Genomic DNA, 57,671 nt, shown 5'->3' with positions numbered 1-57,671 from the left:
ATATAAAAATAAAATTCCTGTTGTACATACCATCAGGGACATTGCCATTGTATCTCCGGTTCAGTATGGCCATAAAGCAAATCATTTCATACGGATGATCCACAGGATCTATATGCGTTCATTTACAAAATATGTTTCCGGTGTTACCGCTCCTTCTAGGTATACGCTGGAATCTTCCCTTGCGACCGGTTGTTTTAAATACGCCGGAGTAAAGAAATGTATTTTTAACAGTGTTGACATGGATCACAGTGAGATAGAAGCGGTCATCAGAGAAAAGCAAAACCGTACATCGCCTCATATTAAGTTTATGTATGCGGGACGTTTGGTGTATTTTAAAGGCATTGAACACATGATCCGGGCATTTGAAAGCATGAAATATAAAGATTGTGAGCTTTATATCTGCGGAAATGGGGAGATGGCGGAATATGTGAAAAAATGTTCTGCTCAAAATCCGGACATTGTATTTTTCGGCAAGCTTGACAATGAAAAGTTAGCGGAAGCGTATAAAGAAAGCGATGTCCTATTGGTTCCTTCTGTGTGGCCGGAGCCCTTTGGGCGGGTACTGATCGAGGGAAATAAATACGGTTTGCCGGTTATTGCCGGCCGCTGCGGCGGAATGCCGGAGATTATAGAGAATACACATGGCGGAGAAACATACGAAGCAGGAAATGCCGTAGAATTAGCTGAATTAATGGATCAATTGGCAGACCGAAAAAGATATAAGAAATATTTTGATTCAATACTCCGTACGATTGATATTTATAATATAGATAGACAAATTGATGAATTTGAAAAAGTTTACAGTGAGATTTTAAGGCGGTGAGATAATTTATGGATATTGTTTTTGTGATTCTCCACTATACTGCAATAGAAATGACGATTGGCTGTGTGTCATCGATCCGCAGGCATATTGATACGGTGAAATATAAAATAATTATTGTGGATAATTGTTCACCGGATGATTCCTGGAGAGAATTGAATCTGATCTTTCGGAACAATACCGATGTTGTATTGCTTCACAGTGATGAAAATGTTGGATTCGCCCGGGGGAATAATATAGGTTTTTCATACGCGAAACAGAAATTCCAACCTCATTTTCTGATTTTGATGAATAATGATGTTTGTTTAATGCAAAATTGGATCTATAAAAAATTAAAGCAGAAATATGAAGAGACTGATTATGCTGTTTTAGGGCCAATGATCATAACCGGGGAAGGAAGCATATGTTCATCGCCTCTGCGTAAGGAAATACTTTCGATGCAGGGGGCCAGGCGTTCGATCCGGAGAAATTACCGTTTACTAAAATTAAACTGCTTCGGTCTTGATAAATTTTACCGGTGCATCAAGTCAAAATTTTATAAACATGTACCGCAATTTAGCGTGGAAGAGCGTTTGATCCAACATGAAAATGTAGAAATCCATGGATGCTTCATGGTGTTTTCAGAGGATTATATCTCCAGATTTGATGGGCTGGATCCCAGTACATTTCTATATATGGAAGAAGATATTCTTTTCCTGCATTTAATGAAAAATAATTTGAAATCCGTATATTGTCCGGATATCGTTATTTATCATAAGGAAGATGCTTCAACGGATGCTGTATTAAAAAACGGCCATAAAAAAAATGCCTTTGTATATCGGAATTGTATGGATTCTCTGAAAAGTTACTTAAAGATTTTAAAAACGTATGATGAAAAGGATAATTGTAATGGTTATAATTAGCAATAAACTTTCACTGAAAAATTTTTTGATCGGTATTTTCGCATTTCTTATTATGTTTTTGCCGAGACGATTATATTTTTTTGGTGCATTTAGTTATCGGATCGTAATTTTATTTGCTTTTTGCTTATGTATATTACTTAGAAAAGGGAAATTATCAATATCTAATACGATCATCAGCATTCCTATGATGATATATTTTGTACTTGTTGAGATTATTTCTTTTCGATATTTACAGTTTTCTACAGGCATTGGTTTTCTCATTGATACGGTGTTGTTTTTAATTATTATGTATAATTTATTGCAGACAGAACGGGATCTTCATATGTTTATCGATGTATTTCTGCTGTTTTTAACAATATACACGATCTTGGGAATTCTTGAGTGTTTTACAGGATTTAACATATGGGACCTGGTGACTTCCACGGATTTGCAGAGATTCAGATATGGCTTGTACAGAAGCAACGGTTCAAGTACAAATTTTACAAATAATGCTGCATTTTTGATGTTATGTTTACCGATTGTCGGCTGGAAATTTCAGCAGGAGGAGGTTCAGAAAAGGAAATATGCAGTTATCTATGGGTTAGTACTCCTTAATATAGTGGCAACGCTTACAAGATCAATTATTTTATGCATAATCGCACTGCATTTCATCTGGTTAGTAAAATTGGGATTGTTCAAATTTATAAAAAAACATTTTATGCCAATTTTAATAGCGGCAGCGGCAGCGTTTTTAATCGCTAATATACCGGCAGTATCTGATTTTTTAAAGCAGTTTATTGATATGTTTGTTGCTATATTTGATGATGAAACAGCGAATGAGATTTCGGCTTCCTTTGGGTCCAATGCAAATGGAACCGGGCAAAGATTATTGTTATATTCCTGGGTTTTTGAAGCGGTGAAGGATAAAATTTTCTTCGGATTAGGTCCAAATCATTTGTTTGAATATGCGTGGAAGACCGAAACGGGGAAAAGCATGATCAAGAGTTCGATTGAAAATCAATATTTAATTCATTTATACCGGTATGGGATAGCAGGTTTAATGAGTTATTTATTAATGGTAATAAATATTCTCTCCAGATTGTGGAAAAACAAAGAAAAAAGCCCGGATGGGGAAGGAAAGCGATTAACTCTTGGTTTCATGATGTTAACAACGGTGTTTGTTTATTTTATCAGCGGCTTGTTTTTTGCCGCATCGGATGATTTCAGGATGTTGCTTCTTTTATTATCAATATTTTTTATCCACTGTAAACATTTTATAAAAACAGAACCGGTTCGTTAAAAAGGAGAGCATAAAATGGTGGAATATTTCGTGAGTTACAGAAACAAGTGGAGAGCCATGTCCCCGGTTGCCAAATCTTCCATGGCATTGGTATTTGCTAAATTTTTTGAAAGAGGGCTGAGCATGATCAGCGGTCCTATTTTTACCAGAATCATGCCCACAGCGGAATATGGTATCATTTCAACTTTTACTTCCTGGCAAAATGTGTTGTATATCATTGCAACATTAAATATGGCCAGCGGTGTTTTTAATAATGGGATGATTGATTTTAAAAAAGACAGAGAATCATTTACATATTCGATTTTGTGTCTGGCTAATTTATGTACGTTTGTATGCGGGGGCATCTATTTATTATTTTATAAGTGGTTAAATCCGCTGGTTGATATGCCTGACAGCCTTATGGTGGTTATGTTTTTATACTTTATTTTTATCCCGGCCTATAATTATTGGATGGGAAGACAGCGCTTTGAGTATAAATATAAGGCGATTACTGCTGTCATCTTAGGGTCATCTTTACTTTCAATCGTGTTATCGGTCATTTGCGTGCTGATGGCACCGGATCATAGTAAAGCCGTAACGAAAGTAGTGACAGCTGAATCTGTTTCCATATGTATCGGGATCTTCTTTTTTATTACAACAACAATGAGATCAAGAGGGAAACTTAAATTAGCTTATTGGAAATATGCATTTACATTTAATATGCCGCTGATCCCCCATTATCTGTCAATGTATGTTCTTTCAAGCTCTGACCGCATCATGATCAGTAAATTAGTTAATACAAGTGCAACGGCAGTTTACAATGTTGCTTATACAGTGGCAGGTATTATGCTGATTTTCTGGAATGCGGTAGATGCATCGTATGCTCCCTGGATCTATCAGCAAATGGAACGGAAAAATTATAAATCCATTCAGGCAAGGGGAAATCAGGTTCTGCTGTTTTTTGCAGCACTTACGATATTATGCACATTATTTGCACCTGAAATAATTGGCATATTAGCGCCTGAAAGTTATTACAGCGGAATCTATGTGGTCCCATCGGTTGCTGCCGGAGTATTTTTTACAGCATGTTATTCTTTATATATGAGGCTGGAGTTATATTTGAAAAAAACTAAAATTGTGATGATAGCCACATGTTCTGTTGCTGTTTTAAATCTGGTACTGAATTACATATTTATTCCTCAATTTGGTTTTGTCGCTGCCGGATATACAACATTAGTATGCTACGCGCTGCTTGCATTTTTTCATTATTGCAGTATTAAGCTTCTTGGATATGGTCATGTCTATAATAATAAAAGAATTTTATGCTTATCCTGTTTGGTGAGCTTGATCACTGTAATAGTTTCAGGAATTTACAGCTATATGATTATCCGCTATATTTTAATAGCAGTGCTTGGAGTGATAATGATAATAAAAAGAAAAGAGATTGTTAAGATGCTGCGAAAATAAGTAAATGACTGGGATGGTGAAGATAATATGAAAATTGGATTATTAGGTTTGATCTTTCGTGCAAGCAATAAGGGCTGCGAGGCCCTTTCCTATGCATTTTTAAGTATTGTCGATGAGATAGCTGCCAAGCGGAATGAAAAAATAGAAATTAAAATTTTATCAACGTTTCCAACAAAGAAATTCTTAAAAGCCAAAGGAAACTACAGAACATGTATGGATGAATTTCTGCCCAGGTATACATATGAAAATTTGAATATTGGATTTTGCTTTTTTAAAATGGTATGCGGGAAATATATCGTATCCCCTGGTGTAAAGGAATGTGATGTTGTTTTTGATTTCACTGCGGGAGATAGTTTTACAGATATATATGGACGCCAGCGTTTTTTTGTACGGACTGCTCTGAAACAGAAAGTGATTGATATGGGAATTCCGCTCGTGCTTGGAAGCCAGACAATTGGGCCGTTTCAGGATAAAGATGTCAGGGATATGGCTGTAAAGGTCATTCATGGCTGTAAAGAGGTGTATGCCCGTGATCAGTTATCTGTGGATTATACTGTGAAAATAAGCGGAAGAAAGCCGGTATTGACTACTGATGTGGCATTTGCTTTACCCTATACAAAAAATGAACATAAAAATCACATTGTAAACATTGGATTCAATCCATCCGGTTTGCTGTGGAATGGAGGCTATACCGGAGATAATCAATTTGGACTGACTGTTGATTATCAAAAATACTGCAGGGAGGTGATTCAAAATCTGATAAAAAAATATGAGGTTTATTTAATTCCCCACGTACTGACTGATCTGACCCAGAGTATGGATAATGATCTGTTTGCGATCCGTGAATTAAAGAAGGAATTTCCATCATTGGTTGTGATAGATGATTTTATAACACCTATGGAGGTAAAGTCTTATATTGCCCGTCTGGATGGGTTTATTGGAGCCCGCATGCATGCAACAATAGCGGCATTTTCTGCAAATGTAGCATGTGTACCGTTTTCTTACAGCCGGAAGTTTGAAGGACTGTTTGACAGTCTGGGGTATGCCAGGGTCATACATGGATGCTCGGATACTACGGATGAGGCAATAGAAAAAACATTGGATTGGATAGAAAAACATGCCGAGCTTCAAAAAGAGGTCATTCAGTGCAATGCGCTGGCGACTGAAAAAACCAATGAATTAAAGGATAACCTGCAGAATTTGCTGTATGGAGGATTATGATGAATATAAAAATGATTTTAGGAATGCCTAAAACTTTATATTTTAATTTTTATTATCTTCCATTTTGGAAGGCGGTCAGGCTGCCGATCAGAGTGGCGCCAAATGTGAAAATCAAAAGTATGGGAAAGCGTACCTCGGTTAAGCTCCGGGAAGGTACAAGAATTCATATTGGTACTGTGGGATCATTTGGATTGGGGAATAAACAAAGTACTTACTGGCAGATAGGCAATGACTCTGCTGTTATTTTTAAGGGAAATGCCATATTAGGAAAAGGTACGCAGATCATTGCCAATGGAGTGCTGGAGTTTGGTAAGGATTTTTTCTGCAATGCCAATTGCATTATTAATTCGGGGAGCGGTATTTCCTTTGGCGACAATTGTATTCTCGGCTGGAATGTAACTGTTATGGATGGAGATGGCCATAATATCTTTAAGCGGGGAGAAAATTCCCCAATAGAATCTCCCAATATATATGTGGGGAATCATGTTTGGATTGCATCAGAAGCCATGCTTTTAAAGGGGGCGTCTGTGCAGGACCATTCGGTTGTTGCCGCAAAAGGCTGTATTACACAGAAATTTAAAAAAGAGTCTCTTTTGGTTGGAGGGTTTAATCGAATACTTTCTGAAAACATATGCTGGGAGGTATGAACTTGTATGGTGAGTATCAATTGAAAGAATTGCAAGAAAGAGGACAGACATAATTGATAGTATATATTTTAGAGGATATGAAGCAACCGATTTCCTACATGGTATCCGGGATCATCGTTGCCATTGCGTCATATCCTTTTATTGAATTGATTCGGTATTGTTTTGGATTAAAACCAATGGGAAGGAAGCGCGGCGTCAGCCTGTTTCTTGCGTTGGCATACCTTGTGGTGCTTGCAAGAACGGTGTATTACAGTAGGCCTTCCTTATCGAGGGATAAAGTGAATATGGAAGTGATGGGAACCTGGGGTACAACGCTTCGTTCCCATGTCTTTGTGATTGAAAATCTTATATTGTTCATACCTTTTGGGATCTTGCTGCCTTTGTGCCTGCCGAAAGCCCGAAAAAGCTGGATCTGTATTTTATCAGGCTGTATGCTCAGTATTTTTATTGAAACGGTTCAATGGATGACGAAGAGAGGGTACTGCCAGTTGGACGATATCATCATGAATACTTTAGGTACGGCGGCAGNTATGGTCATGTCTATAATAATAAAAGAATTTTATGCTTATCCTGTTTGGTGAGCTTGATCACTGTAATAGTTTCAGGAATTTACAGCTATATGATTATCCGCTATATTTTAATAGCAGTGCTTGGAGTGATAATGATAATAAAAAGAAAAGAGATTGTTAAGATGCTGCGAAAATAAGTAAATGACTGGGATGGTGAAGATAATATGAAAATTGGATTATTAGGTTTGATCTTTCGTGCAAGCAATAAGGGCTGCGAGGCCCTTTCCTATGCATTTTTAAGTATTGTCGATGAGATAGCTGCCAAGCGGAATGAAAAAATAGAAATTAAAATTTTATCAACGTTTCCAACAAAGAAATTCTTAAAAGCCAAAGGAAACTACAGAACATGTATGGATGAATTTCTGCCCAGGTATACATATGAAAATTTGAATATTGGATTTTGCTTTTTTAAAATGGTATGCGGGAAATATATCGTATCCCCTGGTGTAAAGGAATGTGATGTTGTTTTTGATTTCACTGCGGGAGATAGTTTTACAGATATATATGGACGCCAGCGTTTTTTTGTACGGACTGCTCTGAAACAGAAAGTGATTGATATGGGAATTCCGCTCGTGCTTGGAAGCCAGACAATTGGGCCGTTTCAGGATAAAGATGTCAGGGATATGGCTGTAAAGGTCATTCATGGCTGTAAAGAGGTGTATGCCCGTGATCAGTTATCTGTGGATTATACTGTGAAAATAAGCGGAAGAAAGCCGGTATTGACTACTGATGTGGCATTTGCTTTACCCTATACAAAAAATGAACATAAAAATCACATTGTAAACATTGGATTCAATCCATCCGGTTTGCTGTGGAATGGAGGCTATACCGGAGATAATCAATTTGGACTGACTGTTGATTATCAAAAATACTGCAGGGAGGTGATTCAAAATCTGATAAAAAAATATGAGGTTTATTTAATTCCCCACGTACTGACTGATCTGACCCAGAGTATGGATAATGATCTGTTTGCGATCCGTGAATTAAAGAAGGAATTTCCATCATTGGTTGTGATAGATGATTTTATAACACCTATGGAGGTAAAGTCTTATATTGCCCGTCTGGATGGGTTTATTGGAGCCCGCATGCATGCAACAATAGCGGCATTTTCTGCAAATGTAGCATGTGTACCGTTTTCTTACAGCCGGAAGTTTGAAGGACTGTTTGACAGTCTGGGGTATGCCAGGGTCATACATGGATGCTCGGATACTACGGATGAGGCAATAGAAAAAACATTGGATTGGATAGAAAAACATGCCGAGCTTCAAAAAGAGGTCATTCAGTGCAATGCGCTGGCGACTGAAAAAACCAATGAATTAAAGGATAACCTGCAGAATTTGCTGTATGGAGGATTATGATGAATATAAAAATGATTTTAGGAATGCCTAAAACTTTATATTTTAATTTTTATTATCTTCCATTTTGGAAGGCGGTCAGGCTGCCGATCAGAGTGGCGCCAAATGTGAAAATCAAAAGTATGGGAAAGCGTACCTCGGTTAAGCTCCGGGAAGGTACAAGAATTCATATTGGTACTGTGGGATCATTTGGATTGGGGAATAAACAAAGTACTTACTGGCAGATAGGCAATGACTCTGCTGTTATTTTTAAGGGAAATGCCATATTAGGAAAAGGTACGCAGATCATTGCCAATGGAGTGCTGGAGTTTGGTAAGGATTTTTTCTGCAATGCCAATTGCATTATTAATTCGGGGAGCGGTATTTCCTTTGGCGACAATTGTATTCTCGGCTGGAATGTAACTGTTATGGATGGAGATGGCCATAATATCTTTAAGCGGGGAGAAAATTCCCCAATAGAATCTCCCAATATATATGTGGGGAATCATGTTTGGATTGCATCAGAAGCCATGCTTTTAAAGGGGGCGTCTGTGCAGGACCATTCGGTTGTTGCCGCAAAAGGCTGTATTACACAGAAATTTAAAAAAGAGTCTCTTTTGGTTGGAGGGTTTAATCGAATACTTTCTGAAAACATATGCTGGGAGGTATGAACTTGTATGGTGAGTATCAATTGAAAGAATTGCAAGAAAGAGGACAGACATAATTGATAGTATATATTTTAGAGGATATGAAGCAACCGATTTCCTACATGGTATCCGGGATCATCGTTGCCATTGCGTCATATCCTTTTATTGAATTGATTCGGTATTGTTTTGGATTAAAACCAATGGGAAGGAAGCGCGGCGTCAGCCTGTTTCTTGCGTTGGCATACCTTGTGGTGCTTGCAAGAACGGTGTATTACAGTAGGCCTTCCTTATCGAGGGATAAAGTGAATATGGAAGTGATGGGAACCTGGGGTACAACGCTTCGTTCCCATGTCTTTGTGATTGAAAATCTTATATTGTTCATACCTTTTGGGATCTTGCTGCCTTTGTGCCTGCCGAAAGCCCGAAAAAGCTGGATCTGTATTTTATCAGGCTGTATGCTCAGTATTTTTATTGAAACGGTTCAATGGATGACGAAGAGAGGGTACTGCCAGTTGGACGATATCATCATGAATACTTTAGGTACGGCGGCAGGCTGGGTGATTTATGCGGGGATCAGGAAAGTGTTTGATTCCGGCGGGCAGTAGAGATATTTAATAAAAACCATCTGCAATTATTTTTATGGAAAAATATGCAGATGGTTTTTATCTTGCTGTAACCGCCGGCAGTTCAGAAAGAACTTGATAATATCTATCATCCTATTTTTGGTCACTTGACAAAGGTGCTCCGGTTTGATAACCTAATTGAGTTAGGATAGACTAACATCAACGAATAAAAGAGGAGCTTGATTATGAAGTTAAAAAAACTGAGTTGTATTTTAGCTGCAGCGCTGGCTATGACATTGACCGCATGCGCGGGCAAATCCGGGAATCATGAAGCTGCTGTGGAAGATACGGCAGCAGCGCCGGCATCTTCCAATGAAGCCGAAAGGGAATATCCCATAACGATAAAGCATGCCTTCGGAGAAACCGTAATCGAAAGCAAACCGGAAAGAATTGCAACCATATCCTGGGGGAATCAGGATGTGCCGTTGGCACTGGGAGTTACTCCGGCAGGAATTTCCGAAGCCAATTACGGAGTAACAGATGGCAGCGGATTATTGCCATGGACAGCAGAAGGTTTTAAAAATCTTGGTGTAGAGAACCCGGTTCTTTTTCATGATACAGATGGCCTTGATTACGAAGCCATCAGTGATGTGCAGCCTGATGTGATTCTTGCATCATATTCCGGAATCACAGAGGAAGAGTATGACATGTTAAGTGAAATAGCACCTGTTGTCGCATACCCGGCTCTTCCATGGCAGACATCCTGGCGTGACCAGATTATCATGGATGCTGCAGGAATGGGCATGAAAGCAGAAGGTGAGAAGCTGATTTCCGGCCTGGAAAAGCTGATAGCGGATAAAACTGCTGCTTATCCTCAGATAGCAGGAAAAAAGGCTGCATTTTTCTATTTTAATCCCTCTGACCTCGGCAAGTTTTATATTTACTTATTTACAGATCCCAGGGCCGCCTATCTTACGGATCTGGGAATGAAAGTACCTGACAGCGTAAACAGACTGGAAGAAAGCTCTGCAAGTTTTTCTGTAGAAATCAGTGCTGAAAATGCAGATGTTCTTGACGATATCGATATTATCATTGCTTATGGCGACGGATCCTTACTGGAAGCACTGCAGGCTGATCCGCTTATCGGAACCATTCCCGCCGTAAAGAGAGGGTTTGTGGTATTGATACCGGAGGGGACTCCGCTGGCTGCTTCCGGGAACCCGAGCGCCCTTTCCATACCGGCAACCATTGATGAATACTTAAGTCTGATCGGAGAGGCAGCGGATAAAGCAGAATGAAGCTAAAGAAATTAATCATACTGTTATGCGCCGGGGGAATTGGGCTTATTCTGTCGGTTTTTGCATCACTTGCGCTTGGCTCAAGAAATGTGGGGCTTCAAGAGGTGATAGGAGCCTTATTGAACTCAGGCGGATCCTTTGATTCGCTGGTAGTCCGTGAACGTATTCCGAGAACGGTTTTCAGTATTCTCGCAGGAGCTTCCCTCGGGGTTTCCGGAGCTCTGATGCAGGCAGTCACCCGTAACCCCATTGCAGATCCCGGCATTTTGGGAGTGAATACCGGAGCTTCCCTGTTTGTGGTAAGCGGAATCGCATTTTTTCATATCAATACCGCAAGCCAGTACATATGGTTTGCTTTAGCGGGAGCGGCGGTAACGGCTGCTTTTGTTTACAGAATAGGTTCCATGGGATATGGAGGTGCCACTCCCATTAAACTTGCGCTGGCAGGTGCAGCGGTCAGTGCGGCTTTGTCCTCTTTCGTCAGCGCTGTGATTCTGCCCAGAGCGGACGTTATGGATGCGTTCCGGTTCTGGCAGGCGGGCAGTGTCAGCGGAGCTACCTGGGAAGGGATCCTTTCGGTTTCTCCGTTTCTGGCTGCCGGTTTCAGCATTGGGATTTTATCAGCATCTGCTTTAAATGCCCTTTCCTTAGGCGATGATGTGGCGACAGGGCTTGGTGTAAATACAGGGCTGGTAAGAATTACAGGGGCTTTGGCAGGAGTACTGCTATGCGGTGCTACAACAGCTCTGGCAGGTCCCATCGGATTTGTGGGCCTGATGATTCCTCATACCATGAGGCTCGTTTGCGGTCCAAACTTGAGATATGTGATCCCCATGTCTGCAATAGGAGGGGCCATTCTTCTGACCGTTTCAGATATCATAGGCAGACTCATTGGATATCCCGGGGAATTGGAAGCCGGAATTGTTACGGCATTTTTCGGAGCGCCGATTCTGATTTTGATTGCTATGAGAGTGAAGGTGCGTTCATTATGACAAATGATAATCTCAATATTGTAAAAGCAGGTTTTTATAAAAGAAAAGTCCGGTTCCTGGCAGTATCTGTTTTGCTGACCGTCTTTACTGCGGTTCTCTGCGGAGCTATGCTGTATTTGGGAAACACGACGTATTCTCCGGCAGTGATCTTTAGGGTCCTTTTAGGGGAGCAGATAAAAGGAGCCGCCTTTGCAATCGGAACAATAAGGCTGCCCCGGATGCTCTCCGGGCTGCTGGCGGGTATGGCGTTTGGTATGGCGGGAAATACGTTTCAGACCATGTTAAGAAATCCGCTGGCAAGTCCGGATATTATCGGAGTCACCTCCGGTTCCAGCGTTGCGGCGGTTTTCTGCCTCCTTATATTGAAAGTCAGTGGAACTGTGGTTTCCATTTCGGCGGTTATATCGGGAATCGGGGTGGCTGTCCTGATCTATATTTTATCCAGGGGAGGCAGCTTTTCCGGCGGAAGGCTGATCCTTATCGGGATCGGAATACAGGCTATGCTGAATGCGGTAATATCCTTTTTGCTTTTAAGGGCCAGTCAGTACGATGTTCCGGCAGCGTTCCGGTGGCTCAGCGGCAGCTTAAACGGTATGCAGATGAAAGATATTCCCGGGCTTTTTTCCGTTGTGCTCCTGTTTGGCTGGATCCTTATTTTCTTCGGCAGACAGTTAAAAATCCTTGAACTGGGAGATCATTCTGCTGTAACGCTGGGATTAAGGACAGACCGGACAAGGCTTGTATTGGTTTTAAGTGCTGTTTTCTTAATTGCATATGCAACTGCTGTAACAGGACCCATTGCTTTTGTTTCCTTTCTGGCAGGTCCCATAGCGGGCAGATTGGCAGGAGCGGGCTCATCCAATACAATACCTGCCGGTCTGACAGGGGCGGCTTTGGTGCTTTTGGCAGATCTCATAGGGCAGTATACCTTTGATATCCGCTTTCCTGTGGGGGTTATTACCGGAATTTTAGGCGCACCCTATTTGATTTACTTATTGATACGCATGAACAGAAGCGGAGGAGCATTATGAAACAAACACCTGAATTATCGGCCGGCAATCTGATTGCCGGGTACGATAAAAAAATGATTCTGAATGATGTGAATGTGGTGATACCGAATCATAAAATAAGTGTAATCATCGGTGCCAATGCCTGTGGAAAATCAACTCTGTTAAAAACCCTGGCCAGATTGATAAAACCGGCTTCCGGCCAGGTTTATCTTGATGGAAAGCAGATCAGCACCATTCCTCCGAAGCAGCTGGCCAGGGTGCTGGGGTTATTGCCTCAGTCACCGGTAGTGCCGGAAGGAATCACGGTTTCAGATCTGGTATCCAGAGGACGGTATCCTTACCAGAGTTTTTTAAAAGGCATGGGGAAAAAGGATTATGAAGCAGTGGAAGAGGCATTGGAAACCATGGGGATCACAGGCCTTGCAAACCGGAGTGTGGATGAATTGTCGGGCGGCCAGCGCCAGAGGGTATGGATCGCCATGGCACTGGCACAGCAGACAGACATTTTGCTTCTGGATGAACCGACCACCTTTTTGGATATTACCTATCAGATCGAAATTCTGGATTTGTTAACCGATTTGAACCGGAAAAGAGGGACAACGATTGTTATGGTACTTCATGACATAAATTTATCCGCACGCTATGCAGATTATATTTTTGCCGTATGGAAAGGAAACCTCATTGCTCAGGGAGAGCCTTCTGAAGTTATTTCAGAACAACTGATCAAGCAGGTTTTTGGACTGGACTGTGTGGTAACAGAGGATCCTGTTTCCGGGTCTCCTTTTATCGTACCTAAGGGAAGATATCATGTCGCAACTTCTCCAATATAGGCGGAAAGAAAAAAAGGGTACCGCCCAATAGCTGATTCGTAGCTGTTGGGCGGTACCTTTCTTTATACAGATAAGAATGAATCCGTCACAGTGTTTCGGTTTTTGTTTTTTTACCGTCCAGGGCTTCCTCCAGGGTATGCCAGGCAAGCACGGCACATTTGACCCGGGCAGGCAAATGGGAGATGCCCTGCAGTGCCACAGCCTCCTCCAGCGCTTCCAACTGTCCTTCATCCGTCACATCACCCTTAATCATGCCGAAGAAGGTGTGAAGAAGTTTTTTGGCTTCATCCACCGTTCTGCCCAGGATCAAGTCGATCATCAGGGAAGCGGAGGCCTGAGAGATGGCACATCCGTTCCCCATGAAACCGGCGTCCTCAATGATGCCGTCTTTCACCCGCAGTTCCAGGGTGATGTCATCGCCGCAGCTGGGGTTCACGCCTTCCAGTACGGCTGTGGCGTCCTCCACCTTGTGGCGGTTTTGGAGGGCGCGGCTGTTTTCCACAATGATCTGGTTATACAAAGCATCAAGCTCCAAGGCCCATCCACCTCCTTACATTTTCTACGCTGTTTAAAAAGGCATCCACATCCTCCGCTGTGTTGCAGACAGCGAAGCTGGCGCGTACGCATGCGTTAATTCCCAAAAAGTCCATGAGGGGCTGGGCACAGTGGTGGCCGGCCCGGACCGTGATGCCGTCGGCATCCAGCACGGTGGCTGTATCGTGGGGATGGACTCCCTCTACGTTAAAGGAGATAACGCCGTACCGCCCCTGGGGACGGGGGTCTCCGTATACCGTCACGTGGGAGAGCTTCGAGAGTCCCTCCAGCGCACGGGCCATAAGGCTTTGCTCATGGGACTGGATTTTTTCCCAGCCCAGAGACTGTATATAGCGTATGGCTGCCGCTAAGCCCACCTCCCCTCCAACGTTCCGGGTGCCGGCCTCAAAGCACCGGGGAACTTCGGCATAGGTAACGCTTTGCTCATGAACACTGGAAATCATGTCTCCGCCGCTTAAGAAGGGCGGCATTTTCTCCAGCAGCTCTTTTTTTCCGTACAGGACCCCTATCCCCATGGGAGCGTAGAGCTTATGGCCGGAAAAGGCGGCAAAATCCACGTCCAGCGCTTTTACATCCACCGGAAGGTGGGGCGCACTCTGGGCGCAGTCCAGTACCACCACGGCCCCCTGGCCGTGGGCCCGGCGGACGATGGATTCCACCGGCACTTTGATCCCCAGGACATTGGACACCTGGGCAATGGCTACCAACCGGGTCCGGGAGGTGATCTTTTTGTCCAGTTCCTCCTCTGTCAGCCGGCCGTCGGGTCCGGGATAAATGTAGACCAGTTTGGCCCCGGTTGCCCTGGCCACCCTCTGCCAGGGAACCAGATTGCTGTGGTGCTCCGCTACGGAGAGGGCGATCTCATCCCCTTTTGTCAGGAATTCCAGGCCGTAGCTGTAGGCCGTCAGGTTAAGACTCTCAGTGGTGTTCTGAGTGAAGATGATCTCATCCGGATCGGCATTTAAAAATTCTGCAACCGTTTTCCGGGCACCCTCATGGGCATCGGTAGCCCGGACGCTCAGCTCGTAGACGCCCCGGTGGGGATTGGCGTTGTCGTGGCTGTAATATTCCTCCACTGCCCGAAGCACCGGCAGGGGCTTCGGGGTGGTGGCTGCATTATCCAGATATATCAGCCGTTTCCCGTTTTCGGGTACGGCCAGGATGGGAAAATCATCCTGGATTGTTTTCATGGCTGTCCAGCCTCCTTCCGATGTTTTCAAGAATTTCTCTGCGCAGGGCTTCGTCCGGGAGTTTGTCAAACACCGGTGCGAAGCGTGCCTCTACCATCAGCCGCTTGGCCTGGGCGGGGCTTAATCCCCGGGAACAGAGATAATAAAGCTGCCTTTCCTCGAACCGTCCCAGGGTGGCGGCGTGCTGGCCCTCGACCTGCTCCTCGCCGCAGAGGATCAGCGGCGCAGTACGGCTGCGGGCGGCAGGGTTCAGTAACAGTACCGTTTCATTTTCATGGCCTATGGAACGGACAGCTCCCCTGCAAAAGTCGATGGTGCCCCGCAGGATCTTGCAGCTCCTTCCGGCCAGAACACCGGCGGTGTGCATCTCGCACAAGGTTTCCCGGCCGGTGTGCTTTGCGATATCGTTGAAATCCAGATACTGTTCTCCATCGCCGAAATAGGCCGTGTCCAGGTCATACTCCCCGCCCCGGCTTTCCAGCATAGCCAGGGAGCCGCAGGCGGCTACGCTGCCTCCCAGCACGGCCCGGACCAGCTCCACACGGGCGCCCTCACCGATCCGGGCGCCTACAGAGTCCCAGCTTCGGCTTCTGTTTCCCAGCAGCTGTACCTGAACCAGGCGGACCACGGCACCGGCCTTTGCATGGATCTGGGTAAGGTTTGCCAGAATGCCGTTTTCAGCATCGCCCCGGTTCACCTGCACCACCGTAAGCCGGCTGCCCGGTTTGGCCACAATGCCCCAGTGTGTCCGGATAACAGGGCGGGCCGTATCCAGCATCTGCGTTATTGTCACCGGTTCCTTCCCGTCACCCTCTGCCTGCAGATAGCAGACCCTGTCGGCGCCGTTCTTTACAAAGCGGTCCACCTCATCCCCCATCCCGCCCGGGATGGCGGATACTTCGGCAGGTAAGTCCTTAAGCAGCCGGACGCCCTGGGGCATTTCTGGGGCAAAAGGTTCCTGCCCGCCTTCGGGAAGAGCTGCCTCCGGAAGCGCGGCGTCTGGCTCTGCCCAGTTGACCCCCTGCCGGTTCCAGGTGGGAACCGGCAGACTGTTGATTTTTGTGTTCATATTGCGGTTCCTCCTTTCAGCCAATGCTGCCTTTCATTTCCAAATGGATCAGGTTGTTCATCTCTACGGCATATTCCAAAGGCAGTTCCTTGGCTATGGGCTCAGCAAAGCCGCCCACGATCAGGGCCCGGGCGTCCTCCTCGGATAAGCCCCGGCTCATCAGGTAGAAGATGGCTGTCTCGCTGATCCGTCCGATCTTAGCCTCATGGCCCACGTCCACTTCGTCGCACTGGATGTCCATCACAGGGATTGTGTCCGAACGGGAGCGGCTGTCCAGCATAAGCGACTCACAGGATACGGCAGATCTGCTGCCCGCCGCCTGGGGGGCCACTGTAATGGCGCTGCGGAAGGTGGAAATGCCTCCGTCCCTGGATATGGATTTGGTTGTGATGTGGGAGGTAGTGTTGGGGGCGGCGTGAATCACCTTAGCTCCGGTGTCCAGGTTCTGCCCCGCGCCGGCAAAGGTGATCCCGGTGAATTCCATGCGGGAATTTTCTCCTTTCAAAATGCTCATGGGATATAAATAAGAGGTATGGGATCCGAAGGATCCGGACACCCATTCCACGGTACCGCCTTCCTCGACTTCTGCCCGTTTGGTGTTGAGGTTATACATGTTCTTGGACCAGTTTTCAATGGTGGAATAGCGCATCCTGGCGTTCTTTCCCACGTACAGCTCCACACATCCGGCATGAAGGTTTGCCACGTTATATTTGGGGGCGGAGCAGCCCTCAATGAAGTGCAGATATGCATCTTCCCCTACAATGATGAGCGTGTGCTCGAATTGGCCGGCGCCCGGCGCATTGAGCCGGAAATAGGACTGCAGCGGGATCTCCACAGATGCTCCCGGTGGAACATAGACGAAAGAACCGCCGGACCAGACTGCACCATGCAGTGCGGCAAACTTATGATCCGAGGGATGCACCAGGCGCATGAAGTGCTTGCGTACCATATCGGCATAGGGCCCCGTGAGAGCGCTTTCCATGTCAGTATACACCACGCCCTGGGCGGCCACCTCAGCCCGGACGTTATGGTAGACTACCTCGGAATCGTATTGGGCGCCTACACCGGCCAGGGACTTACGTTCCGCTTTCGGGATCCCCAGCCGCTCAAAGGTGTTTTTGATATCATCCGGCACATCGGACCAACGGGTCCGCATGACCGTCTTGGGACGGACATAGGTAACGATATGAGCCATGTCCAGCTCGTCCAGCGGCGGGCCCCAGGAGGGCATGGGTGTTTTTTGATAGATTTCCAGAGATTTAAGGCGGAAGATCCGCATCCATTCCGGGTCATGTTTTTCTTCTGATATTTTCTCCACAATCCCGGCTGTCAGGCCGGAATCCACCTCAAAGGAGGGATCCGTCCTGTCGTAGATGTCGTAAATGCTGCGGTCCACCTCATCTACCTGTGTTTTTTCCTGATCAAAGTCTTTCATGGGACCGTACCTCCTTCTCCAGTACACCGAAGCCGTTCTTTGTGATCCTGGAGATCAGCTCCCTTTCTCCGGTGCGGGCGATGCGGCCGCCATTCAGCACATGGACAACATCGACATCCAGGCCATCCAGAATCCTGGCGTTGTGGGTGATGATCAAAAGGCCGTTGCGGCCGGTGCGGAACGCGCGGATGCCTTTGGTCACTGTGCGCACTGCATCCACGTCCAGGCCGGAATCCGTCTCATCAAGCAGTGCCAGCCTGGGATGAAGCATCAGCATCTGCAGGATCTCCGCCTTTTTCTTCTCCCCGCCGGAAAAGCCTGTATTGAGATACCGTTCGGCGTAAGACGGATCCATGTCCAGTGCAGCCATCTGTTCCTGCAGCTCCTTGCGAAACTTAAGGATCTTAGGCTGCCGGCCGTCCACCGCACCCCGGGCAGTGCGCAGGAAGTTTTCCAATGTGACGCCGGGGATTTCCTCCGGTGCCTGGAAGGATAAGAAAACCCCTGCCCTGGCGCGGGCATCGGCCTTTTCCTCCGTGATATCCCGGCCCTCCAACAGGATCCGGCCTCTCAGGATGGTGTACCGGGGATCGCCCATTATGGCGGAAACCAGAGTGGATTTTCCGGTTCCGTTGGGCCCCATCAGTACGTGCACCTCACCGGGCCGGATGGTAAGGTTTACGCCATCCAGAATTACTTTGTCCTCTACGGCAACGCTTAAATCTAGAATTTCAAGCAGCGGACTGCTCATACATATCAGCCTCCTTTGTGCCCTGAAACGGGCAGTCATTTAGTTAGCGAATGCTAACATTTTTTCATATAATCCATACTATACCTTTTTGGTATGAATTACAACCCTAAATTCAATTTTTTATTTTATTAATCCGGGTCAGGCGGTATGAAATGAATCAGAAATAAAAAAGGACCTTTCGCAAAGTCCTTTTTTACGATTACTCACTATTATATTTCGCTCATTGAGTTCATTTGTTTTATTTTTCCGGCATTAAGGTTCTGGCAGACAGCGTGCTTCCTTTGCGCAGTTCCTGCCGCGCGGTCTGTATCAGGGAATCCATCTTTTCCAGTTCCTCCAGCAGCAGCTTTTCCTCTTCACTTGTGACGATCACTTTGCTGATACCGCCGTTTTTTATGACGATCCGTTTATGGGCCATGAGAGCCAGAAGGGGATCATGGGTAGCCATTAAGACGATTTTATCGGAAGAGACCAGGAGCTCAAGGGCCTTTTTACGGTCAATTCCCGCGTTTTCGATTTCATCGATGAGCACAATCGGAGAGGAGCTTAAGATCGCGGTATCTGCGATCATCAATGCTCTGGACTGACCGCCGCTTAAGCTGGTCACAGGGGTGTTTAAGTCAAATTTTTCCCCTGCAAGCTTATTTGCAGCCAGGATGATCTGTTCTATGACAGATTGGGGATCCTCCACAAGACGGCTGACGGCATGCATCCTTAGAAAATCCTGTACGGTAAGATCCATTACAAAATTCATGTTCTGGGAGAGCTGTGCCACCAGCCTGTTATTGGAGGAAAAGCGCCATTTATTATCCGGGGTTTTCCCGTTGATCAGAATGCTGCGTCCGGTAGGAGTATCCTTCTGGGCTGCCCATTCAATATCTGCCAAAAGGCGGCTTTTGCCGGAGCCGGTAGGCCCTACAATTGAAATGATCTGTGAGGTTTCTGCAGTAAGCTCTGAGAAGCCTTCCGGATTGCCGGATTTATCATGCCCGGCCAGGATGGTCAGGGAAAGAACTTTACGATCCGTTTCCAGTCCCAGAAAGGAGCGCATCTGTTCTATATAGATGGGAAGATCCGACAGAAGCTTTTCCTTGTCGATGGCCCGGTCCTCCAGCTCTTCTTCGGTAAAAAGCTCTAAATACTCCTTAAAGGTCTTATCTCCGTGTCCGGTAATCTCCAGCTTATTCTGTTCAAAGTAAGCAGCAGCAAAGGGATATTCCTCAAGCAGCTTGTCTAAACTCCATTCCATCATGTCTTATCCGCCCCCAAATCTATTTTTTTAATGTTACCCATCTGAAATGCTTCTCCGATTCTTGTTTCTCCAAGACAGTAGGAGCAAAGAGCAGAAGGCATTGGGAAGCGGAGCTGCATGCCCTGAACGGATCCGATATTCTGGTTTTCGTCATACAGAAGGCTTCCCAGTTCGTAGGCTCCCTGCCCGGTCAGGCCGTTTACATGCATGGTAACTGCCCGGGGATTTACGGAGCTTATACAGGAAGCAAAGACCTCGCGCTCTGCCTGGGAGACGATATCCCCCTTTGTTATGACCACAAAGTCTGCGGATTTTAACATGGGTCCGATTTTTTTCGGTGTGTTAATACCTGAAAGGTTGTCGATCACGCAGACTCCCTTAATTCCTTTTAAATAAGGCGAGCAGCGGTTGCAAAGGCCTGCAGATTCCGTAATGAGCAGGTCAAGCTTTTCCTGGTTTCCCCAGTTTACCACCTCTTCAATATTGGAGGCAAAGAAATGGTCGGGACACAGGGCGCCGGAAAGCCCTTTTTTAACCGGTATGCCGGCTTTTTCATAGGCCAGGTCATCATCCGTATACAGGCAGTCAAATTTAACCACACCGACCTTTAAAGCTCTGTTATGAAAGGAAGCTATGGTTTTTAAGATCACGGAGGTTTTTCCGGAGGAAGGGGGGCCTGAAAAAATAATCAGATTCATAGGGACTCCTTTTCTGAGGCATGATAAAACAGGTGTTCCGTGGCTGCGATCAGCTCACCCATATCGTGGCTGTGGATATAATCCCACCCGACCCACATGAATTTCTGTTCCGGGCTTAAGTGATTGTCTACCAATGGATTGGTAGAGGGAAATTTTCCGTTGGAGGACAGTATTTCTCCTATTTCCTTAGAATAGAGGAAATCCACAAAGGGTTTGATTTTTTCCCTGTTTTTTGACCTTGCCAGAAGAAAAATAGGGCTTATAATTGCACCGTCCCTGGGCCAGACCGGACGCATAGGGCCTTTTTTATCAGCCATACTGGCAAAAAAGTAAGGGGTGACGGATACGGCGGGAGCCGGATTGCCTTCTTTTGAAATATGGGATTTTACCATCTGGGCCGGATGCATGCTGCGTAAAAGGGCTTTCCCCATTTTTTTAACTCCGTCTTCTCCATAATACCGGTGGATATGCAGTAAAAATGCATTGAACATGTCCAAATCTCTCATGGGCAGGCTGATACTGTTTTCGAATTCGGGCTTCATTAAATCTGCCCAGGTTTCAGGAAAAGGACGATCGCCTAACGCCGCAGTATTTACCATGAAAATGGCGGGAACAACACCGATAATGGCGTATTGCTTTTTGGGATCCTTTAATGAAATACTTTCATTATCAAAATCAGGATTTATTTGTTCCACATCTGAAATATCTTCAAATTCGCCTGCCTCCCGATAGCCTCCCATGAGTTTTTTGTCAAAAAACAGGTCAAAGCCCGCAGATAAATAGAGATCGGACAGGGCATCCGCATTGCCGTCAGCGGCAATGACGCGGTCCTTGACATCATCAAGCCCAAGATTGGCGGATTTCAAATTATAATCTACCTTATAATCAAGCGTATCTTTTTGAGATTCCATCCAGGCTTCAAATTTTTCCATCAGGGGAAGGCGGATGGGACAGGGCAGAACCCCTTCTATGCGAATGTCGCCTCCGTCTTCCTTTTTCATGGGAGAAAGACCGGCAGAAGGATTTGGAAGGCTTTGTTCAATGGCCTCCTCAAGCTTCTTTATGAAGAGCTCCTGATTTATCTTACGCATGGATAAAGCCGTTTCCAGAGTAATGGTTTTCCCCAGGGAGCGGCGCATGACCGGGTTGCTCAGCTTCTCAAAGCCGTTTGTAACAAACAGTTCAATTGTCTCAGGATATTTTTCTGTTATATCATAAATGGTATCGGTAGCTTTTAAGTAATGTGACATTTTTCTTCCTTTCTGAAAATGATAAAAAGTTTATATGATGTTTTTTTTAATGATAAATACATCATAACATATTGCTCCTGTTTTGTTTGTTGTAGAAACAACGTATAATGGGATGCTGTTGATATAATTTATTATATATCCATGCAGCGGCTCCTATACTGCATCAGATTTCCGGCCGCATGAATCAGCTTATGACGGCATAATCATCAAAAAGAGATTGATTCTAACAGACAAACGTTTGACATATATATTACGGATATATGTCCCAATGTAAAGAATAAAACCATTAAAAATATGATATGAGGGGAAGACATATGATTGTTTCATGGCTGACAACAAACCGGTGTAATCTAAAATGCAAACACTGTTATCAGGATGCCGGCAATAAAAAAGCAAATGAATTAACCACGGATGAAGCAAAAAAAATGATTGATGAAATTGCCAGGGCAGGTTTTAAAATCATGATTTTCAGCGGAGGGGAACCGCTGATGCGTCCGGATATCTACACTCTGGTGTCCTACGCAGCACGTGCAGGCCTCCGGCCGGTTTTTGGCACCAACGGTACGCTGATCACAAAAGAGACGGCAGAAAAATTAAAGGACAGCGGCGCTGTCACCATGGGGATCAGCCTTGACAGCTTAAATGAACAGAAGCATAACCTGTTCAGGGGAAACAAGGAGGCATTCCGCTTAACCCTAGAGGGAATTGAAAATTGCAGAAAAGCCGGCTTACCTTTTCAGATCCATACCACCATCATGGACTGGAATCAAAAAGAAGTCTGCGATATCATTGATTTTGGCGTAAAAATGGGGGCAATAGCAAATTATTTATTTTTTCTGATCCCGGTTGGCAGGGGGAAGTTTCTGGAAGAAACCTCTCTTGAAGTTATGGAATATGAAAATCTGCTGCAAACCATTATGTCGAAACAAAAAGAGGTTCCCATTGATATAAAACCAACCTGTGCCCCTCAATTTACAAGAGTGGCAAAACAAATGGATGTAAAAACCCGTTTTACCAAAGGCTGTCTTGCCGGACTGTCCTATTGTGTGGTGAACCCGGAAGGAATCGTTCGTCCCTGCGCTTATATGGTTGAGGAAGCAGGAGATATCCGCGAAAAACCGTTTGATGAAATCTGGAAGAACAGCTCACTGTTTGAGAATCTGCGCACAAAGCATTATAAAGGGGCATGTGGTGTCTGCGGTTACAGGAACGTGTGCGGAGGCTGCCGTGCACGGGCGGGGTATTATCATGACGGAGATTATATGGCGGAAGACAGTTATTGCGCCTATGGGAGACAGTTGTTCTTTTCTGCGGATAATACTAATCGTCAGGCCAAATTCGACATTTGTCAGCTTACGCCGGATGAAGACAATGAAAAAATAGAACAATTCTCAAACGATTTATAGTTGACATTTATTACGGGAAAGTATATATTTCGATTATAATATAATACGAAAATCGTAATAAAAGGAGCGGCTAAATGAAGGAAAAAATCACCGAAGAAGAAATACAGGGCATAGACAAGGTCTGGCATGAGCTGATCTTCTCAATGCAGAAGACAGGTGCAGAACTATGGAAGGATAAACTTGAGGGCGCATCAACTGTTGAAATCAGCATACTCAGTATGATTGAGCGGAAGCCGGATGCCATACTTAAGGAAATTGCAGAAGCATTGGGAATACCGGGCAGTACGCTTACCAGCGCGGTCGACCGGTTGGAAAAACGGAGCCTGCTAAAGCGGGTGATCAGTAAAAAAGACCGTCGGTCATTTGGTCTGGAACTGACGGAAGAAGGCAGAATCGCACAGCAGGAACACCGTAAAAGTGAAAAAGTTTTATGGGAAAGAGTATTGGGGTCCTATGAAACCTCCAAGGAGCGCAGGGAGCTTATCCGGCTTCTGCAGATTTTAGCAAAGAATGTAAATGGGTCTATGAGGGAGGGCAGCAGGGATGGAGAATAAAATTGCGGTGGTTACAGGTGCAACAAGCGGGATCGGGGCTGCTTATGCCGGTAAATTTGCAAAAATGGGGTATGACCTTATAATAACAGGGAGACGAAAAGAAAAGATTGAGGAAACTGCAGCCCGGATCTGTGGAAAATACAACGTTAAGGCAGAAGTGGTCCTGGCAGAGCTTTCAGAGCCGGGAGAAGTAAAGAAGGTCACTGAATTCATAAAAGGGAAGAAAATTGAGGTTCTCATCAATAACGCAGGGTTTGGGGCAACCGGGCTTTATCAGGGGGCTGATCCGGCTGTTATGGAGAAGCTTGCTAAAGTAAATGTGTCGGCTCCAATGGAACTGATCCGGGCGGTACTGCCGGGAATGTTGGAACGGGGCAGTGGAACGATCATTAATATTTCCTCTGAGAGCGTTTTTATGATCGTGCCTGGAAACGCCGTTTATTCCGGGGTCAAGTCTTTTCTGAAAACCTTTACGGAAGGACTGTATATGGATCTCATGGGGACGGGGGTGAAGGCAATGGCTGTCTGCCCTGGATTAACTCACACGGACTTTCATGAGAAGATGGGAATGGAGAAAGCACGGCAGACCGACAGAGGGCCGGTCAAATGGATGGCTCCGGAAGAAGTTGTGGATATCTCGTTAAAGGATCTGGAGAAAGGCAAGGTGGTCAGTGTTCCGGGATTCCATACAAAGATGCTTACCCGTTTGTTCAATCTGATGCCAAGAAAGAGCTATTATAAATTCATGTATCAATTCAGTCAAAAAAATTTTGGAAGGAAGACAGATCAACGTTAAATGTTTTAAATAACGTAATCATAAAAATATAAAAACAGGTTGACAATAAGTGAATGATCATTTATTATAAATGTATCGAGGTGACAGCATGAGAAAAAAAGACGACGAAAAAGTGAAAAGCATTAAAGAAGCAGTAATCAAGCTGATCCTGCAGGAGGGCTTCCATGGCACTTCTGTCTCTAAAATCGCTAAGATGGCAGGGGTTTCGCCGGCAACGGTATATATCTACTTTGAGAACAAAGAAGATATGCTGCACGATATCTACATGGAATACTCGGAAGAAATTTATGATTATTTATTAGACTGCATAAACCGGGAGATGGAGGGACGGCAGCAGATCGAGGTGCTCATCCGAAGCTATTATAACTATATATTAGAGAACAAGGAGGTTTTCAGCTTTGTGGAGCAATTTTCCAATTGCCCCTCATTGGCCAATAACTGTTCCGGGAAAAAAGGCATTTGTAATATTTATAACCTGATGTCAGAGATGAAGAGGGACAACATCATAAAGAATTACAAAGAGGATAATCTGCTGGCCATCATTTTTCAGCCGGTAAAAGCAATTGCTGTTGACAGCCGCAAAAACGAAGCACAGAAAGCGGATTTGCTGCAGGAGATGATTCAAATCATACAGGATGCAATATTGCTATAAGTTTTTTATAAGCGGGATCATTTTGTGAAGCCATTTTACAAAAGAGTCCCGCAAAAAAATAGTACTATATTAAATGAACATTCACTTTAAAACTACGCACAGAAAGGATAAAACTATGGCAAATAAACAGAACAATAACATAGGAATCGTTTTCCCCATATCCAACAAAGTTTTATTGCCGGATGTCGTAACAACGGTTCAATTGGAATCCCCTGACGATGTACAAATGATGTATCTGGAAAACGAAGAAGCCGTGAAAATAGCTTTGCCGCTGAAACAGAATTTCGGTAAAAACCCAAAAAAGGAAGAGGACTTTTACCGGACAGGCGTGATCTTTGAGGTCACCGGGCTGGATCGGACGGATAAAGGAGTTCTGCTTTCCGTTAAATTAACGGACCGGGTTGAAATAAAGGAACTCCGGATAGAAGATGGCAGGATACATGCCCAATATGAGCTCAGTCCGGATCATGCAGATTTAAATGAAAAGAGCCGGGAAGAGATGCTTGGCTATATCAAAAACATCACCTATGAGATAAGTTCCAGATTTTCAGGCGGAGAACAATACCAGAGGATCGTCAATGAGTTTACGGATTTAAATTCTATTATTGTGTATCTGTCCCAATTCCTCCAGATACCGCACGGTGAAAGATATGAGCTTCTGGAAATGCAGTCATTAAAAGAAAGAAGCCTGCGCTTCCTGGATTACTTATTAAAGCAAAAGGAAATGATCGAACTGCAGATGCAGATTTCCGAGAAATTCTCCGAAAAAGCCAACCGGTATTATAGAGAATCCGTGCTTCGGGAACAGTTAAAGGCCATTCAGGAGGAGCTGAATGAAGGCAGGGAGGAAGAAGGAAAAAAGGAGGCAGATTATTTAAGCAGGATCGAAGAGGCCGGTATGCCGCCTGAGATAAAAGAGGCTGCTCTTTTAGAGCTGGAGAAGCTGGAAGAGCAGGGGCCGAATAAACTGGATTACAACGTAATACGCAATTATCTGGATCTCCTGGTGCAGCTTCCGTGGAAAAAAGAAGGGGCAAAGGATATCGACCTGGATGAGGCAAGACGGATACTTAATGAACAGCATTACGGACTGAAAAAAGTAAAAGACAGGATTATTCAGCATCTGGCAGTCATGCAGTTAAACAAAAATAAGAAAGGCTCCATCCTGCTCCTTGTGGGACCGCCCGGAACCGGTAAGACAAGCCTTGGAAAAAGCATTGCAGAAGCCCTTGGCAGAAAATACATCCGTATAAGTCTGGGGGGTGTCCGGGATGAATCGGAAATCAGAGGGCACCGGAGGACTTATGTGGGAGCCATGCCCGGAAGAATTATCCAGAGCATTCGGAAAGCGGGAAAAACCAATCCTGTCATGGTGTTGGATGAAGTGGATAAGCTTATGTCCGGCGGCTTCAGCGGCGATCCTGCCAGCGCGCTTTTAGAGGTCCTTGATCCGGAGCAGAACAACAGCTTTACCGATCATTATCTGGACCTTCCCTATGATTTATCCGATGTTTTCTTTGTCGCCACAGCCAATTCATTAGAAAGCATCCCGGGGCCGCTGCTGGATCGGATGGAGGTCATCCAGATTTCCAGCTATACCATAGATGAAAAGTTTCATATAGGCAAAAATCATCTGCTTCCGGCGGTCTTAGAAGAACATGGCTTAAAACCGGAGCAAATGGTGATGGAAGATGAGGTATTGCAGAAAATCATCAGTGAATATACGTTGGAAGCCGGAGTGCGGGGGCTGAAAAAGCAGCTGGCAGGCCTGGCCAGGACAGCAACGGAAAAAATCGTATCAAAAAAAGCAGTGCTGCCTTTTACCATTCGGGAAGAGGATTTAGAAGAACTGCTCGGCAGACAGGTTTCCCGCCATGAAAAGGCTCAGCCGGACAATCCTCCGGGAGTGGTCACGGGCCTGGCCTGGACCCCGGTGGGCGGAGAAATACTTTTTATAGAGGCAACCGATATGCCGGGAAACGGGGCGGTCATATTGACCGGAAAGCTGGGAGATGTGATGAAGGAATCGGCCAGAATTTCCTTAAGCCTGTTAAAGTCCAGACTGCCTCTCACTGCCTTTAATTTTAAAGAAAAAGACCTCCATATCCATGTTCCGTCAGGGGCAGTTCCCAAGGATGGTCCGTCAGCCGGAATTGCATTATTTACCGCTCTGGCCTCTCTGGTTACGGGCAATAAGGTAGATTCCAGGCTGGCGATGACCGGAGAAATCACCTTACGGGGAGCCGTATTGCCCATTGGAGGTCTGAAGGAAAAGCTGCTGGGCGCCCAAAGGGCCGGCATAAACCGGGTTTTGATCCCGAAAGACAATGTAAGTGATTTAAAGGATGTACCCGAAGAAGTGAAAAATCAGCTTACGGTCATACCGGTGGAAACGGTAGAAGATGTATTAAAGGAGTCTTTGGAGATTTTCCTTCCCAGAATCGAACATGTATTTCTGCAAAAGGGTAACGGATTATTTCCGGAAGGATTAAATACACCACATAAAAATATGGAAAGAAAAGAGGTAATTTAAATGAAGCTGTCAGTAACAAAGGATACTTTAATTGGAGAAGTCTTAAATGCGGACCAGACCACCGCACCCTTCTTTTTTGAGATGGGAATGCATTGTCTTGGCTGCCCGGCATCTGCCGGTGAGAGCCTGGAAGAGGCCTGCATGGTGCACGGCGTTCCGGTACAGGAACTGATCGATAAATTAAATGACCATATGTCAAAGGAATAATTTCTAAATTCAAAGAGAGGGTGTCTTCAAATGAAGATGCCCTCTTTTTGGAAAACAGCTGTAATTTCTCGAACAGGCATTTCTTATTCCGGATCTTTACCCAGAAGCGCTTCTGCCATGCTTCCATAGCCATAGATCGACGATACGTATTTTAATCCATCGGTAATTTCGCTTTTGGAAAAATCATGTTCTTCAAGAAATCCGGTTTCTTTCCGATTTAAATGATAATAAAACATGAGCGCCATTTTGTAATATTCCATATCGCCGGAATCCAGCTCATCCAATAATTTATTTTCTGCTTCATTGATCTTCCCGCTGTGAATGAGATTTAATAGTTCATGATATTTTGATGCTGTTTCATGATCTTTAAAATTCAGTTCTTCTTTATCTCCCAAGTCGATATGAAAAATCAACTTTAGCAGGGTTTTTACCATTTCATGAATCATCCGCATGATATAATCTTCTTCCAACATAAAAATCTCTTCCTTTCTAATATATATTCGGGATACGGATATCAGATAAAAGATAATTTACCACAAATGCTTAAAAAAGTAAAATATAGATTCCGCAGCTGCATTGGCCGGGAGGATGGATGAAGGCTGATTGGATTGTTCTGTTTCTGGGAAAGATGGTAAGAGAACGCATAAGAATCCTCTGCTATTGAAGCAAAAGGGAAAATATGGTAAGCTGTTTCTCAAAATAATGAATGCTTAAAGCTCTGGGAGGCCGCTGATGATAGAAACGGAATTGGCAAAGAAATTCATGGAACAGGTTACACAATATACGGAATACAATATTAACATTATGAATGAACAGGGTGTTATCATTGCCAGCCGGGATCCGAAACGGGTAGGGACGTTTCATGAGGTCGCCTACTATATTGTAACCGGAAGCGAGGATATGGTGGTTACCTCCACCGGGGAAGATTATCCTGGCGTAAAACCTGGAATCAACCTGGTCATTAACATTGACGGCAGGCGGGAGGGAGTGGTGGGGATCACCGGAGATCCGGGAGAGATAAAGCCCGTTGCCCTGATTACCAAAATGGCCATCGAAGCCATGCTGAAGTATGAGAAACAGCAGGAAGAACTGAGGCGCAGGAGGAACAGGAAGGAGCATTTTACAAATCTTCTGATCCATGTGGAATATCCGGACCCGAGGGAGCTTCGGAGCGTTGCGAGGCAGCTTAATTATTCGGAAAACATAATCCGGATCCCCATACTGTGTAAGCTTGAAGACATCAGGCCGGAGCCGTTTCTCGATAGGATCAAAAACAGCCCCGGGCATGGGACGGAGGACATCAGCATTGTTCTGGATAACAGCCATATCCTCATATTCAAAACCATGCCTGATAAGACACACAAGGTATTCTCAGATTACAAATACATCATTGCGGAATATTTGAGCGCAGCTTTAAAATGGCTTCTGGAACAGGAGAAAAGCTGTAAATTTTACATCGGTTCGTTTCAGGGAAGCTTTACCCAGTATTATTATGCTTACCGGCACTGTAGATGGCTGGAGGACAACGTGGATACCGGTTCTGCCGCTTTTTTTTATGATCATACCGGAAATTATGTACGTTCCATTGTACCGGTGAGTGAGCTGCAGTGGATGTTCAATATTTATGAAAAGGGGCTGAGTGAAGAATTTAAAAAGACATTTATGGAAATTGCCGGAGTTCTCATAAAGACAAATTATAATCTGGTAGCAGCTTCAAAAGAGCTTTTTATGCACAAGAATACGCTTTTGTACCGTTATAATAAGATTAAGGATACCTTGAATATCAATCCGATCGAATCTTCGGCAGACCGGTTTTTCCTGGAAACCTTTTATAGTTTTTTAAGAAAAGAACAGTAGTTTTGTATCGGTGATACAAAAATCAATGCTTATATTGATACGAATGACCGTAGAAGTATTGTATTAATGGTGATATGATACCATAAAACAGCAGAAAACTGTTACAAATCCTTAGAAGGGGGTCATTTTATGACAGGTTTACCATTAATTTTTGTTTTTGTACTGGCAATTATCCTGATGATCGCTGCAATCTCAAAGTTTAAGATCCATCCGTTTATTGCCATCATGACTATTTCACTGCTTTTGGGACTGATTGCAGGGATTCCATTGGTGGATAAGACGTTGGAGGATGGAACCAAGGTAAGCGGTCTGGCAAGCGTAATCGGAGCCGGCTTTTCCGGTACATTTTCCAGCATCGGCATCGTTATCATCCTTGGCGCCCTGATCGGGACCATTTTGGAGAAAACAGGCGCAGCCCTTAAGCTGGCCGATATGGTGATCCGGCTGGTGGGGAAAAATAACCCGGTCCTGGCCATGGAGATGATGGGCTGGGTGGTATCGATCCCGGTATTCTGCGACTCCGGTTTCGTTATTTTAAATCCCATCCGCAAAGCCCTGGTAAACAGGACCGCCGCATCATCCGTAGCGATGACAGTGGGGCTTTCCTCAGGGCTCTACATTTCCCACGTTTTCATTCCACCGACACCGGGACCCATCGCAGCAGCTTCTACCCTTGGCATTGGGGAAAATCTTCTTCTTGTCATGGGAATGGGCGCTTTATGTTCCGTTTTTCCTCTGATTGCCGGGTTCTTCTACGCAAAATACATCGGAGGAAAGGTGCGGTCTGACGATGAAGCCGATATGAATGAGGCTGCAAAAACCTATGAGGAGCTGGTCGCCGAATACGGAAGGCTTCCCGGCGGTTTCAATGCCCTTGCTCCTATTATTGTTCCGATCCTTCTTATGGCTCTTTCCTCCATAACAGCCATGGCGAACATGGAAGGCTTTGGGGCAGATGTCATTAAATTTTTAGGAACTCCCATCATAGCCCTGGCAGCAGGTACTCTCTGCGGTATACTTCAGCTGAAAGGAGCGGGTAAGATGGAAGAATTCTATGAGATTACCAATGAGACCTTAAAGACCGTGGGACCGATCCTGTTTGTAACGGCTGCCGGAGGTGTGCTGGGCAAGGTGATCTCTTCTACCGATATGGTGAATTATATCAAGGATCATGCTGCAGTACTCAGCACCATGGGCATTTTCTTCCCATTCCTTTTGGCAGCTATCTTAAAAAGTGCACAAGGTTCCTCCACCGTGGCTCTCACCACGACCGCAGGCATTGTAGCTCCGCTGCTTCCTATGCTGGGTCTGGAAAGCCCCATCCGGGTAACACTTGCCTGTATGGCGATCGGCGCAGGTGCGATGACCGTTTCCCATGCAAATGATTCCTATTTCTGGGTGGTAACGAATTTTGGTGCCATGACTCCGGAAAAAGGATATAAGACTCAGACCGTTGCAACGCTGATTATGGGAATTGCAGGAATCCTTGAGATATTTATTCTGACCCTGATCCTGCATTGATGGAAGGAAAGAGACTTCACGGGTGAAAGGAGAACTTTGTATATGAAATTATTGTTTGCATCCGACTCTTTTAAGGGGACTCTTTCCAGTGAACAGACCATAGAACTGCTTAAAAGGGCTGCCGGGGAAGTGTTTGATCAATGGGAATGGGACGGAATACCCGTGGCCGATGGGGGAGAAGGAACCACGGATGCAGTGATCGCTGCCATTCAGGGAGAAAGGATCCCGGTAACTGTATGCGGGCCGTTTCTGGAGGCTGTGAACGCTTATTATGGAAAACTGGATGAAAAGCGGGCGGTCCTGGAGATGGCAGCTGCTTCCGGGCTTCCTTTGATCCCAAGAAACTTAAGGGACCCGAGGAACACGACAACATACGGAACCGGGGAACTGATAAAAGATGCTCTGGACAGAGGATTTACAGACATTTCCATTGCAATCGGCGGTTCGGCTACCAATGACGGCGGAATGGGATGTATGAGGGCGTTAGGAATTAAATTCCTGGATTCAGAAGGAAGAGAGCTGGAGGGAACGGGAAAGGATCTGGAAAAAGTTGCTCATATTGATATTTCCGGCCTGCATCCCCGGATTTATCAGGTGAAACTGACGGCCATGTGTGACGTTAATAACCCATTGACCGGAAAAGACGGAGCTGCCTATACCTTTGGAAAGCAGAAGGGCGGTTCGCCGCAGGTCCTTGATGAGCTGGAGAGGGGAATGCAAAACTACCGGGATGTGATTGAACGCGAATTCGGGATCGATCCGGATGAGATGCCTGGCTCAGGAGCTGCAGGAGGCCTGGGTGCGGCTCTTCTGGTATTTCTCCATGCGGAGTTAAAATCCGGAATTGAAACGGTCCTGGATTTGATTGATTTCGATTCCCGCCTGGAAGATGTGTCCCTGGTTGTGACCGGAGAGGGCAGGACGGACTGGCAGTCCTGTTTTGGAAAGGTGATGCAGGGCGTTGGAATGAGGTGTAAGAGAAAAAATATTCCGGCTGTTGCCCTGGCAGGTGCAATGGGAGAGGGCGCAGAGAAGATCTATGACTTCGGGATCTGTTCCATCATGACCACGGTCAATGGGATCATGGAACTGGATCATGCGCTGGAAAATGCCGAAGAGTTATATTATCAAGGAGCTCTTCGGATGTTCCGTTTTATTAAGACAGGAATGGCAATAAAGAAAAGGGGCTGTCGCACTAAGTAATTAGTGCGCAGCCTCTTTGCTTGCAAAAATTTAAGAGCCGGGCTTTGTAAAGCCCGGCTCTTGGTGTAAAATATATTTATGCTACTAAATAAAATTCTACAAAAAGATTATACTATGGTTCAAGATTTTTATCAATTAAAACTACCATTAAATATCGATTGTATAATCCCAGATAATGATTCTGTGCGTTTGCTAAGTCAGGTTGTAGAGGAGATGGATATTTCAGAGTTATATTCGACTTATTCCCGAATTCGGAAAAATACTGCAACGCCAAGACAGATGCTGAAGATTATGCTGTATGCTTACATGAACCGCATCTATTCTGCAAGAGATATTGAAAGAGCCTGTCATCGTGACATTAATTTCATGTTCTTATTAGAGGATTCCAAAGCTCCGGATCATGCCACCATTGCCAGATTCCGTTCACTCCATTTTTCTTCCTGTTCAAAGAAAATGTTAGCTCAAATGTCTGTCCTGCTGTTTGAACTTGGTGAAATCTCCGGAAAGGATATCTTTATTGACGGTACCAAGATTGAAGCCTGTGCGAATAAGTACACGTTTGTCTGGAAAAAATCAGTGACTAAAAATCTCGCAAAACTGTTAGAAAAACTTGCAGCTTTTGTAGAAGAATGTGAAGAAGAATACGGTATTAAAGTTGTGTACCATAATCAAGTTCAACTGCGTCATGTAAAGAAACTCCGCAAAAAACTTTATAAGATCAAAGCCGAAGAAGGAATTGAATTCGTCCATGGAATCGGAAAACGTAAAACACAGTTGCAGCGCTCAATTGAGCGACTAGAAGAATATCTGGATAAGCTGAAAGAATACACAAAGAAAATCTACCAATGCGGTAGTCGTAATAGTTATTCAAAAACGGATCCAGATGCAACCTTTATGCGAATGAAAGAAGATGCGATGCTGAATGGACAGCTGAAGCCAGGCTATAACCTTCAGCATGGTGTGGATTCGGAATACATCACATGGCTTACGATCGGGCCACAGCCAACAGATACCACAACACTGATCCCATTTCTGAAAGATATGGAAGAACATTTAAATTTCAAATATAAAAACATCGTAGCGGACTCTGGATATGAAAGCGAGGAGAATTACCTATATATTGAAGAAAATGAACAGGTTTCATTCATCAAGCCTGCAAACTATGAGATTTCCAAGACGCGAAAATATAAAACAGATATAAGCCGCAGAGAAAACATGGAATATAACACAGAAAACGACTGCTATACCTGCAAAGCCGGGAAAAAACTTGTTTTAACAGGTACGAAACAAGGGAAAAGCAAAACGGGTTATGTAATCAGAAAAAACATCTATACCTGTGAGGACTGCTATGATTGTCCGTACAAAAGGGAATGTATCAAAGGAAACAACAGTAAGATACCTTTTGAAGAACGAGTAAAACGGCTTGAAGTATCAAAGGTGTTCCAACAAAAACGAGCAGAAGATCTGGAACGTATTCTCTCTGATGAAGGCTGTCAGCTTCGAATGAACAGAAGCATCCAGGCTGAGGGTTCATTTGCTGATGTGAAAACAGATATGAATTTCCATCGCTATCTATGCAGAGGGAAAAACAATGTACTTGCGGAAAGCGTTCTTCTTGCAATGGCTCACAACGTGAATAAGCTGCACCATAAGATCCAAAGAGAATGTACAGGAACACATCTGTTTAACCTTAAAGAAAGCGCATAAATTTAAAAAACCTTAAATAGCAGACAACTAAAAGCCGCTGAACAATCAGAGGTATAGTAGTTGTCTGCTATTTTTCTTTGTTCGTAAATCCAGAATAAAAATGAACTCTAAAAGCACTCAAAAGAGCTGGGCACCAGCTGATTTTAATCAACTAGTGCGACAGCCCCTTTTATGGGCATTTGCCTGGAGCCAGGGCTCCGGGCAGATATTAATATTTGTAATAAGTTTCTTCCGCAGCAGGCGCCTCATAGGTTTCTGTTTCCCGGCTGATCCCGGAAGGCATTTCTTTAAGCGCTTCTGTATGGTTTTCCATTAACTGGAATTTTCCGACCAGAGCTTTTAAGTTCATTGCCTGTGCTGACAGTTCCTCGGAAGTTGCCGCGCTTTCTTCGGAGGTTGCAGAAGTCGTCTGTACAACTGCTGATATCTGATCAATGCCGGTCGTAACCTGCATGATCGCATCGGACTGAACTGCCGACGCCTCCGCAATTTCCGCGATCCGGTTGGAAGAGATATTGGCTTTTTCAACGATAAGGCGAAGTGCTTCTGCAGTCTCACCCGCAATTTTTGTTCCGTTTCCAACCGCGGAGATGGCATTTTCAATAAGAGTTGTGGTATTTTTTGCAGCTTCAGCAGACTTTCCTGCCAGGTTGCGTACCTCATCTGCAACAACTGCAAATCCCTTGCCGGCAGAACCGGCTCTGGCTGCTTCTACCGCTGCATTTAAAGCCAGGATATTTGTCTGGAAAGCGATGTCGTCAATAGTTTTAATGATTTTACCGATCTCATTGGAGGTACTTGCAATTTCATTCATTGCAGTGATCATGTGTTTCACCTTCTGGTTGCCGGTAAGTACGCCTTCGCTGGCCTCCTGTGACAGGGAATTGGCTTCTGAGGCATTGGCCGCATTTTGTTTTACCCGCTCTGAAATTTCAGTAATGGTTGCAGACAATTCTTCAATGGATGAGGCCTGTTCGGTTGCTCCCTGGCTGAGAGCCTGGGAAGCGCTGGATACCTGGGAAGCACCAGTGGATACCTGCTCTGAGGCGCGGTCAATTTCCAGAAGCGTATCGCTTAAGGTAAATCGGATGTTCCGCATGGCCTCTAAGATATACTGGTAAGCGCCGATGTACTTTTCCTCATGTTCGGTCTTTACCCTGAAATTCCCTGTGCTCATTTCTCCCAGAAGATAGTTGATATCCTGAATGATGAACTTCAGATTATCCGCCATTCCCAGGAACGTTTGGGAAAGAATACCGATTTCATCATTAGAATGAACCTCCATATGGATATCCAGATTGCCGGCTGCAATGTCCGTAGCAGCCGCAACCACGCTATTGATGGGGTTCAGTGTTTTTTTCAGGAAAAGTGCTATAACGACGGTAATAAAAATAAGTGCCAGAATAGCCAAAACAATCATAATGAAAACGATCTGTCCGACATCTTTATTTAAATCGCTCTTTTCCAGACAGCTGGAAGCCCACCAGGTCTGTGTTCCGCAGGTGATCGGGTAGTAATGTCTGGATTCCATGGTACCGTCTGATCTTCTGGTGGTTACCTGGAAATCAGTCTTTGCCTGTTGGCCGGATACGATTTTTGCGTATTCCGAAGCGGGAATAAGGTCTTCCAGTTTTTTCCCTATATTATCACTGGATTGGCTGTCATAAGCAATCATATTGCCTTCTGTGTAGATATCAACATACATGGTCTGATATTTTTCATCGGATGTCTTTATTTTGGAAAAATTCGATACGTTGATATCAGCCAGTATCACACCGATGACTTGATCGCCCTCCATAATGGGGAAGGCAACGGTACTCATCATAGTACCTTTGTAATCAAACGGATCCGTAATATAGGGGGCCTTTGTTTCCTTTGCGACGCGGTAATAGTCCTGTGCGGAATATTCGCTGTATGCGCCCAAAGATTGAGCGGTTCTGTTTTTAGCATCATCCCTGTCTACATAAACAGAATAATCCTTTACTGCAATATCAAATTTGCCAGGTTCAAAAAATGCACCGACTCCATAGATATCAGGATTGTTGCTGACGGTTGACCATGCAGAATTAATGATATAGTTTTCAATTTCATAATTAATTCCATTTAGTTCAGCGTCATATATCCGGCTTTTTCGATTGATGTTTTTCCATTCGCTGTCTGCCTCACCGCCGTTATAAACATTATTTAAGTAATTCTGTAAATCCTGGGCGATGCCGGTGGCATCATCGATAATGGCCTGTACCATAAGACCATTCTGGGCTGCAATTCCGGAAAATTCTCCGTTGATTGCCTTTGAGACTGCGTTGCTTGCCTGTATGGAAGAGATTGCGATCAGCAAAGTCAGACTCAGCGCAAGAATGATGCACGTAGCAATGGAAGTTTTTGTTGCGAGTTTAAGATTATTGAAATTAAATTTTTTGATGCTTTTCATATTGTGTCATACTCCCTTTAAATGAAATGATTAGAAAAAAATCTACCCTCCTTTTTGTCGATAATATTTGAGATAAAACTATAATTTGAAAAATTGGAAGTGACCCTCCTTTTCTGTTTACAGACTTTATCGTGTCGCTTTAACATCTGTATAATCGACATAATCCGACAAGAATATAATAGAGAAACCCTATTTTTTTAATAAAAAAGCTAATATAATTATGTACTAAAGCCTATAAACTGCTAATTGTAGCGGTTTTTATGCCGGTTTTTGGGGGTAAAAAGGCCCTTGCACCCGGTTAACGTCCGGGCACAAGAGCCTGCATCAATACTTCCTCAATCCCGCAACAGGTCATGATAAGGATCGGGGTTCTTTTTCTGCTTTTTTCGTGGTTTTCCAAAAGAGGAGAAACCCGGCAAGTGCTACAAACATGGAGATGAACTGGGAGGTGGATAAGCTGCCCACAGATCCCCGGACCAGATCGCCCCGGTAAAACTCAATGATAAACCGGCCTATGCTGTAAAAAATCAGATAGAAGGCACTGATTCTCCCTGGGTTTTTGTTTTTCCCTGCCAAAGTGCATAACACAAAGAAGTTTAAAAAATCAAAGGCACTTGATACGATCTGGGACGGAAACAAAGGGATGCCGTTAGGGGCAAACCGGGAGCTATTAAAGGTAATGGACAGCGGTCCATGGAACTGGGTCCCATAGCAGCATCCGGCCAGAAGGCACCCGATTCTTCCAAAGCCCTGTGCCAGTGCAATGGACGGGACAACCAGGTCCAGGTAATGAAAAAAGCTTATTTTTTTAACCCTGCAATAAACATAACCGGCAGCGATTCCGCCGATGATCCCGCCATAGACAACAAAGCCGCCGGAGAGGCTTAACAAAAGGCCCGGGTCTTTGATGATATCGTTTAAAATGGTCAGGTAATAAAGAAGCTTTGCGCTGACCAGACCAAAGCCGGCTCCCCAAATAAGCAGAGGAAACAGATGATCCGGATCAAGTCCCAGTTTTTTTGCGCGGTATTCTGATGTTAAATAAGCGGAGACGATTCCGATACCGATCATCAGGCCATATCCGTGGAGGGTGATTCCTCCGATAGAGAATAAGTCATTGTACATGATAATTTTCCTTTTCATATCCTTAGTATTTAAGACAGTTTATTATAGCATATCTTTTTTGAGCTTGTAAAATAATTAAATTTATTTCCTTTCATTTTGTCTCAATTTCCTGCCGCAGGAATATTTCCCCATATTCTCTTAAAACGCTTCGGGGGCAATGTGTTCCATTGTCCGGCCCGTTAATTTAAAAAAGGGATATGTAAAAAAAGTGCACAAAAAAATGTGGAAAGATATACAAAATCACAAAATTTCAATAACGAACATATAAAAACAAAACGAACATATAAAGCCATTGAAAAACATTCATAAACATGATAATATTCTCATATAAAGAACAAAAAGAACATAAAAAACAAGCATATAATCAAAGGAGGATGATTTATGAGCAAGGTGAGCGAAATCACCAGAGAATCCTGGATCATGAGCACGTTTCCGGAATGGGGAACCTGGCTGAATGAAGAGATTGAAAGCGAAGAAGTGAAACCCGGGACTGTGGCCATGTGGTGGCTGGGCTGTACGGGAATCTGGTTTAAGACTCCCGGTGGCTGTAATCTGACCATTGATCTATGGTGCGGAAACGGAAAACGGACCCATGGCAATGGGAAAATGGCAGTTGGGCACCAGATGGCCAATATGTGCGGGGCCAGGAACATGCAGCCCAATCTCAGGGCAGTTCCCTTTGTCATTGACCCTTTTGGCATCAGACAGGTGGATGCGGTTTTAGCTACCCATTACCACCAGGACCATATGAGCGCGGAATATGCGGCCCATGTAATCCAAAGCGGTATGACTACGGTGGATGAGAACGGCAGGGAGATTCCTGTTCCATTCATCGGTCCGTTAAAATCCGTGGAAACCTGGTTAAAATGGGGAGTACCCAAAGAACGTTGTCAAATTGTACGGCCGGGTGATACAATCAGGATAAAGGATGTGGAAATCGCGGTTCTGGATTCCTTTGACCGGACCTGCCTGGTGACTACGGATTCTACCGGGCCCGACCGGGAAGAGCTTACGGGAATCTGCCCGACGGATATGGATGATAAGGCAGTGAACTATCTTATTAAGACTCCGGGAGGCAATATTTATCACAGCGGCGATTCCCATTATTCCATTTATTTCGCTAAGCACGGCAAAGATCATAAGGTGGATGTGGCATTTGGGTCTTATGGGGAAAATCCGGTGGGCATGGCGGATAAGATGACTTCCTGCGATATCCTTCGCATGGCGGAGGCTTTGCGGTGTGATGTCGTGATTCCGGTCCACTATGACGTATGGACCAATTTCATGGCGGATGTGAATGAAATCCGGGTGCTGTACGATATGAAGAAGGACCGGCTGGATTATAAATTCCACCCGTTCTTCTGGGAGGTGGGCGGTAAATACGTCTATCCAACGGATAAGGACAGGAAGGCTTACCATCACCGCAGAGGATTTGAGGATTGTTTCGAAGCGCCCCAGAACATACCGTTTAAATCCTGTCTGTAAGGCTTTATTAGGAGGGGGAACTGATGTTAAGAGAATTCGTGGAATGGAATCATTATAAATTTGCTGAGAAAGCATCTGACTGGCAGGAGGCTGTCCGGATGAGCTGCGAGACCCTGGAGGCGGACGGGACCGTGGAGGCAAATTATAAGGAAGATATCATTGAATGCGTGAAGAAATACGGGCCGTATATCGTCATCATGCCGAATGTGGCCATGCCGCATTCCCAGGAATGTGCAAGGGGTGTGCACAAGACAGCCATCGGTTTTATGAGGCTTAAAAAGCCGGTGAGTTTTGTTCCCGGGGATACGGAAAAGGATGCAAGATTGTTTTTCACACTGGCTTCCAGCAATCCGGAACAGCATTTGCAGAACATGACAAAGCTGTCAGAGCTTCTGATGAATGAGGCGGCAGTGGAAGCGCTTTTGGAGGCGGAGACGCCGGAAGATCTGCTTAGGATTCAGGAAAACTATTTGGATGAATAAGGGGGAGGGTTCTTATGGAAATTTTAATGAAGATTTGGTCGTATTTCGCAGTTAATGTGCTGCAGCAGCCGGCGTTTATGATTGGACTTATTGTAATGGTGGGATATTTATTACTGGGGAAGCCCTGGTACGATGTTCTGTCCGGTGTGATTAAAGCCATTGTCGGATATCTGATCTTAACGGTAGGCTCCGGCGGACTTGTAAGCAACTTCCGTCCGGTCCTGGTGGGGTTAAAGGACCGTTTTAACATGGATGCCATGGTAATTGACCCATACTTTGGGCAGAACGCCGTAACGGCCGGTGTGGAGGAGGTNAAGGTAATGGACAGCGGTCCATGGAACTGGGTCCCATAGCAGCATCCGGCCAGAAGGCACCCGATTCTTCCAAAGCCCTGTGCCAGTGCAATGGACGGGACAACCAGGTCCAGGTAATGAAAAAAGCTTATTTTTTTAACCCTGCAATAAACATAACCGGCAGCGATTCCGCCGATGATCCCGCCATAGACAACAAAGCCGCCGGAGAGGCTTAACAAAAGGCCCGGGTCTTTGATGATATCGTTTAAAATGGTCAGGTAATAAAGAAGCTTTGCGCTGACCAGACCAAAGCCGGCTCCCCAAATAAGCAGAGGAAACAGATGATCCGGATCAAGTCCCAGTTTTTTTGCGCGGTATTCTGATGTTAAATAAGCGGAGACGATTCCGATACCGATCATCAGGCCATATCCGTGGAGGGTGATTCCTCCGATAGAGAATAAGTCATTGTACATGATAATTTTCCTTTTCATATCCTTAGTATTTAAGACAGTTTATTATAGCATATCTTTTTTGAGCTTGTAAAATAATTAAATTTATTTCCTTTCATTTTGTCTCAATTTCCTGCCGCAGGAATATTTCCCCATATTCTCTTAAAACGCTTCGGGGGCAATGTGTTCCATTGTCCGGCCCGTTAATTTAAAAAAGGGATATGTAAAAAAAGTGCACAAAAAAATGTGGAAAGATATACAAAATCACAAAATTTCAATAACGAACATATAAAAACAAAACGAACATATAAAGCCATTGAAAAACATTCATAAACATGATAATATTCTCATATAAAGAACAAAAAGAACATAAAAAACAAGCATATAATCAAAGGAGGATGATTTATGAGCAAGGTGAGCGAAATCACCAGAGAATCCTGGATCATGAGCACGTTTCCGGAATGGGGAACCTGGCTGAATGAAGAGATTGAAAGCGAAGAAGTGAAACCCGGGACTGTGGCCATGTGGTGGCTGGGCTGTACGGGAATCTGGTTTAAGACTCCCGGTGGCTGTAATCTGACCATTGATCTATGGTGCGGAAACGGAAAACGGACCCATGGCAATGGGAAAATGGCAGTTGGGCACCAGATGGCCAATATGTGCGGGGCCAGGAACATGCAGCCCAATCTCAGGGCAGTTCCCTTTGTCATTGACCCTTTTGGCATCAGACAGGTGGATGCGGTTTTAGCTACCCATTACCACCAGGACCATATGAGCGCGGAATATGCGGCCCATGTAATCCAAAGCGGTATGACTACGGTGGATGAGAACGGCAGGGAGATTCCTGTTCCATTCATCGGTCCGTTAAAATCCGTGGAAACCTGGTTAAAATGGGGAGTACCCAAAGAACGTTGTCAAATTGTACGGCCGGGTGATACAATCAGGATAAAGGATGTGGAAATCGCGGTTCTGGATTCCTTTGACCGGACCTGCCTGGTGACTACGGATTCTACCGGGCCCGACCGGGAAGAGCTTACGGGAATCTGCCCGACGGATATGGATGATAAGGCAGTGAACTATCTTATTAAGACTCCGGGAGGCAATATTTATCACAGCGGCGATTCCCATTATTCCATTTATTTCGCTAAGCACGGCAAAGATCATAAGGTGGATGTGGCATTTGGGTCTTATGGGGAAAATCCGGTGGGCATGGCGGATAAGATGACTTCCTGCGATATCCTTCGCATGGCGGAGGCTTTGCGGTGTGATGTCGTGATTCCGGTCCACTATGACGTATGGACCAATTTCATGGCGGATGTGAATGAAATCCGGGTGCTGTACGATATGAAGAAGGACCGGCTGGATTATAAATTCCACCCGTTCTTCTGGGAGGTGGGCGGTAAATACGTCTATCCAACGGATAAGGACAGGAAGGCTTACCATCACCGCAGAGGATTTGAGGATTGTTTCGAAGCGCCCCAGAACATACCGTTTAAATCCTGTCTGTAAGGCTTTATTAGGAGGGGGAACTGATGTTAAGAGAATTCGTGGAATGGAATCATTATAAATTTGCTGAGAAAGCATCTGACTGGCAGGAGGCTGTCCGGATGAGCTGCGAGACCCTGGAGGCGGACGGGACCGTGGAGGCAAATTATAAGGAAGATATCATTGAATGCGTGAAGAAATACGGGCCGTATATCGTCATCATGCCGAATGTGGCCATGCCGCATTCCCAGGAATGTGCAAGGGGTGTGCACAAGACAGCCATCGGTTTTATGAGGCTTAAAAAGCCGGTGAGTTTTGTTCCCGGGGATACGGAAAAGGATGCAAGATTGTTTTTCACACTGGCTTCCAGCAATCCGGAACAGCATTTGCAGAACATGACAAAGCTGTCAGAGCTTCTGATGAATGAGGCGGCAGTGGAAGCGCTTTTGGAGGCGGAGACGCCGGAAGATCTGCTTAGGATTCAGGAAAACTATTTGGATGAATAAGGGGGAGGGTTCTTATGGAAATTTTAATGAAGATTTGGTCGTATTTCGCAGTTAATGTGCTGCAGCAGCCGGCGTTTATGATTGGACTTATTGTAATGGTGGGATATTTATTACTGGGGAAGCCCTGGTACGATGTTCTGTCCGGTGTGATTAAAGCCATTGTCGGATATCTGATCTTAACGGTAGGCTCCGGCGGACTTGTAAGCAACTTCCGTCCGGTCCTGGTGGGGTTAAAGGACCGTTTTAACATGGATGCCATGGTAATTGACCCATACTTTGGGCAGAACGCCGTAACGGCCGGTGTGGAGGAGGTGTTCGGCAAGGGATTTGGAAATGCAATGATTCTGCTGCTCATTGCTTTTATTGTCAACATTCTGCTGGTACGCTTCAGAAAAACGACTAAGCTCCGGGCGCTGTTTACAACCGGACATGTACAGGTGCAGCAGGCGGCTACCGCTTACTGGCTCATACTGTTTGCCTGTCCGTTCCTGCTCAATAACAATATCGGCCTTCTGGTGGTGATGGCTCTGATTTTAGGCGCCTACTGGGCCGTAGGTTCTAACTTGACCATTAAGCCCTGTCAGGAATTGACCGATGGTGCCGGCTTCTGTCTGGCCCATCAGCAGATGTTTGGTATAGCCTTTAATACCTGGCTTGCTGAGAAGTTTTTCGGTAAGAAGAAGGCTGGAAAAGAAGTAAAGAAAATTGAAAATATTGAGCTTCCGGGCTTTATGTCCATTTTCAATGAAAACATGGTGTGTACCTCCATTCTTATGGTGCTGTTCTTTGGAACCATTCTCTGTGTCCTTGGAAGAGATTACTTAGTGGAGCAGGGCTTCTTAAAAGAAGGAGCCAGCATGTTATTCTATGTGATACAGACCTGTTTATATTTCTCTGTTTACCTGGCTGTTTTACAGCTTGGCGTCAGGACGTTCGTAAACGAGCTGACCGCTTCCTTCCAGGGAATTGCGGATAAGCTGCTTCCGGGTTCTCTTCCCGGCGTAGACTGTGCTGTCGTATTCGGATTCGGTTCTGCCAACGCCGTGCCTTTGGGATTTTTAGCCGGTTTTATAGGTCAGATTCTGGCTATTATAGTACTGATTGTATTGAAAAGCCCTGTGCTTGTAATCTGCGGTTTCGTGCCGGTATTTTTTGATAACGCTACCATCGCCGTATTCGCCAATGAAAAGGGCGGAATTAAAGCGGCCCTGATTTTGCCGTTCTTATCCGGCTTATGCCAGGTATTTGGCTCTGCTCTTATTGCCGGCTGGGCAGGAATGGCGGCCTATGGCGGATATTTAGGCATGTGGGACTGGGCGGTTGTATGGCCGGTGATGACAGGCGTTATGAAGTTCTTAAGCTATGCCGGTGTTGCCCTTGTGGCAATCCTTCTTTTGGCCATTCCTCAGATTCAGTATTTAAAGGACAAAAAGGGCTATTTTCTCATTACAGAAGATTACGAAGCTTATAAAGCGTTAAAAGAAAAGAATGAGCAATAAGGAGATGGTATGATGGCAAGAGAAAATATGAGTTTTATGGTATGCTGTGCAAATGGAGCCGGCTCCAGCCTCATGATGAAGATGACGATGCAGAAGGTGCTTGATAAGGCCGGGATCAAGCCGGCTAAGGTTCACCACTGTGCTCTTTCCGAGGGAAAGACGGCGGCGGCCCAGTATGACGTAGTATTCTGCGCCCAGAACTTTGCGGGCATGTTTAAGAGCGCCCAGGAAAAAGGAACCATGGTCATCGGACTGCGAAATATCATGTCGGTCCAGGAGATGGAGCAAAAAATGAAAGAGAATGGAATTCTTTGATTCAATCAAAACGAACATAAAACAAGTGACACAAGCTCCTGGAACGGATATAATGGATGCAATAATCATATCTTTATGAGTTGAGAAGAGGTACAGGGAATGAAGAAGGACAGAGCTTGTGTAGAAAACCGCAGAAACCGCATCCTGGAGATGATGCAGGAGAATCCCAGGGTGCGCGTGGATGAGCTGGCAGAGATATTGGGGGTATCCCTCATCACGGTCAGAAGAGATTTACAGTACTTAGAGGACAGGAAACTTCTGGTCCGGACCCATGGGGGAGCCATTGCGGCCGGAAATCCGGCGGATGAGGTGCAGATGTACCGCAGGCTGATCGCCAGATATGCGGCCCGGTTTGTGTCAGAAAATGATACTCTGTTTATCAACACGAGCCGCAATGCCTTAAAGCTTATAGAGCATATAAGCTGCAACAACGTAACTGTCATTACCAATAACGGCAAAGCCATTACCTGTGAGCACTCCCAGGGAGTAAACGTGGTGCTGACGGGCGGTGAACTGCGCCATCCAAAGGACGCCATGGTGGGGGATTTCGCCCTGCGGAACCTGCAGCCCATTTATGCAAAGAAAGCTTTTATCGGCTGTTCCGGCATCAGCGCGGAAAACGGAATGACCACTGAAATATTTAACGAGGTCAGTATCAATGAGATGATGATTGACCATGCCACCCAGGATGTTTATGTCCTGGCAGACCATACAAAAATAGGAAAGAACAGCAGCTTTGTAAGCTGCCCCATTGAAAAAATCAAGTATCTTATCACCGATGAAAAGGCACCGGTGGAGGCTTTGGAGCTCATTAAGGAAAAAGGGGTCCAGGTATTCCAGGTACGCCAATCGGATTTCTAGACCAATCATTATGGAATCAATGCCCGGGCTTCCATTTTGATTGCATCAATTGGAGGCAAATTTATGGAAAAGGCATATACCCTTGGATTATACGAAAAGTCCATGCCCTCGGGGCTTGGCTGGAAAGAAAAGCTGGAGGCAGCAAAAGCGGCCGGGTTTGATTTTGTGGAAATCAGCATCGATGAAACCGATGAGAAGTTAAAGCGCCTGGATATGTCACAGGCGGAACGGCTTGAAATGGTAAGCGTCATGAAGATTGTGGGCCTGCCCATACGCACCATGTGTTTGAGCGGGCATCGCAAATATCCACTGGGAAGCCATGATCCAGCTATCCGCGAAAAGGGGATGGAGATCATGGAAAAGGCCATTGAGCTGGCAGATGACTTAGGGGTGAGAATCATACAGCTGGCCGGATACGATGTTTATTATGAAGATTCCAGCGAAGAAACAAAGCAGTATTTTCTGGAAAATTTAAAAAAGGCCACGGAGCTTGCAGCCCGTGCCGGTGTGGTGCTGGGATTTGAAACCATGGAAACCGAATTCATGAACACGGTGGAGAAATCCATGCAGTATGTAAAGCTGGTATCCTCTATGTATCTGAACGTCTATCCGGATATCGGAAACATTACCAATGCAACGAAAACTTATGGAACCGATGTGTTAGAGGACCTCCGTACGGGAAAGGGCCATCTGGTAGCCATGCATTTAAAGGAGACTGCGCCCGGCCAGTTCCGGGAGATTCCCTTCGGAAAAGGCCATGTGGATTTTAAAAGTGCCATAAAAACCGCCTGGGAGCTGGGCATCCGGAAATTCGTCGCAGAATTCTGGTACACGGGGAATGTGGAGTGGATGCAGGATTTGATTGATGCCAGCTTAAGGATGACAAGAATTCTGGATGAGCAGCGGTAGAGGGAGGCACGTGCATGAAAGCAGAGAAAAAAGTGATAGAAACCTTAACAAAATGTTATTCCATAGCGCCGCTGCATTTAAATGGGGAAGACCATTTCCTTGTTGCAGCGGAAAAGGAGGACCGGTGTCTGCTCTTTGACCTGGATGGGCATTTGGAAGATACGGTGTGGGCCGGTCCCGGAGGCGTTATGACCATGGTTCAGGTACCGAATACCAATGGGCAGTTTCTCGCCACCCATAAATTTTACTCCCCCAATGATTCCAAAGAGGCTAAAATTGTGATTGTGACTCCCCAAAAGACGGGGGATTGGGAGGTGCGGACTCTGGTGGATCTGCCTCATATACACCGTTTCGACATTCTGGAAAGGAACGGCGTTTATTACCTTTTGGCATGCACGTTGAAATCGGGCCATGAGTATAAGGATGACTGGTCCAGTCCCGGCCGGGTTTACGCGGCAGCTCTTCCGGAGGATTTAGGAAGCTTTGATGAAAATCATCAGCTTAATCTTACGGTAATTAAGGATGATATGTTAAAAAACCATGGATATTACCGGGTGGATGACGAGGGGATGGAAACCGGGATTATTTCTTCTGACAGCGGTGTGTACCAGTTTATCCCTCCTTCTTTAAAAGGCGGGGACTGGGAAATACGCAGACTCCTGGAAACGGCAGCCAGTGATGCGGTTCTGGTGGATTTTGATGAGGATGGGGAAAAGGAACTGGCGGTGCTTTTTCCTTTTCACGGAGACTGTATCGCCATCTATAAGAAACGGGAAGGCAGATTTTTAAAGATTTACGAATATGAAAAACCGGCAGAATTCACCCATGCCATATACGGCGGCATGCTCTGCGGCAGGCAGGCGCTGGTTGTAGGGCATAGAAAAGGGGAAAGGAATCTTCTGGCTTTCACCTGGAACAAAGCAACGGGGCGGTATGAGAGTGAGGTTTTGGACCGGGACTGTGGACCGGCCAATGTTTACCACTTTAGAAAGGACGGAAAGGATATCCTTATTTCCGCCAACCGGGAAACCGATGAAATTGCCATGTATACAGTGGAACCATAATGCAGAGGGAGGAGAAACGGATGCTGGAGGAATTAAAAAAACTGGTCTGGGAGGCCAAGATACTTGACAACAGGTATTTATTGTGATAATCTTTTTACAATTGAATAAGATCTTCAGGGCAGGGTGCAATTCCCTACCGGTGGTAAAGCCCACGAGCCGCAAGGTATGATTCGGTGAAATTCCGAAGCCGACAGTAAAGTCTGGATGAAAGAAGATGACAAAGCGCAGGTTACCCTGTAAAAAGTCTATATCGTTGCTCTGGAATGATTGATCATTTCAGAGCTTTTTTAATCCTAAAATATGGATGATCAGACTGGGGGTCCCGATAGCTGTACATAATAGCCTTGAAGATTGTATTCAGGGCTTTTTCTTTTACAAAAAATTGGAAGGAGGTATCTGTATGACAGACCGGGACTATATGAAGCGGGCACTGTCACTTGCCGGGAAAGGAACAGGCGCGGTCAACCCTAACCCTCTGGTGGGGGCAGTTATCGTAAAGGAAGGCCGGATAATCGGGGAAGGCTGGCACAAAGAGTACGGCGGTCCCCATGCAGAACGGGATGCTCTTGCATCCTGCAGTGCATCTGCGCAGGGAGCGGATCTTTATGTAACCTTGGAGCCGTGCTGCCATTATGGGAAAACACCGCCCTGCACCGAGGCCATTTTAGAAAGCGGAATCCGGCGGGTGGTGGTTGGAGCAGCGGATCCCAATCCCCTGGTGGCTGGAAAAGGAATCCGCTTTTTAAGGGAGAAGGGAATTTTAGTGGAGGAGGGAGTGCTTGAAGATGAATGCAAAGAATTAAACCGTGTGTTTTTTCACTATATGAAATCCGGCATGCCCTATGTAGTCTTGAAATACGCCATGACCATGGATGGAAAAATCGCTGCGGTTTCAGGAAAATCAAAATGGATAACCGGGGAATTGGCAAGGGAACATGTCCAGAAGGACCGGAACCGCTATGTTTCCATTATGACCGGTGCGGGAACGGTACTTGCGGACGATCCGCTTTTGACCTGCCGGTACCCGGGGGGAAGAAATCCTGTCCGCATCATCTGTGATACCAGCCTGAAAACGCCCCTGGAATCGAAAATTATAAAAACCGCAGAGACAGTTCCCACCATAATAGCGACTGGCTGCCAGGATGAAACGCTCTTAAAGCCTTACCGGAAAGCAGGCTGTCAGATATATGCCGTGCCCGTAAGGGAAGGGCATATTGATTTGAAAAAACTAATGGGGATGCTGGGAAAAGCGGGGATTGACAGCGTATTGCTGGAAGGAGGCAGCACTCTTAACTGGTCCGCATTAAAAAGCGGAATTGTAAACCGGGTTCAGGCCTATATAGCTCCGAAAATATTCGGCGGGAAAGGGGCTGCAACTCCGGTAGGAGGAATCGGGGCAGAATTTCCGGAGCAGGCTTTTTTGCTGGGAAAGCCTGCCGTCACCTGGTTTGGAGAGGATATCCTGTTGGAAAGCGAGGTGTTACCGTGTTTACAGGAATCATAGATAAGGTTGGTATAATCCTGGAAATAAAAAGAAATAAGGATTCCGCGGTTTTGACCATTGATGCAGGAGAAATTTTGGATGATGGAAAGGTGGGGGACAGCATCGCGGTAAACGGTGTGTGCCTGACCGTAAATTCTATTCATGGCAGAACCTTCAGCGCGGATGTGATGCATGAGACGATGAGACGTACATCTCTTGCTGCCCTGGAGCAGAAAAGCCCTGTGAACCTGGAGCGGGCCCTGGCTCTGGGAGGCCGGTTCGGCGGTCATATCGTAGCAGGCCATGTGGACGGAACGGGAATCATTTCCGGGATAAAAAAGGATGACAATGCCATCTGGTTTACCATTCGGACCACACCGTCTATTCTGCGGTATGTGGTGGAAAAGGGATCCATAGCCGTGGACGGGATCAGTCTGACCGTTGCAGCGGTTTCGGAGGAGGATTTCAAAGTATCGGTGATTCCCCATACCTTAGGGAATACCACGCTCGCTTTTCGGAAAGCCGGAGATATGGTCAATCTAGAGAATGACTGCATTGGAAAATATGTGGAAAGGCTTCTGGGTATAAAAGAGGAAAAAACAGGCATTACCCGGGACTTTTTGGAAAAATACGGATATTAGGAGGTTTTGATATGTTTTCATTTGATACAGTTGAACAGGCACTGAAAGATCTGCAGCAGGGAAAAATCATTCTGGTAACAGATGATGAAGGAAGAGAAAATGAGGGGGACTTTATCTGTGCCGCCCAATTTGCCACGACAGAGAATGTGAATTTCATGGCGGTCCATGGGAAAGGACTGATCTGCATGCCCATGAGCATGAAGCTGTGCGAGCGGTTTCGGTTTCCCCAGATGGTGGCGGACAACACGGACAGCCATGAGACGGCTTTTACGGTTTCTGTAGACCACATCCGGGCAACGACCGGAATATCCGCAGAAGAACGGGCCATGACAGCCCGCTTTTGTGCAAGTGAAGAGGCAGGGCCGGAGGATTTCCGCCGCCCGGGCCATATGTTTCCCTTAATGGCCAAGAAAAATGGCGTGCTGGAGAGACCCGGACATACGGAGGCCACTGTTGATCTTATGAAGCTGGCCGGATTAAAGGAATGCGGCTTATGCTGCGAGGTCATGAAGGATGACGGGACTATGATGCGGACGGAAGAACTTGAGAAGCTGGCGGAGAAATGGGGCCTTACCTTTATCACCATCCGGGATCTGCAGGAATACCGGAAGAAACATGATAAGCTGGTGGAACGGGTTGCAGTCACAAAAATGCCTACAAAATACGGACAGTTCATGGCTTGTGGCTATGTGAACCGTCTGAACGGAGAGCATCATGTAGCTCTCGTGAAGGGGGAAATCGGAGACGGGGAAAACCTTTTATGCCGGGTCCATTCGGAATGTCTGACCGGGGATGCTTTTGGTTCCCTGCGCTGCGACTGCGGCCAGCAGTTTCAGGCAGCCATGGAACAGATCGAATCAGAAGGACGCGGCATTCTTCTTTATATGAGGCAGGAGGGGCGCGGGATCGGTCTGATCAATAAGCTTCGTGCCTATGAACTGCAGGACGAAGGCATGGATACCCTGGATGCCAATCTGGCCCTGGGATTTGGCGGGGATCTGCGGGAGTATTACATTGGAGCTCAGATACTAAAGGACTTAGGGGCAAAAAAGCTTAAGCTTCTGACCAATAATCCGGATAAAGTATACCAGTTATCCGGATTTGGGCTTGAAATCACCGAACGGGTGCCCATACAGATGCGTGCAACCCCTTATGACTGGAATTATCTTAAAACAAAACAATCCAGAATGGGCCATATTTTGAATTATGAAGGGAGATTAAAATGAACGTTTTAGAAGGAAAATTAGTTTCAAAGGATATGAAAGTCGGTATAGTGGCCGCAAGGTTCAATGAATTTATTACTTCCAGGCTCCTTTCAGGAGCAATCGACGGGCTGGTCCGGCATGAGGTATCGGAGGAAGCCATTGACGTGGCCTGGGTTCCCGGGGCATTTGAGATTCCTCTGATAGCATCGAAAATGGCTAAGAGCGGGAGATACGATGCGGTGATCTGTTTAGGCGCCGTAATCCGGGGGAGCACAAGCCATTATGATTATGTCTGCAATGAGGTCTCCAAGGGAATCGCCCAGGTCTCTTTAGAGAGCGGAGTTCCAGTCCTGTTCGGTGTTCTTACTACAGAAAATATAGAGCAGGCCATTGAACGGGCCGGGACCAAATCAGGGAACAAAGGATTTGACTGCGCCTTAAGCGCGGTTGAATTGGTAAATCTGATCCGGCAGATTTAGACTTATTTTTAAAGTTTTGTTGTAATTACAACAGACAGATTCGGATAGCCATTGTATGATAACTCCAGAAAGCAAAAAACAGGAGGTTATGAGGAATGGTTCGTAGAATTATTCACATCGATAAAGAAAAATGCAATGGCTGTGGAATCTGTGCGGCGGCCTGCCATGAGGGAGCCATTGGAATGGTAGATGGAAAAGCAGAGCTTATGCGGGATGATTACTGCGATGGGTTAGGGGATTGTCTTCCTGCCTGCCCTGCGGGAGCGATCAGCTTTGTGGAACGGGAGGCAGCCGCTTATGATGAAGATGCGGTAGCTCAAAATAAGAAAAAAGCGGAAGCAATGGGAAAGATGGCTTTTTCCGGTTGTCCGGGAAGCCGCTCCATGCAATTTGCGCGTACTTCCGCGGAAGACGGAAAAGCGGCTGCATCCCCTATGGAATCTCAGCTAAGGCAGTGGCCGGTACAGATCAAGCTGGTTCCGGTAAAGGCGCCTTATTTTGATCAGGCAGATCTGCTGATAGCGGCAGACTGCAGCGCATATGCCTATGGAGATTTTCATCAGAAATTCCTGAGGGGAAAAACCGTTCTCGTCGGCTGCCCAAAGCTGGATCAGGTAGATTACAGTGAAAAGCTGGCGGAGATTATGAAAAATAATGCTATTAACAGTGTTACCGTTGTCCGAATGGAAGTACCATGCTGCGGCGGGTTAGAACATGCGGCATTAAGGGCGCTTGATGAAAGCGGAAAAGAAATCCCATGCCAGGTTGTTACCATCTCCGTAGACGGAAAAATCCTTTCATAAATAACAGAAAAAGAAATATCAGCCCATGTGCATTTCAATGCAAAGGGCATTAAAAAAATGTTAAGGTTCTCGCTTTTCTATTCCTTTTTTTTGTGAATTTCATTAAAATAGGGGTAAAAAAGGAGGACCGGCTCATGAATGCCTTTATTATTTTTTTAATTGTTATTTATGCAGTCATAGGAGGAATTTCCACACTGTATCTGTTTTTCAGCATGCCTGCAGTTATCATATGGAAGTTCTATCGGAAATTCAAATATCATATATCGATTATGGATTGATCCAGTGGAAAGGACCCGAAAGTAAAACACCAGATTTTCATGAATTCATGAATTTCTGGTGTTTTTATCTTTCTGCAGCATAAGGTAATTCAGGAAATCCATGAGTTAGATATTCGTAAGCCGTTCAAAAAGACTGTTCACCTCCAGCCGTCCAAACCCCCATATATTATTTGGATAAATTTGAGCATCGCTGCGTACTGCTCCCCGTATAATGAGCCGGTTGATATCATTGCCGGTCGTGGAGGGATAATTCCCCCTTTGGATGGCCCATTCCATGACCATTGCGACAACACCGGCCGCATGGGCTGCTGCGGCTCCGGAACCGGTTGCTGTTCCATACTGGTTCCCGGGAACCGCGCAGGGGATCTGAAAGCCTGGAGCGGAGATATCCGGTTTGACCAGACCGCTTCTTGTATAGCCTCTGCTTGTTTCAGGCAGTATGCTGTCATTAAACTGATTATAGGCAGCCACCGTTAACTGGTTGGTGCCGTTGCCCGGAGAGGTTATGGTGGTATCCGGGTTTGGATTCAGAAAAAAAGTTTCATCTGTAATCAGGCTGCCGCTTGGCAGCCAGCAATGAAAAGAAAATGGCTCGTTCTCAAGGCTTTGAGCACGCAGATACCATACTCCTGCCATAGGATTGTCAAAACGGATCAGTATCAGCTGATCTCCGGTTTCTTCTTCAATTATAATATTGTTGACCCAAAGGACACTCTGGGTAAAGATGAAATTAAATCTTCTGCAATCGCCGATTGCAGGAAAAATCTGCTGGGTGGATTCTCTGTTTGGAGTAGAAACATCTATGGAAATCCGTCCCGGTGCATAGGGCCAGATTTCAAGCCAAAATTGTTTGTCATTTTCCCCGATCCTTAATTCAAAGTCATTGTAAAAGGGGGCAGCTGTGGTACTGTTAAAATAATGCCGCCGCGTATTCCCTTCATTTCCTGCTGAGACAGAGGCGCCGACTCCCGGCAGCTGTACAATGTAAGTGAAGTAACTGCTTAATACACCGTGACCGTCGTGCCCGCCCTGGCTGCTCCCCATAGCAAAGCATACGACAAGGGGCCGGCCGGACCTTTGGGAAACAGAAAGCAGATAACGCACCCCTAAAAGAATATCGGATTCCTGAAAGCAAAGTGCATCTCTCCGTGCAGAAAAAATTTCTTTTAGATTTTCTTTCGCTTCCTTCAGTTTTACGATTACTAATTCAGACTCCGGAACGATACCGGAAAAACTCTGTTCCGGACTGGGTCTTCCTGTAATAATACTGGCTATCGCCGTTCCGTGCCCATTGGTATCTGTGGAAGATACGACAGACAGGGGATCTTCCGATGATAATGCCTGATTGATCATTTCCCTGCTGTATTCACTGCCAAATGTAAAGCCCTCGGGAATGGTACCGCTTTGTTCGGTCTGATCCCATATGGAAAGGATGCGGGAGGTGCCGTCATTATTGCGGAAAGCCATATGCTGGTAATCAATACCGGTATCTATTATTCCGATTAAAATTCCGTTTCCAAACAGGCTTAAGAAAGGATTGCGCTGGACAGTTCCAATGCCGGATTTTTCAATGCTTATTGTGGATTCAATGTTATAGAGTGTTGGAAAGCTGCTGTATGGGCGTGTGCCTAATTCACAGGGTTCCGCAGCGGTCCTGGGTACATGCAGCAGAGAATTCCGTTCAGTCAGAAATGTTATATTATCACCTGTATCATAGGATGGGACTGAAATGTTGCTAATGATCAGGTCATAGTAATTATTGTCCAGTATTTTAAGCAAAATTATGCCTCCTTTCTATACAGTTGAACCCATTAAATAATGGTAAGTCCTTGAAACAGGCTGTTTATATCCAACTCGCCGTATCCCCATATATTGTTTGGGTAAATGATAGTATCGCTGCGTCTCGCTCCCCGTATGATGAGCCGGTTGACATCGCTTCCGGTCATTGAGGTATAATTTCCCCTTGGGATAGCCCATTCCAGAACCATGGCAATTACACCGGCCGCATGGGCGGCGGCGGCTCCGGTTCCGGTTAAAGTTCCATACCTGTTTTCGGGCAGTGCACAGGGAAGCTGGTAACCTGGAGCAGCGATATCCGGTTTAACCAGTCCATTTCTTGTATAGCCTCTGCTCGATTCGATAATAATGCTGTCATCAAACTGGTTATAAGCGGTAACTGTCAGTTGACTGGCACCGTTGCCCGGAGAGGTTATGGTAGTATCCGGGTTTGGATTTAAGAAAAAGGTCTCATCTGAAATCAGGTCACCAGCCGGCAGCCAGGAATGAAACGACAAGGGCTCATTTTCCATGCTTTGGACCCGGATTCTCCAAACTCCGGGAAGTGGATTCAGAAAGCGCAATAATATGAGCTGGTCTCCGGTTTCTTCCTCAAACATAAAGTTGTTAACCCAAATCTCACTGGGAGTAAATATGAAACGGAACATTCTGCAATCAGAAATTGTGGGGTAAATCTGCTGAGTGGATTCCCGGTTTGGCGAGGAAACATCAACGGAGAGCCGTCCAAGAGCGTATGGCCATATTTCCATGGAAAACCGTGTATCTGGTTCTCCGACCCGAAATTCGAAGTCATTGTAGAAGGGGGCAGCTGTGGTACTGTTAAAATAGTGCCTGCGGCTGTTGCCCTCATTTCCTGCGGAGATTGAAATACCGATTCCCGGCAGCCTTGCAAGATAGTTTAAGTAGTTGCTTAAGGCTCCGCTTCCGTCATGCCCTCCCTGAGAGCTTCCCAGAGCAATGCATATAACCAGAGGGCGGTTTGCATTTTGGGAATAGGAATCTAAGTAACGCAGTCCGAGCATAATGTCGGATTCCTGGTAACACAGAGCATTTTCCGGGACAAAAAAAATATTTTTGAGATTCTGTTTCGCCTCTTTCAGCTTTACGATCACCAGTTCGGATTCCGGAACAACACCGGAAAAGGTCGATTCCGGATTGGGGTTTCCCGCGATAATGCTGGCGATTGCGGTACCGTGTCCGTTGGTGTCTGTAGTTGGAACAGCGGATAATGGGTCCTCCGATCTCAATGCAAGATTGATGAGCTCTCTACTGTATTCAGAACCGAATGTAAAACCTTCCGGAGGTGTACCTTCCTGTATGGACTGGTCCCATATGGAAAGAATCCGGGTGGTATTATCGTTATACAAAAATGCCTGATGCCGGTAATCAATACCTGTATCAATGATTCCGATGATGATTCCCCTGCCAAACAAGCTTAAGAAAGGGTTTCTCTGAACAGTTCCAATGCCGGATTTTTCTATGCTGACAGTAGAAGTCGGTGTGTAAAGAGTTGGAAAATTGTGATAAGGATACTGACCCAGGGTGCAGGGATCCTGATTATTCGTGGGAATATGCAGCAGAGAGTGTCTGAAATTCAGCAGTGTGATGTTATCCTCGGCACCATACAGTGGAATCGAGACATTATTAATAATAAGATCATAATAATTGTTATCCAGCACTTTTTCCAAGTTTTAAGCCTCCCAGCCTGATTCTAATGGAGCATTTGTTTTATCTTATGCGGCAGGAAACCTATTATGAGCCGCAGCAAAGGCTGTTTATCAGAACATTATTTATTGATCCGGCACTTATGAATCGAATACTGGTTACCGGCAGACAGGAGGGAGGCCGGCAAGATAGGAATCCTGCCGGCTAAGTATGAGAAAAGTTTAATTAAAGGGATATTACCTTCTTGCAAGTATAAATATACCGATGACTTATGTAGAAATGTTGTGGAAAATGTGAAGAGTTTGTGAAGGAATAAAAAAGAAGAATTGGGGCTGTCGCACTAAGTAATTAGTGCGCAGCCTCTTTGCTTGCAAAAATTTAAGAGCCGGGCTTTGTAAAGCCCGGCTCTTGGTGTAAAATATATTTATGCTACTAAATAAAATTCTACAAAAAGATTATACTATGGTTCAAGATTTTTATCAATTAAAACTACCATTAAATATCGATTGTATAATCCCAGATAATGATTCTGTGCGTTTGCTAAGTCAGGTTGTAGAGGAGATGGATATTTCAGAGTTATATTCGACTTATTCCCGAATTCGGAAAAATACTGCAACGCCAAGACAGATGCTGAAGATTATGCTGTATGCTTACATGAACCGCATCTATTCTGCAAGAGATATTGAAAGAGCCTGTCATCGTGACATTAATTTCATGTTCTTATTAGAGGATTCCAAAGCTCCGGATCATGCCACCATTGCCAGATTCCGTTCACTCCATTTTTCTTCCTGTTCAAAGAAAATGTTAGCTCAAATGTCTGTCCTGCTGTTTGAACTTGGTGAAATCTCCGGAAAGGATATCTTTATTGACGGTACCAAGATTGAAGCCTGTGCGAATAAGTACACGTTTGTCTGGAAAAAATCAGTGACTAAAAATCTCGCAAAACTGTTAGAAAAACTTGCAGCTTTTGTAGAAGAATGTGAAGAAGAATACGGTATTAAAGTTGTGTACCATAATCAAGTTCAACTGTGTCATGTAAAGAAACTCCGCAAAAAACTTTATAAGATCAAAGCCGAAGAAGGAATTGAATTCGTCCATGGAATCGGAAAACGTAAAACACAGTTGCAGCGCTCAATTGAGCGACTAGAAGAATATCTGGATAAGCTGAAAGAATACACAAAGAAAATCTACCAATGCGGTAGTCGTAATAGTTATTCAAAAACGGATCCAGATGCAACCTTTATGCGAATGAAAGAAGATGCGATGCTGAATGGACAGCTGAAGCCAGGCTATAACCTTCAGCATGGTGTGGATTCGGAATACATCACATGGCTTACGATCGGGCCACAGCCAACAGATACCACAACACTGATCCCATTTCTGAAAGATATGGAAGAACATTTAAATTTCAAATATAAAAACATCGTAGCGGACTCTGGATATGAAAGCGAGGAGAATTACCTATATATTGAAGAAAATGAACAGGTTTCATTCATCAAGCCTGCAAACTATGAGATTTCCAAGACGCGAAAATATAAAACAGATATAAGCCGCAGAGAAAACATGGAATATAACACAGAAAACGACTGCTATACCTGCAAAGCCGGGAAAAAACTTGTTTTAACAGGTACGAAACAAGGGAAAAGCAAAACGGGTTATGTAATCAGAAAAAACATCTATACCTGTGAGGACTGCTATGATTGTCCGTACAAAAGGGAATGTATCAAAGGAAACAACAGTAAGATACCTTTTGAAGAACGAGTAAAACGGCTTGAAGTATCAAAGGTGTTCCAACAAAAACGAGCAGAAGATCTGGAACGTATTCTCTCTGATGAAGGCTGTCAGCTTCGAATGAACAGAAGCATCCAGGCTGAGGGTTCATTTGCTGATGTGAAAACAGATATGAATTTCCATCGCTATCTATGCAGAGGGAAAAACAATGTACTTGCGGAAAGCGTTCTTCTTGCAATGGCTCACAACGTGAATAAGCTGCACCATAAGATCCAAAGAGAATGTACAGGAACACATCTGTTTAACCTTAAAGAAAGCGCATAAATTTAAAAAACCTTAAATAGCAGACAACTAAAAGCCGCTGAACAATCAGAGGTATAGTAGTTGTCTGCTATTTTTCTTTGTTCGTAAATCCAGAATAAAAATGAACTCTAAAAGCACTCAAAAGAGCTGGGCACCAGCTGATTTTAATCAACTAGTGCGACAGCCCC

Annotated in this window: 53 protein-coding genes, 2 pseudogenes and 1 riboswitch (1 of these 56 running past the window's edge); of the genes and pseudogenes, 41 read left to right on the top strand and 14 right to left on the bottom strand. The window is 45.2% G+C overall.

All coding sequences use genetic code 11. The features are described from left to right. From BQ9856_RS12320 to BQ9856_RS12255, 14 genes are all read left to right on the top strand, one after another. A protein-coding gene (locus BQ9856_RS12320) for a glycosyltransferase family 4 protein (protein ID WP_077611302.1) crosses the window boundary here: on the top strand, positions 1-823 show its 3' portion. The gene continues 383 nt to the left of window position 1, outside the view; 823 of the gene's 1,206 nt are visible here — the last part of the coding sequence; its start codon lies beyond the left edge, outside the window; its stop codon occupies positions 821-823. A gap of 8 nt (positions 824-831) precedes the next feature. Continuing rightward, positions 832-1,722, top strand: a complete 891-nt coding sequence (locus tag BQ9856_RS12315; protein WP_077611301.1) for a glycosyltransferase — start codon at positions 832-834, stop codon at positions 1,720-1,722. After that, positions 1,709-3,001: an O-antigen ligase family protein gene (locus BQ9856_RS12310; RefSeq protein ID WP_159441985.1), complete on the top strand. Its 1,293-nt coding sequence runs from the start codon at positions 1,709-1,711 to the stop codon at positions 2,999-3,001. The genes BQ9856_RS12315 and BQ9856_RS12310 overlap by 14 nt, the downstream gene beginning before the upstream one ends. Positions 3,002-3,016: 15 nt before the next feature. Further along, complete coding sequence (locus BQ9856_RS12305) at positions 3,017-4,447, top strand: lipopolysaccharide biosynthesis protein (RefSeq protein ID WP_077611299.1); 1,431 nt, start codon at positions 3,017-3,019, stop codon at positions 4,445-4,447. Positions 4,448-4,474: 27 nt separating this feature from the next. After that, on the top strand, positions 4,475-5,668 hold the full coding sequence (locus BQ9856_RS12300) for a polysaccharide pyruvyl transferase family protein (protein ID WP_077611297.1): 1,194 nt from the start codon (positions 4,475-4,477) through the stop codon (positions 5,666-5,668). Further along, positions 5,665-6,315: a hypothetical protein gene (locus BQ9856_RS12295; protein ID WP_139348689.1), complete on the top strand. Its 651-nt coding sequence runs from the start codon at positions 5,665-5,667 to the stop codon at positions 6,313-6,315. Before BQ9856_RS12300 ends, BQ9856_RS12295 begins: the two co-directional genes overlap by 4 nt. A gap of 77 nt (positions 6,316-6,392) precedes the next feature. Further along, positions 6,393-6,896, top strand: coding sequence for a VanZ family protein (locus BQ9856_RS12290; protein WP_139348690.1), 504 nt, complete (start codon positions 6,393-6,395; stop codon positions 6,894-6,896). 152 nt (positions 6,897-7,048) lie between these two features. Beyond that, positions 7,049-8,242 carry a polysaccharide pyruvyl transferase family protein gene (locus BQ9856_RS12285; RefSeq protein ID WP_077611297.1) on the top strand — a complete coding sequence of 398 codons (1,194 nt, stop codon included), beginning with the start codon at positions 7,049-7,051 and terminating at the stop codon, positions 8,240-8,242. Continuing rightward, positions 8,239-8,889: a hypothetical protein gene (locus BQ9856_RS12280; protein ID WP_139348689.1), complete on the top strand. Its 651-nt coding sequence runs from the start codon at positions 8,239-8,241 to the stop codon at positions 8,887-8,889. The genes BQ9856_RS12285 and BQ9856_RS12280 overlap by 4 nt, the downstream gene beginning before the upstream one ends. 53 nt (positions 8,890-8,942) lie before the next feature. Beyond that, positions 8,943-9,470 carry a VanZ family protein gene (locus BQ9856_RS12275; RefSeq protein ID WP_077611295.1) on the top strand — a complete coding sequence of 176 codons (528 nt, stop codon included), beginning with the start codon at positions 8,943-8,945 and terminating at the stop codon, positions 9,468-9,470. Between the two features lie 203 nt (positions 9,471-9,673). Further along, complete coding sequence (locus tag BQ9856_RS12270) at positions 9,674-10,726, top strand: iron-siderophore ABC transporter substrate-binding protein (RefSeq protein ID WP_077611294.1); 1,053 nt, start codon at positions 9,674-9,676, stop codon at positions 10,724-10,726. Continuing rightward, entirely contained in the window at positions 10,723-11,718 is a 996-nt protein-coding gene (locus BQ9856_RS12265) for a FecCD family ABC transporter permease (RefSeq protein ID WP_077611293.1), read from the top strand. The genes BQ9856_RS12270 and BQ9856_RS12265 overlap by 4 nt, the downstream gene beginning before the upstream one ends. Beyond that, a complete protein-coding gene (locus tag BQ9856_RS12260) occupies positions 11,715-12,749 on the top strand; it encodes a FecCD family ABC transporter permease (protein WP_077611292.1) in 1,035 nt (344 codons plus the stop codon). The genes BQ9856_RS12265 and BQ9856_RS12260 overlap by 4 nt, the downstream gene beginning before the upstream one ends. Next, a complete protein-coding gene (locus tag BQ9856_RS12255; protein ID WP_077611291.1) occupies positions 12,746-13,558 on the top strand; it encodes an ABC transporter ATP-binding protein in 813 nt (270 codons plus the stop codon). Before BQ9856_RS12260 ends, BQ9856_RS12255 begins: the two co-directional genes overlap by 4 nt. Before the next feature lie 85 nt (positions 13,559-13,643). On the opposite strand, the gene sufU is transcribed toward BQ9856_RS12255, so the two are convergent. The 8 genes from sufU to BQ9856_RS12215 all read right to left on the bottom strand — a co-directional run bounded on the left by sufU (position 13,644) and on the right by BQ9856_RS12215 (position 21,758). After that, on the bottom strand, positions 13,644-14,093 hold the full coding sequence (gene sufU, locus BQ9856_RS12250) for a Fe-S cluster assembly sulfur transfer protein SufU (protein ID WP_077611290.1): 450 nt from the start codon (positions 14,091-14,093) through the stop codon (positions 13,644-13,646). Next, entirely contained in the window at positions 14,083-15,303 is a 1,221-nt protein-coding gene (locus BQ9856_RS12245) for an aminotransferase class V-fold PLP-dependent enzyme (protein ID WP_077611289.1), read from the bottom strand. Before BQ9856_RS12245 ends, sufU begins: the two co-directional genes overlap by 11 nt. After that, positions 15,284-16,372, bottom strand: coding sequence for a SufB/SufD family protein (locus BQ9856_RS12240; protein ID WP_077611288.1), 1,089 nt, complete (start codon positions 16,370-16,372; stop codon positions 15,284-15,286). The genes BQ9856_RS12245 and BQ9856_RS12240 overlap by 20 nt, the downstream gene beginning before the upstream one ends. Before the next feature lie 16 nt (positions 16,373-16,388). Then, positions 16,389-17,807, bottom strand: a complete 1,419-nt coding sequence (gene sufB / locus BQ9856_RS12235; protein ID WP_077611287.1) for a Fe-S cluster assembly protein SufB — start codon at positions 17,805-17,807, stop codon at positions 16,389-16,391. After that, the gene (gene sufC, locus BQ9856_RS12230) at positions 17,794-18,558 is read right to left on the bottom strand and encodes a Fe-S cluster assembly ATPase SufC (protein WP_077611286.1); all 765 of its coding nucleotides are present in this window, start codon (positions 18,556-18,558) and stop codon (positions 17,794-17,796) included. The genes sufB and sufC overlap by 14 nt, the downstream gene beginning before the upstream one ends. A gap of 238 nt (positions 18,559-18,796) precedes the next feature. Then, a complete protein-coding gene (locus BQ9856_RS12225; protein WP_077611285.1) occupies positions 18,797-19,810 on the bottom strand; it encodes an ATP-binding cassette domain-containing protein in 1,014 nt (337 codons plus the stop codon). After that, entirely contained in the window at positions 19,807-20,508 is a 702-nt protein-coding gene (locus tag BQ9856_RS12220; RefSeq protein WP_077611284.1) for a GTP-binding protein, read from the bottom strand. The genes BQ9856_RS12225 and BQ9856_RS12220 overlap by 4 nt, the downstream gene beginning before the upstream one ends. Next, positions 20,505-21,758 carry an ABC transporter substrate-binding protein gene (locus tag BQ9856_RS12215; protein WP_077611283.1) on the bottom strand — a complete coding sequence of 418 codons (1,254 nt, stop codon included), beginning with the start codon at positions 21,756-21,758 and terminating at the stop codon, positions 20,505-20,507. The genes BQ9856_RS12220 and BQ9856_RS12215 overlap by 4 nt, the downstream gene beginning before the upstream one ends. A gap of 314 nt (positions 21,759-22,072) precedes the next feature. On the opposite strand from BQ9856_RS12215, the gene nirJ2 reads away from it, so the two are divergent. The 6 genes from nirJ2 to BQ9856_RS12185 all read left to right on the top strand — a co-directional run bounded on the left by nirJ2 (position 22,073) and on the right by BQ9856_RS12185 (position 27,906). Continuing rightward, positions 22,073-23,164 carry a putative heme d1 biosynthesis radical SAM protein NirJ2 gene (gene nirJ2 / locus BQ9856_RS12210; RefSeq protein WP_077611282.1) on the top strand — a complete coding sequence of 364 codons (1,092 nt, stop codon included), beginning with the start codon at positions 22,073-22,075 and terminating at the stop codon, positions 23,162-23,164. Positions 23,165-23,238: 74 nt separating this feature from the next. Further along, positions 23,239-23,718: a MarR family winged helix-turn-helix transcriptional regulator gene (locus BQ9856_RS12205; protein WP_077611281.1), complete on the top strand. Its 480-nt coding sequence runs from the start codon at positions 23,239-23,241 to the stop codon at positions 23,716-23,718. Further along, entirely contained in the window at positions 23,708-24,514 is an 807-nt protein-coding gene (locus BQ9856_RS12200; protein ID WP_077611280.1) for an SDR family NAD(P)-dependent oxidoreductase, read from the top strand. Before BQ9856_RS12205 ends, BQ9856_RS12200 begins: the two co-directional genes overlap by 11 nt. A gap of 88 nt (positions 24,515-24,602) precedes the next feature. Continuing rightward, positions 24,603-25,166 carry a TetR/AcrR family transcriptional regulator gene (locus BQ9856_RS12195; protein ID WP_077611279.1) on the top strand — a complete coding sequence of 188 codons (564 nt, stop codon included), beginning with the start codon at positions 24,603-24,605 and terminating at the stop codon, positions 25,164-25,166. A gap of 115 nt (positions 25,167-25,281) precedes the next feature. Beyond that, positions 25,282-27,699 carry an endopeptidase La gene (gene lon / locus BQ9856_RS12190; protein ID WP_077611278.1) on the top strand — a complete coding sequence of 806 codons (2,418 nt, stop codon included), beginning with the start codon at positions 25,282-25,284 and terminating at the stop codon, positions 27,697-27,699. Then, positions 27,700-27,906 carry a DUF1858 domain-containing protein gene (locus tag BQ9856_RS12185; RefSeq protein ID WP_077611277.1) on the top strand — a complete coding sequence of 69 codons (207 nt, stop codon included), beginning with the start codon at positions 27,700-27,702 and terminating at the stop codon, positions 27,904-27,906. A gap of 83 nt (positions 27,907-27,989) precedes the next feature. Here BQ9856_RS12185 and BQ9856_RS12180 read toward each other — a convergent pair whose 3' ends face one another. Continuing rightward, on the bottom strand, positions 27,990-28,379 hold the full coding sequence (locus tag BQ9856_RS12180; RefSeq protein WP_077611276.1) for a DUF6483 family protein: 390 nt from the start codon (positions 28,377-28,379) through the stop codon (positions 27,990-27,992). A gap of 259 nt (positions 28,380-28,638) precedes the next feature. On the opposite strand from BQ9856_RS12180, the gene BQ9856_RS12175 reads away from it, so the two are divergent. The 4 genes from BQ9856_RS12175 to BQ9856_RS12160 all read left to right on the top strand — a co-directional run bounded on the left by BQ9856_RS12175 (position 28,639) and on the right by BQ9856_RS12160 (position 34,194). Then, complete coding sequence (locus BQ9856_RS12175) at positions 28,639-29,763, top strand: CdaR family transcriptional regulator (protein ID WP_077611275.1); 1,125 nt, start codon at positions 28,639-28,641, stop codon at positions 29,761-29,763. A 129-nt stretch (positions 29,764-29,892) separates the two neighbouring features. Further along, positions 29,893-31,284, top strand: a complete 1,392-nt coding sequence (locus BQ9856_RS12170) for a GntP family permease (RefSeq protein ID WP_077611274.1) — start codon at positions 29,893-29,895, stop codon at positions 31,282-31,284. 42 nt (positions 31,285-31,326) lie between these two features. Beyond that, positions 31,327-32,487 carry a glycerate kinase family protein gene (locus BQ9856_RS12165; protein WP_077611273.1) on the top strand — a complete coding sequence of 387 codons (1,161 nt, stop codon included), beginning with the start codon at positions 31,327-31,329 and terminating at the stop codon, positions 32,485-32,487. Between the two features lie 78 nt (positions 32,488-32,565). Next, positions 32,566-34,194: an IS1182 family transposase gene (locus BQ9856_RS12160; RefSeq protein WP_077611272.1), complete on the top strand. Its 1,629-nt coding sequence runs from the start codon at positions 32,566-32,568 to the stop codon at positions 34,192-34,194. 208 nt (positions 34,195-34,402) lie between these two features. Here the strand turns inward: BQ9856_RS12160 and BQ9856_RS12155 are convergent, their stop codons facing one another. Beyond that, positions 34,403-36,625 (bottom strand): methyl-accepting chemotaxis protein, encoded by a 2,223-nt coding sequence (locus BQ9856_RS12155; RefSeq protein WP_077611271.1) that lies wholly within the window; start codon positions 36,623-36,625, stop codon positions 34,403-34,405. A gap of 351 nt (positions 36,626-36,976) precedes the next feature. After that, positions 36,977-37,750 carry a prolipoprotein diacylglyceryl transferase gene (lgt, locus tag BQ9856_RS12150; protein WP_077611270.1) on the bottom strand — a complete coding sequence of 258 codons (774 nt, stop codon included), beginning with the start codon at positions 37,748-37,750 and terminating at the stop codon, positions 36,977-36,979. 381 nt (positions 37,751-38,131) lie between these two features. Between lgt and ulaG (BQ9856_RS12145) the strand changes: the two genes are divergently transcribed. The 3 genes and pseudogenes from ulaG (BQ9856_RS12145) to BQ9856_RS24260 form a co-directional block, all read left to right on the top strand. Next, the gene (gene ulaG / locus BQ9856_RS12145; protein ID WP_077611268.1) at positions 38,132-39,235 is read left to right on the top strand and encodes an L-ascorbate 6-phosphate lactonase; all 1,104 of its coding nucleotides are present in this window, start codon (positions 38,132-38,134) and stop codon (positions 39,233-39,235) included. A 23-nt stretch (positions 39,236-39,258) separates the two neighbouring features. Continuing rightward, the gene (locus tag BQ9856_RS12140; protein WP_077611267.1) at positions 39,259-39,717 is read left to right on the top strand and encodes a PTS sugar transporter subunit IIA; all 459 of its coding nucleotides are present in this window, start codon (positions 39,259-39,261) and stop codon (positions 39,715-39,717) included. Positions 39,718-39,731: 14 nt separating this feature from the next. Next, positions 39,732-40,025: pseudogene (locus BQ9856_RS24260) on the top strand (PTS transporter subunit IIC); the annotation flags it as partial. A gap of 44 nt (positions 40,026-40,069) precedes the next feature. Here the strand turns inward: BQ9856_RS24260 and BQ9856_RS24255 are convergent. Then, positions 40,070-40,429 (bottom strand): annotated as a pseudogene (locus tag BQ9856_RS24255) (prolipoprotein diacylglyceryl transferase); the annotation flags it as partial. A gap of 435 nt (positions 40,430-40,864) precedes the next feature. Here BQ9856_RS24255 and ulaG (BQ9856_RS12130) point away from each other — a divergent pair. The 13 genes from ulaG (BQ9856_RS12130) to BQ9856_RS24870 all read left to right on the top strand — a co-directional run bounded on the left by ulaG (BQ9856_RS12130) (position 40,865) and on the right by BQ9856_RS24870 (position 51,987). Then, positions 40,865-41,968, top strand: a complete 1,104-nt coding sequence (gene ulaG, locus BQ9856_RS12130) for an L-ascorbate 6-phosphate lactonase (RefSeq protein WP_077611268.1) — start codon at positions 40,865-40,867, stop codon at positions 41,966-41,968. A gap of 23 nt (positions 41,969-41,991) precedes the next feature. Then, entirely contained in the window at positions 41,992-42,450 is a 459-nt protein-coding gene (locus BQ9856_RS12125) for a PTS sugar transporter subunit IIA (RefSeq protein ID WP_077611267.1), read from the top strand. Between the two features lie 14 nt (positions 42,451-42,464). Further along, the gene (locus BQ9856_RS12120; RefSeq protein ID WP_077611266.1) at positions 42,465-43,949 is read left to right on the top strand and encodes a PTS ascorbate transporter subunit IIC; all 1,485 of its coding nucleotides are present in this window, start codon (positions 42,465-42,467) and stop codon (positions 43,947-43,949) included. 9 nt (positions 43,950-43,958) lie between these two features. Further along, entirely contained in the window at positions 43,959-44,264 is a 306-nt protein-coding gene (locus BQ9856_RS12115) for a PTS sugar transporter subunit IIB (protein WP_235839198.1), read from the top strand. Positions 44,265-44,363: 99 nt separating this feature from the next. After that, complete coding sequence (locus BQ9856_RS12110; protein ID WP_077611264.1) at positions 44,364-45,125, top strand: DeoR/GlpR family DNA-binding transcription regulator; 762 nt, start codon at positions 44,364-44,366, stop codon at positions 45,123-45,125. A 63-nt stretch (positions 45,126-45,188) separates the two neighbouring features. Then, positions 45,189-46,034 (top strand): L-ribulose-5-phosphate 3-epimerase, encoded by an 846-nt coding sequence (locus tag BQ9856_RS12105; RefSeq protein ID WP_077611263.1) that lies wholly within the window; start codon positions 45,189-45,191, stop codon positions 46,032-46,034. A 14-nt stretch (positions 46,035-46,048) separates the two neighbouring features. Continuing rightward, positions 46,049-47,098 (top strand): hypothetical protein, encoded by a 1,050-nt coding sequence (locus BQ9856_RS12100; RefSeq protein ID WP_077611262.1) that lies wholly within the window; start codon positions 46,049-46,051, stop codon positions 47,096-47,098. 105 nt (positions 47,099-47,203) lie between these two features. Next, positions 47,204-47,318: riboswitch (FMN riboswitch) on the top strand. Between the two features lie 180 nt (positions 47,319-47,498). After that, positions 47,499-48,602 carry a bifunctional diaminohydroxyphosphoribosylaminopyrimidine deaminase/5-amino-6-(5-phosphoribosylamino)uracil reductase RibD gene (ribD, locus tag BQ9856_RS12095; protein WP_077611261.1) on the top strand — a complete coding sequence of 368 codons (1,104 nt, stop codon included), beginning with the start codon at positions 47,499-47,501 and terminating at the stop codon, positions 48,600-48,602. Beyond that, positions 48,584-49,222 carry a riboflavin synthase gene (locus BQ9856_RS12090; RefSeq protein ID WP_077611260.1) on the top strand — a complete coding sequence of 213 codons (639 nt, stop codon included), beginning with the start codon at positions 48,584-48,586 and terminating at the stop codon, positions 49,220-49,222. The genes ribD and BQ9856_RS12090 overlap by 19 nt, the downstream gene beginning before the upstream one ends. Positions 49,223-49,233: 11 nt before the next feature. Further along, positions 49,234-50,448: a bifunctional 3,4-dihydroxy-2-butanone-4-phosphate synthase/GTP cyclohydrolase II gene (locus BQ9856_RS12085; RefSeq protein ID WP_077611259.1), complete on the top strand. Its 1,215-nt coding sequence runs from the start codon at positions 49,234-49,236 to the stop codon at positions 50,446-50,448. Continuing rightward, a complete protein-coding gene (gene ribH / locus BQ9856_RS12080; RefSeq protein ID WP_077611258.1) occupies positions 50,445-50,906 on the top strand; it encodes a 6,7-dimethyl-8-ribityllumazine synthase in 462 nt (153 codons plus the stop codon). Before BQ9856_RS12085 ends, ribH begins: the two co-directional genes overlap by 4 nt. Positions 50,907-51,001: 95 nt before the next feature. After that, positions 51,002-51,709, top strand: coding sequence for an ATP-binding protein (locus BQ9856_RS12075; protein ID WP_077611257.1), 708 nt, complete (start codon positions 51,002-51,004; stop codon positions 51,707-51,709). A gap of 134 nt (positions 51,710-51,843) precedes the next feature. Then, on the top strand, positions 51,844-51,987 hold the full coding sequence (locus tag BQ9856_RS24870; protein ID WP_200801302.1) for a hypothetical protein: 144 nt from the start codon (positions 51,844-51,846) through the stop codon (positions 51,985-51,987). Between the two features lie 105 nt (positions 51,988-52,092). Here BQ9856_RS24870 and BQ9856_RS12070 read toward each other — a convergent pair whose 3' ends face one another. Both BQ9856_RS12070 and BQ9856_RS12065 read right to left on the bottom strand, forming a co-directional pair. Continuing rightward, positions 52,093-53,766, bottom strand: a complete 1,674-nt coding sequence (locus tag BQ9856_RS12070; RefSeq protein WP_077611256.1) for a S8 family peptidase — start codon at positions 53,764-53,766, stop codon at positions 52,093-52,095. A gap of 32 nt (positions 53,767-53,798) precedes the next feature. Next, positions 53,799-55,463 (bottom strand): S8 family peptidase, encoded by a 1,665-nt coding sequence (locus tag BQ9856_RS12065; RefSeq protein WP_442855587.1) that lies wholly within the window; start codon positions 55,461-55,463, stop codon positions 53,799-53,801. A gap of 412 nt (positions 55,464-55,875) precedes the next feature. Between BQ9856_RS12065 and BQ9856_RS12060 the strand changes: the two genes are divergently transcribed. Next, the gene (locus BQ9856_RS12060) at positions 55,876-57,504 is read left to right on the top strand and encodes an IS1182 family transposase (protein ID WP_077609594.1); all 1,629 of its coding nucleotides are present in this window, start codon (positions 55,876-55,878) and stop codon (positions 57,502-57,504) included. Positions 57,505-57,671 lie beyond the last annotated feature (167 nt).

The organism is Clostridium sp. Marseille-P2415, from assembly GCF_900155545.1.
Lineage (GTDB): Bacteria > Bacillota > Clostridia > Lachnospirales > Lachnospiraceae > Lacrimispora.
Note: the sequence above shows the minus strand (reverse complement) of the source record. Positions and strands in the feature narration are given on the sequence as shown.

Bases quoted from the DNA above. Each gene is read 5' to 3' on its own strand.
- BQ9856_RS12315 (WP_077611301.1), top strand. From the start codon at position 832: ATGGATATTGTTTTTGTGATTCTCCACTATACTGCAATAGAAATGACG.
- BQ9856_RS12310 (WP_159441985.1), top strand. From the start codon at position 1,709: ATGGTTATAATTAGCAATAAACTTTCACTGAAAAATTTTTTGATCGGT.
- BQ9856_RS12305 (WP_077611299.1), top strand. From the start codon at position 3,017: ATGGTGGAATATTTCGTGAGTTACAGAAACAAGTGGAGAGCCATGTCC.
- BQ9856_RS12300 (WP_077611297.1), top strand. From the start codon at position 4,475: ATGAAAATTGGATTATTAGGTTTGATCTTTCGTGCAAGCAATAAGGGC.
- BQ9856_RS12295 (WP_139348689.1), top strand. From the start codon at position 5,665: ATGATGAATATAAAAATGATTTTAGGAATGCCTAAAACTTTATATTTT.
- BQ9856_RS12285 (WP_077611297.1), top strand. From the start codon at position 7,049: ATGAAAATTGGATTATTAGGTTTGATCTTTCGTGCAAGCAATAAGGGC.
- BQ9856_RS12280 (WP_139348689.1), top strand. From the start codon at position 8,239: ATGATGAATATAAAAATGATTTTAGGAATGCCTAAAACTTTATATTTT.
- BQ9856_RS12270 (WP_077611294.1), top strand. From the start codon at position 9,674: ATGAAGTTAAAAAAACTGAGTTGTATTTTAGCTGCAGCGCTGGCTATG.
- BQ9856_RS12265 (WP_077611293.1), top strand. From the start codon at position 10,723: ATGAAGCTAAAGAAATTAATCATACTGTTATGCGCCGGGGGAATTGGG.
- BQ9856_RS12260 (WP_077611292.1), top strand. From the start codon at position 11,715: ATGACAAATGATAATCTCAATATTGTAAAAGCAGGTTTTTATAAAAGA.
- BQ9856_RS12255 (WP_077611291.1), top strand. From the start codon at position 12,746: ATGAAACAAACACCTGAATTATCGGCCGGCAATCTGATTGCCGGGTAC.
- BQ9856_RS12245 (WP_077611289.1), bottom strand. From the start codon at position 15,303: ATGAAAACAATCCAGGATGATTTTCCCATCCTGGCCGTACCCGAAAAC.
- BQ9856_RS12240 (WP_077611288.1), bottom strand. From the start codon at position 16,372: ATGAACACAAAAATCAACAGTCTGCCGGTTCCCACCTGGAACCGGCAG.
- sufB (WP_077611287.1), bottom strand. From the start codon at position 17,807: ATGAAAGACTTTGATCAGGAAAAAACACAGGTAGATGAGGTGGACCGC.
- sufC (WP_077611286.1), bottom strand. From the start codon at position 18,558: ATGAGCAGTCCGCTGCTTGAAATTCTAGATTTAAGCGTTGCCGTAGAG.
- BQ9856_RS12225 (WP_077611285.1), bottom strand. From the start codon at position 19,810: ATGATGGAATGGAGTTTAGACAAGCTGCTTGAGGAATATCCCTTTGCT.
- BQ9856_RS12220 (WP_077611284.1), bottom strand. From the start codon at position 20,508: ATGAATCTGATTATTTTTTCAGGCCCCCCTTCCTCCGGAAAAACCTCC.
- BQ9856_RS12215 (WP_077611283.1), bottom strand. From the start codon at position 21,758: ATGTCACATTACTTAAAAGCTACCGATACCATTTATGATATAACAGAA.
- nirJ2 (WP_077611282.1), top strand. From the start codon at position 22,073: ATGATTGTTTCATGGCTGACAACAAACCGGTGTAATCTAAAATGCAAA.
- BQ9856_RS12205 (WP_077611281.1), top strand. From the start codon at position 23,239: ATGAAGGAAAAAATCACCGAAGAAGAAATACAGGGCATAGACAAGGTC.
- BQ9856_RS12200 (WP_077611280.1), top strand. From the start codon at position 23,708: ATGGAGAATAAAATTGCGGTGGTTACAGGTGCAACAAGCGGGATCGGG.
- BQ9856_RS12195 (WP_077611279.1), top strand. From the start codon at position 24,603: ATGAGAAAAAAAGACGACGAAAAAGTGAAAAGCATTAAAGAAGCAGTA.
- lon (WP_077611278.1), top strand. From the start codon at position 25,282: ATGGCAAATAAACAGAACAATAACATAGGAATCGTTTTCCCCATATCC.
- BQ9856_RS12185 (WP_077611277.1), top strand. From the start codon at position 27,700: ATGAAGCTGTCAGTAACAAAGGATACTTTAATTGGAGAAGTCTTAAAT.
- BQ9856_RS12180 (WP_077611276.1), bottom strand. From the start codon at position 28,379: ATGTTGGAAGAAGATTATATCATGCGGATGATTCATGAAATGGTAAAA.
- BQ9856_RS12175 (WP_077611275.1), top strand. From the start codon at position 28,639: ATGATAGAAACGGAATTGGCAAAGAAATTCATGGAACAGGTTACACAA.
- BQ9856_RS12170 (WP_077611274.1), top strand. From the start codon at position 29,893: ATGACAGGTTTACCATTAATTTTTGTTTTTGTACTGGCAATTATCCTG.
- BQ9856_RS12165 (WP_077611273.1), top strand. From the start codon at position 31,327: ATGAAATTATTGTTTGCATCCGACTCTTTTAAGGGGACTCTTTCCAGT.
- BQ9856_RS12160 (WP_077611272.1), top strand. From the start codon at position 32,566: ATGCTACTAAATAAAATTCTACAAAAAGATTATACTATGGTTCAAGAT.
- BQ9856_RS12155 (WP_077611271.1), bottom strand. From the start codon at position 36,625: ATGAAAAGCATCAAAAAATTTAATTTCAATAATCTTAAACTCGCAACA.
- lgt (WP_077611270.1), bottom strand. From the start codon at position 37,750: ATGTACAATGACTTATTCTCTATCGGAGGAATCACCCTCCACGGATAT.
- ulaG (WP_077611268.1), top strand. From the start codon at position 38,132: ATGAGCAAGGTGAGCGAAATCACCAGAGAATCCTGGATCATGAGCACG.
- BQ9856_RS12140 (WP_077611267.1), top strand. From the start codon at position 39,259: ATGTTAAGAGAATTCGTGGAATGGAATCATTATAAATTTGCTGAGAAA.
- ulaG (WP_077611268.1), top strand. From the start codon at position 40,865: ATGAGCAAGGTGAGCGAAATCACCAGAGAATCCTGGATCATGAGCACG.
- BQ9856_RS12125 (WP_077611267.1), top strand. From the start codon at position 41,992: ATGTTAAGAGAATTCGTGGAATGGAATCATTATAAATTTGCTGAGAAA.
- BQ9856_RS12120 (WP_077611266.1), top strand. From the start codon at position 42,465: ATGGAAATTTTAATGAAGATTTGGTCGTATTTCGCAGTTAATGTGCTG.
- BQ9856_RS12115 (WP_235839198.1), top strand. From the start codon at position 43,959: ATGATGGCAAGAGAAAATATGAGTTTTATGGTATGCTGTGCAAATGGA.
- BQ9856_RS12110 (WP_077611264.1), top strand. From the start codon at position 44,364: ATGAAGAAGGACAGAGCTTGTGTAGAAAACCGCAGAAACCGCATCCTG.
- BQ9856_RS12105 (WP_077611263.1), top strand. From the start codon at position 45,189: ATGGAAAAGGCATATACCCTTGGATTATACGAAAAGTCCATGCCCTCG.
- BQ9856_RS12100 (WP_077611262.1), top strand. From the start codon at position 46,049: ATGAAAGCAGAGAAAAAAGTGATAGAAACCTTAACAAAATGTTATTCC.
- ribD (WP_077611261.1), top strand. From the start codon at position 47,499: ATGACAGACCGGGACTATATGAAGCGGGCACTGTCACTTGCCGGGAAA.
- BQ9856_RS12085 (WP_077611259.1), top strand. From the start codon at position 49,234: ATGTTTTCATTTGATACAGTTGAACAGGCACTGAAAGATCTGCAGCAG.
- ribH (WP_077611258.1), top strand. From the start codon at position 50,445: ATGAACGTTTTAGAAGGAAAATTAGTTTCAAAGGATATGAAAGTCGGT.
- BQ9856_RS12075 (WP_077611257.1), top strand. From the start codon at position 51,002: ATGGTTCGTAGAATTATTCACATCGATAAAGAAAAATGCAATGGCTGT.
- BQ9856_RS24870 (WP_200801302.1), top strand. From the start codon at position 51,844: ATGAATGCCTTTATTATTTTTTTAATTGTTATTTATGCAGTCATAGGA.
- BQ9856_RS12060 (WP_077609594.1), top strand. From the start codon at position 55,876: ATGCTACTAAATAAAATTCTACAAAAAGATTATACTATGGTTCAAGAT.